We start from the raw sequence: 57,671 nt of genomic DNA, 5'->3' as shown, positions 1-57,671 counted from the left end.
AAAACGTAAGACAGGTTCGAAAAACATTAGCAGATCGTGATATCAACATCGAGTTCATCCAGCCGCTCGATGAAGCACATCTTGAATATGAAAAACAATCCGATAGCTTCAACTTGGAGCAAGCGAAATGAAATTCGTAAAAAATGACCAAACAGCTGTTTTTGCCATCGGCGGACTCGGAGAAATCGGCAAAAACATGTATGGTGTACAATTCCAGGATGAAATCATCATCATCGATGCAGGGATCAAATTCCCGGAGGACGAGCTTCTTGGTATCGACTATGTCATTCCTGACTTCACTTACATCGTCCAGAATCAGGATAAAATCAAAGGCTTGTTCATCACACACGGTCACGAAGATCACATCGGCGGCGTACCATACCTCTTGAAAGAAGTGAATATTCCGATCTATGCAGGGAAACTTGCAATGGGGATGATCAAAAATAAACTGGATGAGCATGGCCTTTTACGTAATGCCAAGCTTAATATTTACGGAGAAGATGATATCATCAAATTCAGAAAGACTTCTGTAAGCTTCTTCCGTACTACCCATAGTATTCCGGAATCATACGGTATCGTCGTCAAGACCCCTCCTGGCAACATCGTGCATACCGGTGACTTCAAATTTGATTTCACTCCAGTCGGACAGCCAGCTGATATAGCGAAAATGGCTGAAATCGGCAAAGAAGGCGTACTTTGCTTACTTTCCGACTCAACCAATAGTGAAGTGCCAGGATTCACCATGTCTGAACGTGTTGTCGGTGAAAGCATCAGCGATATTTTCAGACGTGTCGATGGCCGCTTGATTTTCGCTACTTTTGCTTCCAATATCCACCGGTTGCAGCAAGTAGTTGAATCAGCAGTGAAAACAGGCCGTAAAGTTGCCATTTTCGGAAGAAGCATGGAAACGAACATCAACTTGGGGATCGAACTAGGTTTCATCAATGCACCGAAGGATACATTCATCGATTCGCATCAGATCAATCGTCTGCCAGCGAATGAGGTTGTCATCCTATGCACCGGATCCCAAGGTGAACCTATGGCTGCCCTTTCCCGGATCGCTAATGGTACACACCGTCAGATCCAGATTCAGCCTGGTGACACAGTTGTGTTCTCATCTTCCCCGATTCCAGGGAATACAGTCAGCGTAAGCCGTATCATCAACATGCTTTATCGTGCGGGAGCAGACGTCATCCATGGCGCGTTGAACAATATCCATACTTCCGGTCACGGCAGTCAGGAAGAACAGAAGCTCATGCTTCGCCTGATGAATCCAAAATACTTCATGCCGATCCACGGGGAATATCGTATGCTGGTTGAGCATATGAAACTTGGCAAGCTTACTGGCATCAGTGAAGAAAATTCCTTCATCATGGATAACGGAGATGTATTGGCATTAGGTAAGGATAGTGCTGCCATCGCGGGTAAAATCCCTTCCGGCTCTATCTATGTGGACGGTAGCGGTATCGGTGATATCGGAAATATCGTACTGCGCGATCGCCGCATCCTGTCCGAAGAAGGACTTGTCATCGTCGTTGTCAGCATCAATATGAAGGAATTCCGAATTGCTTCCGGCCCGGATATCATTTCCCGCGGTTTCGTCTATATGCGTGAATCGGAAGACCTCATCAATGAAGCACAAAAGATCGTTTCAGCTCATTTGAATAAAGTAATGGAAAGAAAAACAACACAATGGTCTGAAATCAAGAATGAAATCACAGATACTATCGCGCCGTTCTTGTTCGAAAAAACAAAGCGCCGCCCAATGGTACTCCCAATCATCATGGAAGTATAAAAACAAGCCTGAGCTTACGCTCAGGCTTTTCTCATTTCAAGAGACGCTTGACAGACTCTTTCATATTCGGAAGCTCTATTTTACCAGTGGAGAAAAATTCCTTGATCAGATACTCGGTGTATTTTACTGCTTGGTGGTAGGAAATCTTTCCTGGCAGCGGCGCCATATCCTCGATGACCACATCGATGATGGCTGGCTTGTCAGAAAGGAAAGCTTGCTTGATGCTCGTTTCCAAGTCTTCGAACTTTTCAACACGATAGCCCTCACCGCCGCAAGATTGACCGAATTGCGCGAAATTCATTTCTCCCATATCAATTCCATAATTGGCGGCACCGATTGTTGCTTGTTCAAATTTAATCAGGCCAAGCTGACTGTTATTCAATACAATCACTTTCACCGGCAAGTCGTATTTTACCGCTGTGACAAAATCCTGCATATTCATACTGAAGCCACCATCACCGCAAATTGCAATCGCCTGCTTATCTGGGTATGCCAACTTTGATGCGATTGCTCCAGGCAGCCCGCAACCCATCGTTGCCAGGCGTCCCGATACGATGAAGTCTTGCTGGGTCAAAGGCAGATATCTAGTTGTCCAAACTGTCACATTCCCTACATCACAAGAAATGACAGCATCTTTATCCATATTGTTTTCCAATGCATACATAATTTGCGGCGGCTGTATAGGTGATTCTTCCCTCTTCTTCTGTACTTGCAGCTGGGTGTGCCATTCCTTCATTTTCCCTTGGTACTTTTCTATATAAGCCGTATCTTGTTTTTCTTCCGTCAATTCAGTCAGTTCCTGGAGCACTTCCTTACTATCTCCGGGTAAGCCCACTATTACCGGATAAATGCTCCCGATAGCACTTGGCCTATTATCAATCTGGATAGCAGGCAGATCATCCGGCAAAAACGAACGATACGGGAAGCTTGTACCTACAAGCAGCAGCAAATCCGCTTCATTGATTGCTTCATAGGAAGGTGTCGTTCCAATCTGCCCGTGCTGCCCAAGATTATAGCTGTGATGATCCGGAATGATACCTTTGCCAAGCAGACTCAGAATAATCGGAGATTCAATATGTTCAGCAAATGTAAGCAGCTCCAAACGGGCTTGCTTCGCTCCTTTACCTGCTAAGATGATCGGTTTTTTCGCCTGGTTGATCAGCTTGACTGCTTCTTGGAGATCCTGCTTGGCCGGAGCAATCCGAGGTTTGGCATAGTTAGCTGACGTTTTACCGGGTTTCTCCGGATGCTTCTGGGCAAATAAATCATCCGATACGACCAGGACACTGACTCCGGAGTTGGCATAAGCTTCACGTATCGCTTGATTCAAAAGATCCGGCAGCTGTTCGAATGATTCTGCCCTTTCGTTGAATACAGCTACATCTTCAAACATCTGCTCAAGCTTCACTTCCTGGAAAGCACCTGTACCCAGCTCGTTGGATGGCACTTGTCCGACAATGGCGAGGACCGGTGCCTTATCTTCGCGTGCATCATATAGTCCATTCAGAAGGTGGACCGCGCCAGGTCCTGCAATCGACAAACAAACCCCAAGCTTTCTGGTTAGCTTGGCATAAGCAGCTGCTGCAAGTGCACCTGCCTCTTCATGTCGGACTTGGATGAACTTCAACACATCCTCCTTCTTATGTAAGTCACTGATGAACTCATTGACGGAATCGCCAGGTATTCCATACACATGATCCACACCCCAGTCGATCAGTTGATCAGCCATTACTTCTCCTGTTCTTCTTTCAAACATGTTATCATCTCCCGTGTCTAATTTATCCTCCTTTTGTATGTAACCTTTTTGATCGATAAAAAAACCCAAACAGTCTGAAACTGTTTGGGTTCTTAAATCAATCGTCGGCAATGGCACGCTCAAAACGAGCCAAGTCACGATCTGCACCAATGACAATCAATATGTCTTCCGAATCGAGTTCGGCATCCGGCGAAGGACTCACATTAATCTCATTTGCCTGCTTGATAGCCACGACGTTACAGCCAAAAGCCGCGCGGATGTCAAGATCTATGAGGGTCCTGCCAGCCATTTTCTTACCGGCTTGCACTTCTACGATACTATGCTCATCACTAAGCTCCAAGTAATCGAGAATGTTGTTGCTGATAATTTTATGAGCAATCCTTCTTCCCATATCTCGTTCTGGATGGACAACGTGATCAGCCCCGATTTTGCTCAATACTTTTTCATGATAATCATTTTGGGCTTTGACGGTTATTTTCTTGATACCTAGTTCTTTTAGCATTATTGTCGTCAGGATGCTGGCTTGGATATTTTCCCCGATGGCGACAATCACGTGCTCGATGTTTCGGATTCCTATTTCCTTCAGCACCTGTTCATCCGTTGTATCGGCAATAATGGCATGGGAAGCGATATTACGGAATTCATTCACTTTATCTTCTTCCATATCGATCGCCAGTACGTTGAATCCCTCCCGGCTCAATTCCATGCAGATACTCCCGCCGAAGCGGCCCAATCCGATTACGGCAAATTCTCTCTTCATCGTACTTCCTCCACTATCTTATAAACTAATCCTAGTCTATCACAAACAGCTGAGGTTGTATCATTTCTTTCCTTTTACATACTCGGCATCGAACAAGAACATCCGCATCACAAGAATCAGGGATGGAATCAGCATGAGAAGCCCGCCGGCGAATGCAATCAACAATGCCGTACCCATTGCCGGTAATGTTGCATCTGCTGTTACCTGAATCTCATTGTACAGTAAGTACGGCATATGGCCGATGCCATATCCCAAAAGTGCAAAGAAAAACTGCAGCATGACACAAATGAATGAAAGGCCATAATGGCTTTCCCTATAGTTCAAATATATACCAATCAAAAAGAACAACACTGAAATCCCGAACATCCACCAGAGATCCAGCATGTTGTTATAATGCTCGGGATTCTGCCTGCTGATAAAGATGAATGCTGTCAAGCTGGCGATGATTTGCGGAGCAGCCCAGAAAAGCGCATAAGAACGAAGCAATTTTCGTGCAGGCTCGTCACCAGCTTTATTCGCATAATACGTCAAGAAATGGGCGCTGATATAAAGAACGGATACAACGGCCAAAAAGACAACCGCCCATGAAAAAGGGTTGGTCAGCAATTCTTTATAGCGTAAATAGACACTGCCATTTTCATGGCGCAAAAACCCTCCCTCGGATATCGTCAAACCAGTGGCGATCGCTGCAGGAATGAACAATCCACTTGCCCCATAGAGGAAGGTATATAGTTTACTTTTTCTTGAACCATAATTCTCAAAGGCGTAAAAAGAGCCACGAATACCAATCAATAACAAAATGATCGAACCAGGTATCAGCATGGCTGATCCATAATAGTAACCAGCATCCGGGAAGAAGAAAGCCAAACCGTAGAAGAAGAATATAAAGAATACATTCGTGATTTCCCACACTGGGGATAGGTATCTGGCAATCAGCCGATTCAGGATGTGATCTTTTTTTGTCTGCAAAGCATAATAAGCGAAAAAGCCCGCACCGAAGTCAATGGATGCGATGATTAAGTAAGCGAACAGGAAAAACCAAAGTGCCGATAACCCTAATATTTCGTAACTCATTTTTGATCACCTCCAAATAACGTATCAGGAAAGCGCATTTCCCACTCTTTTTGGATCGGATTCTTTTTATAAAGTCTGACAAGAACCAGCGTCACGAATGTTCCCAGTAATACGTAGAGGACCAAAAATGCGGCAAATACATAATGGACATATGGTGATGAGATTGCTCCTTCTGCAACACGCATATATCCCCGCAAAATCCAAGGCTGACGCCCCACTTCTGCAAAAATCCATCCAAATTCAATCGCCAGCATGGCAAGCGGTGCATTCACTACAATCGCCCTTAGCAGCCACTTATTATACTGATCTCGTTTTTTCCAAAACATGAAAACGATAAATAGCATGCTGATCAAAATACCGAAAGCGCCAAAAATAACCATCAAATCAAACATATAATGTATCCATAACGGCGGTATAAGATCTGCATCCACTTTATCGAGACCAGTAACCTCGCTGTTGAAATCACCAAAAGATAAGAAGCTCAGCAGCTTGGGAAAATGTATGGCACCTTGTATTTCATTATCCTCCGTCAGCCTGCCGAACAGGATTAAATCCGCCCCTTTTTCTGTCTTGAAATGCCACTCAGCGGCTGCTAGCTTTTCCGGCTGATAACTTGCTAAGAATTTTGCAGAAGTATCACCGGCAATTGCCGTGAAGATGGAAAAGATCAGCGTGATGATCATGGTCAGCTTGAGCGCTTTCTTATAATACGCATTGTTTCCATATTTCAAGATGAAAAATGCTGTGATTGCGGCAAGAATAGCTCCTGATGTCATATATGACGAAGTGAGTACATGAAATACCTTTGAAGGTGTAGCAGGATTCAGCATTGCCATTATCGGGTCAACCGACGTAATGGTACGCCCGTCCAAAGTGAAGCCTTGCGGCGTATTCATAAAGGCGTTTACAGTAGTAATGAAAACAGCACTCATCCCTCCGCCTATGACAACTGGAAGCGAAAGATACCAATGTGTATACCTGCCCTTGAATCGATCCCAAGTATAGATATATGCTCCCAGGAAAATCGCTTCAAAGAAGAAGGCGAAGGTTTCCATGAATAACGGTAATCCAATTACGTGGCCGGCAATCTGCATGAAAGTTGGCCAGAGCAAAAACAGCTGCAAACCAATTGCAGTCCCGGTGACCACACCGACCGCGACGATTATGACATAGCCTCTTGTCCATCTCCGAGCCAGCAAGACATATTTGGGATCCCGCTTGCGGATACCTACATATTCCGCTGCACATATCAATAATGGAACACCGGCACCTATTGTCGCAAAGATAATATGGAAAACAAGCGTCATAGAGGTAAGCATCCGCGCTAAAATTACACTATCGTAAGCGAACAAAATGTATCCCTGCTTTCTGTATAGATAATCGCTCCTCTTGTTATGCCCAAAGAAATGAAAAATACCCAAAATAAAGAGCGTATCCCTGATGAGATACGCTCTTTGTCATTTTTCGTCAGATTGAAATTGTGTCTTTACCAGTTCGTAATACTTACCTTTCCTATCCATCAACAACTCGTGGCTGCCTTGCTCCAAAATACATCCTTGTTCCAATACAATGATATTATCGGCTTCCCTGATAGTCGAAAGACGGTGGGCGATCATAATGGCTGTGCGTCCTTGCAATAAGGTTTTCAATGCATACTGAATCTTCAGCTCTGTTTCTGTATCAATGCTGGCAGTCGCTTCATCGAGGATGATGATCCGCGGATCGGCGAGCATGGTCCGGGCAAAAGACAGCAGCTGCCTCTCTCCTGCCGAGAGGATATTTCCACGCTCCTCCACCTCCGTCTCATACCCATCAGCCAAGCGGCTGATGAAATCGTCCGCTCCGACAATACGTGCTGCGTCCTTCACTTGCTCGTCAGTTGCTTCCGGGTTGCCAAAGCGGATATTCTCCATGATAGTCCCAGAGAAGATGAAAGTATCCTGCAAGACGACACTGATTTGCTCCCTTACATCCTGGAGCCTGACATCACGTAAATCTTCTCCATCAATCTTGACTGAACCTGATGTGGGATCGTAAAAACGGCTGATCAGATTGGCGATAGTCGATTTTCCCGAGCCTGTATGACCGACTAGTGCCACCGTCTGTCCTGCTTTCATATGCAAGTCGATTTCATGGAGTGCAATCCGATCTTGATTATAGGCGAACACCACCTTTTCGAATCTGATATCGCCTGTAATTCTTGGTAACGGCTTTGCATCCTTCCGAGTCTCCACATTCGGTTTTTCATCCAGAAACTCGAAGATACGCTCCGAGGATGCCATTGCGACAAGCAGCTGATTATAGATCTGTCCCAATCGGGAAATTGGCTCCCAAAACATGCCCAAGAAGAACGCAAAGGTAACGAATGTACCGATCTCGATTTGATCCGTTAAGATCAAATGTGCTCCATAAGCAATGAGTATGACTGTCCCGATTGCATTGCTCATCTCAACGAAAGGACCGAAATACGCACTCTTTTTTGTGGCAATCCGTTCACTTTCGTAATTATCCCGGTTAAGTGCTTCAAAATAATCCGTGTTCTCCGGCTCCTGCGCGTAAGACTGTGTCACCCGGATTCCCTGGATTGCTTCATTAAGATGTGAATTCATGCGGGATTTCTGCATCCTCACTTGCTGCCAGGACCGCCTGATGCTCTGCCTCAGTCTTGTTGAAATGAAGAACATGAAAGGCAGGATGACGAGTACCGCAATGGCCAATTTGGGACTTAAGAAGAACAATATCCCGATGATACCGATCAGCATGACAGAATCAGTCAGCAAGTTGATGATTCCATTCGTGAACAGCTCCTGTAACGAGTTGATGTCATTGAGTACCCGTACAAGAATCGAACCAGCAGACCGTGTATCAAAGAAACGATGCGACAGATGCTGGATATGGCGGAACAGTGTTTTCCGCAAGTCATAGATCACATGCTGTCCAAGGATATTGACCCATTTGATCCGAAGTATATTTGCCGCATAGTTCAGCACATACAAACCTCCGATTCCTGCTACCAAATAAATAAGGAAACGGGTGTCCCCAGATGCGATGGCCATATCGATCGCCACTTTACCGATCAAAATCGGTATGAGCAGCCGGATGATCGTGGACAGCAGCATCGTAACAATGGATCCCGGCAGCAATGTTTTGCTATATGGTTTCATAAACCCAAGCAACCGCCTGATTTGAGCCCAGTCGAATGGCTTTTCCATCACTTGATCTTGTGAATAATGGAATCGATTCGTATGCCGCTTTTTGCTATATTGCAGATTTTCCATGAGCTCCCTCCTTACTGCGCTGAACGCATGATCGCTTTTTGATCCCGGTACTGGATTTCGTAAATACGCTGGTATAAGCCGCCATTTTGCAGCAGGAATTCATGTGTTCCTCGTTCGGCAACCTCACCTTCATTGAGCACAAGTATTTCATCAGCATGTTTAACAGACGATATGCGATGGGCAATGATGAATGTCGTACGATTTTTCATCACTTCTTTCAATGCCTGTTGAATCTTCACTTCCGTCTGCATATCAACAGCGCTTGTAGCGTCATCCAGAATCAGGATGCTCGGATCGATCAGCAGTGCCCTCGCGATCGCGATTCTCTGCTTCTGCCCTCCGGACAGACCCATTCCGCGTTCGCCAAGCATCGTATCGTATTGATCTGGCAGCTCCATGATGAAATCATGGGCTTGCGCGCGCTTGGCTGCATCTACGATTTGCTCGAAACTGACAGTATCTGGGTTACCGTATGCAATATTCTCTTTGATTGTTGTCGAAAAAAGGAATGCCTCCTGCAGCACAAAACCAATATGCTGTCTCAGAACCCTTAAATCATAATCTTGTACAGGATTGCCATCTATGTAGACACTCCCTGCAGTAGGTTCATAAAAACGGGTCATCAACTGAGTGATACTCGTCTTCCCCGATCCAGTGCCGCCGACAAGACCGATGATCTTCCCTGGCGGTGCATCGAAGCTGATATCCTTCAATGCCAGATCATCGTCTTTTACATATCGAAGTGTGACTCGATCAAATGTTACATGGCCGCTGATTTGTTTTTTGTTGATTGGGTGTTCCTGCTGCCCGATATCTTCTTTTGCTTCCAGGACTTCCAGAAGCCTTTCACCGGATGCTTTTGCTTGAGAAAACATATTGATAATGAAACCAAGGTTCGCGAGCGGACCAAGGATATAGGAAACCAGGCTGAAGAATGCAACCAATGCACCAAGTTCAAGTTGTCCCGAAATGACCAGATACCCTCCATAGGAAATGAGGACGACCATACATATGTTTCCGATCAGTTCCATGAGGGGAAAGAACTTTGCCCATACTTTTGAAGTGAAAATGTAGTTATCTCTATATGTGGAGTTGTTATCTGTAAAACGATCAATCTCAAATTCTTCTCTTGCTAACGATTTTACTGTATTCATTCCGCTGATGTTTTCCTGTACACGTGTATTGAGTACTCCCAGCGACGTTCTTATGCTGCGGAAAGCAGGATGGACAAGTTTATCGAAGCGGTAGACGACCACAGCCAAAAAGGGCATGGAAACCATCGTAACAAGCGCAAGCGGTACGGAATATGCGAACATGACAGCCAGACTGATCACGATCAGCAGTACTACACGCAGGAATTGCCCTATTCCCGCTGAAAGGAAAAAGCGGATTCCTTCCACATCAGCAGTCAACCTGGACATCAGATCGCCTGTGCGCGCATTATCATAATACGTAAAACTTAGCCGCTGCAATTTTTTGTATAGACTATTTCTCATCTTGAAAACAGTTTGAACACCGAATAAATCGCCAAGATACTGCTGCAGGAAATTGGCTATCCCCTTTAAGAGCATCATGACGATGAATCCAGCTGAGATGATTGGAATTAGTCCGTATTGATTCCCCAAAACGACGTCATCAATCGTAATTTGCAATACGATGGGATAGACTACCGTGACGGCTGTCACTATCGCAATGAATAGAAGCGACAAGTAAAAATTTCGCCGATATGGCCAGTAGAATTCCTTTAATTTCTGGAAAATACGCAAACCCTTCTCCCCCTCTTCAAATAGTCGCATGTTCTAATATATCGGGTTCCGAACTAATTTACCAGAGGTAAATTAACGATTATTTAAAAAAGTTTGAATTCAGAACATAAAAAAGCATCGTTTATACGATGCTCTGGTAATGTTCTTGCAAAAACCGCATATACCGTTCCAAATCCTCTCTTCTTTGGAAGCTCGCCTGGGCAGTCTGTACGCTGCCACCTCCCTTTCCTCCAAATTCGGATAGAGACGAAGAGAATAACTTTCCGCAATGAAAGTCTTTGAGATCATGGGATACTACCAGCTTCTGTTCCCCTTGATCTGAAAGCATGACGAAATCCTTGCCTGCTTCCAGCAGCTTTGCTGCCATACGCTGCAGTGCTTTGACGTTTTTTCCTTCATATGATCGAACTACCGTGCTTGCTTCCGCTTGGATAAGCTCCTGTAACTCCAATTCCTCCAGTTGTCTTTCCAGTTCCTCTGCCCTTTTGACAGCTGAATGCAGATCAGTTGATTGCTTTTTCAACCGCGGCAGAACATCTTTACTGCTCGTCTGGAATTGGGACGCGACCTGATCCATGATGCTGAATATCCCCCTGGTGGTTTCCAAAGCACGTTTCCCGCATTGGAAATAAATACGCTGTCCCTGTTTTTGTTTCTCCGTTTTGAGGATTTTGATCATTCCTATTTGTCCAGTAGATGCTACATGCGTTCCGCCGCAAGGATTGTATTCCACTCCATCGATTTCAACGATCCTTATGTCTTCTGTGACGTGCGGCTGCTTGACGACGGGCAATTCAGCTAGCTTGGCAGCGGACACATGGTAACTGGTTATCAGCCGGTCATCATAAATTAGTTCGTTCGCTTTCTGCTCAACAGAAGTCAGTTCATCCTCTGTTAATTTATCTCCGGGCAAATCAATTGTGACATCCTCTTTCCCTAGATGAAAACCGATCGTTTCCCTACCTGAAACCAGACGAAAAGCGGCCGAGAGCAAATGTTGTCCAGTATGCTGCTGCATGAGATCGAAGCGATACGCCCAATTAATCTGGCAGTCGACCTTTCCTTCTGCTTTTGATTCCAGACCGTAATACGGCACACCTTCCTTGCTTTCCACAGCTCTTATATCCAATTCGGCAATTGTCCCTTGGTCTGCTGGCTGTCCGCCTCCGCCCGGGTAAAATGCCGTTTCTTTCAGTGAAACAAAATAAAGTCCCTCTTTTTCATATGTATCCTCGATTTCCGTCTTCCAGACTTTATGGAAGGCGTCTTCTCTGTATAGCAGCTTGCTCATATCGATCATCCTTTACTAACTGATAGAGCAAGCTTACCATGAATCGCAGCTGGAAGCATACTAGCTGTATTTTAAAGCATCCAGCTGATTGATCAGCAACGTTGTGAAGTTACCGCCGGATTGTATATGTCGAATCCTTCCATTCCTGTCAAGCAAAACAATGCTGGGCAGTTTTTGAACTCTGAATCTATTCTTCATCTGATGCCTTTGATCCAAATAGACGGGAAGTTCTATGCCATTGTCAAGCACGTAATTGTTTATCAATTGTTCATCCAAATCAGTAGTTGAACGTGGGACATGGACCAGTACGATATCGAAGAACTGCCCTTCATATTTTGCATAGTCCAGCAAGAGAGGGAGCTTTTCCTTACATATAGTGCAGCTCACAGACCAAAAATAAATGATGAGCGGTCGTCCTCCAGCTTTTGTGTCGGGTGGATAAAGCCAATTTGCCGTTTGTTGGTCAATTGCATCCGGGAGTTGGGGTATCATGACGATTTATCCTCCTTTGGAAGCAGCTCATCACCAGGGTGCCAATTCACACCACATGCTTCTCCTGTCTGCAACGCTTCCAAAACACGCAGCAATTCCGATGTATCGCGCCCCACCAAATCTGCATGCATCAGATAATAACAAATTTCACCTTGGGGATTTACTATTATCGTTGCGCGGACAGAAGTATAACTTTTACTATCAAGTACTCCGTAGGCCTGGGACACATTACCTGTAAAATCCGAAGCCAGCGGATAACTGATGTGCTGAATACCATTATGCTCACGAGGTATCTTCTGCCAATCGGCATGTGAAAGGAGACTATCAGTTGAAATAGCAACTACCTCCGCATCCAATTCGCGCACTTCATCAATCCTATCTGCTAAATCATTCAATTCAGTTGGACAAACTGTGCTGAAATCACGAGGATAAAAAAAGAGCACCAGCCATTTTTTCGCTTCCATCTTCTGTTTCAATCTGATTACAGCTGTCTTTCCATCAGGCAAGACGGCCGGCAGCTCAAACTGTGGTGCAACATTGCCGATCACGGGCTCTCCCCTCCTTTTATACTGTGTCACTATATGCTTAACAGCGGCATTTGTTACAGAACGTTTCAATACAGCTCAATCAGGGTAATTTTTAAAGAGCAGTAAATCGAAAAAGGAGACAGGCTATGAACTTTCTAACAGACGGACTACAATTCAACTATGATGGTTTAATTGAAAAAGCCGTATCGATCGGTTTGCAGTTGCTGCTTATCATCATCGGTTACTTCATCCTACGAGCCGTTGGGAAAAAACTGATCAGCACCGGCTTGAATAAAGCAAGCTCCAAACAGCGTATATCGACAAGCAGAATGAAAACGCTGGAGAAGCTGCTTATCAATACATATGGATACACCTTGATATTCCTGCTGATTGTCATGGTTTTCGGTACTTTCAATATCCAGATCGGCCCGCTGATTGCGGGTGCTGGTATCATCGGACTAGCCATCGGATTCGGCGCCCAAGGACTTGTAAGTGATGTGGTGACTGGATTCTTCATCCTGCTGGAGCGTCAAATCGAAGTTGGCGATGTCGTCACTACATCCGGCTATAATGGAGTTGTCGAGGAAGTCGGGTTACGGACAACACAGGTTCGAAGCTTCGATGGCACGTTGAATTTCATTCCAAACCGTAATATCAATGGCATCAGCAACCATTCACGCGGCAATATGCGTGCGATGGTCGATATCGGTATCAGTTATGAAGATGATATCGATCATGCACTGCGAGTCCTGCAGGAAATATGTGAAACGTTCCAGCAAGACGAACGCTTCCGTGAAGGACCGGATGTCATCGGTGTGGAAGCACTGGGAGCATCGGAGGTTACCTTACGGATCATCGGCCATACAGCCAATAATGAACAATACGGGGCAGAACGCGATATGAAGAAAGCAATCAAAGAAGCCTTCGACAGAGAAGGAATCGAGATTCCTTATCCACATCAAGTTTTTCTTCAGCGAAAAGAAGAAAGCGCAAAGCAATGAGCTTTGCGCTTTTGTTATGCTTGATTGATATAAGCTAAAACCGCTTCGACTCCATACGATAGTGCTTGTTCATCTGGCTGAAGCTTGCTGTGGTGCAAGCCATATGGGGAGTCGACTCCTAACCAGAACATAAATCCAGGGATTTCCTTCAGCATATATCCGAAGTCCTCCCCGGTCATGGCCGGTGCAGCTTCTTTAAACGTCAAAGAAGCTGCACCCAGCGCTTCCTGGAATGCTTCGACTTTGTCTCTGTCATTGAATACTTGGTAATAATTAGAGCCATAATCGATATTGATTTCACAGTCATGGCTGATTTCAAGGCCTCTTGCCTGTTGCTCGATATGTTGTTTGACCAATGCAATAGCGTCGGGATCCATCGTCCGGATCGTTCCTTCCAGACGAGCAGTTTCCGCAATGGTGTTTTGAACGAAGCCGCTTTCCAACTTTCCGATCGTAATGACAGCACTTTGGAGTGGGTCCAAGTTCCGGGCAACGATCCCTTGCATATTTGTTATGAAGGTACTCGCCGCCACTACCATATCCCGTGTCAAATGCGGATATGCAGCATGTCCACCTTTTCCTTTGAAATCGATAAACAGTTCACTCGTATTGGCGAACAATAACCCTGCTCTGGAGGAGACAGTCCCGACAGGCAGCTCAGGAGCGATATGGAGCGCGAATATTTCATCCGGCCACCATTCTTTTAAAATACCACTTTGCATAAGCGGCAGAGCCCCGCCGGGACCTTCCTCAGCAGGCTGGAAAATGAAAATGATATGCTGTTCAGGCTGGTCTTTGGCACATGCTGTCAATGCACCTAAAGCGATTGTCATATGCAAATCATGACCACAGGCGTGCATACGGCCTTCATGTTCTGACTTATATGGCAGACCAGTCGCTTCCGTGATCGGCAGTCCATCAATGTCAGTACGGTAGGCAATCGTTTTCGATCCGACGGAACCTGTGACCTTCACAATGATACCAGTGCGCCACAATTTGATATTCAAGTGTTCCTGAGGCAGATTACGGATATATTCCAATAAATACGCCTGTGTTTTTACTTCCTGGAATCCAAGCTCAGGTATACGATGCAAATCCTGCCTGATCTTGATCAATATATCTTCCATACAATCACCTGCTATCTGATAATAAAAAAAGGAGCAGCAGCTGCTCCTTTTTTGTTAGTTCAATTTACGAAGTTCCTGACGAATTTCTGTCTTGGATTTTGTCTGTTCATCGATTTTCTTCAATACACGCGCTGGTGTTCCGCCAACTAGTGTGTTCGGAGCAACATCTTCCGTGACGATTGCGCCCGCAGCAACAATCGCACCTTTACCCACTGTAACGCCTTCCAATACTACAACATTCGCACCGATGACAACATCATCTTCGATTACGACTGGTTTAGCGGATGGCGGCTCGATAACACCTGCCAAGACAGTACCGGCACCGATGTGGCAGTTTTTTCCGACAGTTGCGCGACCGCCCATTACCACGTTCATATCAATCATCGTACCTTCGCCGATGACAGAACCGATGTTGATGGAAGCACCCATCATGATGACAGCGCCATCACCGATTTCCACTTGGTCACGGATGACCACACCAGGCTCGATGCGGGCATTGATTCCCTTCATGTCCAAAAGTGGAATCGCTGAATTACGGCGGTCATTCTCGATGACGTAATCCTCAATTGCAGCTGTATCTTTCAAAAAGCCTTCCAATTCGCTCCATTCGCCGAATAGAACTGCTGTGTTCGCTTCCGGGAAAGCTTTGACACTTTCTGGATAAGTTAGTGTGTCCAAGCCTTTCCCTTTCACGTATACTTTAACTGGTGTAGATTTTTTACTATTCGAAATGAAAGAGATGATTTCATTTGCGTCCATCATTTTCACGGTTTTTGCCTCCTATGTAACAACGTATGGAACTACTTTATCAAAACTTTTACTAATCAACAAGCATTTTGGGGCATGCTTTCCTGTTGCCGGGTAATATGCCTTTAGGCATTGGTCTTATGGGCGGTAGGATGATAATGAACTTGTTCATGCAAGTATCTGTTCATCTTTTTGAGTATCGCCCGCCGAGTCAGGATACCTTCGAAATATCCCTCATCATCAAGCACGCAAAGGAAAGCCTGATTCACAACAGCTTTCAATGCAGTCAGGAAAGTATCGGATTTCTTCAATACAGGCACATCCGTCAACATTGTTCCCGACACCTTCAACTCGGATAACTTCTCCATTTCGAATCTTTCCATGCCGAGCACTTCGTTCAGGATTGCTGTCTTTGAGATCATGCCTTTTAACCTGTACATATGATCAAGTACGGGAATGACAGAATAACCTGATTTGACAAGCACGAGCAAAGCGTGCTCCAGCGGGTTATTCAATTGGACATGAGCTACTTTTTCTGACTCGATCATCAAGTCCTCCACCGTGATTCCGGTGAGTTCCTGCAACTCTAATTTCGCCATTCGATCTCTCCTTTTGTCAGCGGCAGTAGAAGGAGGTCAATCACCATTTCCAGTTTACCACATACCCTTCTCGGCTACCAATTTCGACAATGTCCGCAAAGTGTCACATTTGGGCATCTGCACCATAAAATATTTCTAGGATTGACCCGGTTTTTATGGTGTAAAACTAGAAAAAGCATTATACTGAAACAAAGCAGAAATGAGGTAAATAATTGGAAACTTACATTTTCACGAAAAAAGAAGAAGCAGCCCACTCCATCACCCATGGATTCGGTGCATTACTTAGTATTGCAGCGCTTGCTGTTGCCGTCGTATTGGCAAGCTTTACGAGGGATCCTTGGATCATTGTCTCCGTAGCTGTTTATGGTACGACAATGCTGCTTATGTATCTCTCTTCGACAATCGTCCATGCATTGCCTGAGGGGAAAGTGAAAGATATTTTCCAGATCATCGATCACGCAGCCATCTATCTCTTCATAGCCGGCACATATACACCCTTACTGCTGATCAGCCTCAGAAGCTCGCTCGGATGGACGATCTTCGGCATCGTTTGGGGAATCGCACTCGCAGGGATCATCTTCAAGATTTTCTTTGTGAAGAAATTCTTGATTATGTCGACAATCTTTTATGTCTTGATGGGCTGGATGATCGTTTTAGTATGGGAACCGATGCTTGCGGCTTTGCCGCAGCAGACAATCCTGTATCTGATCATTGGCGGCCTTTTCTATACAATCGGTGCTGTGTTTTATGTTTGGCGTAAGATTCCCTACCATCATGCGGTATGGCATCTGTTCGTTCTGGCAGGATCGGCGTTTCATTTCTTCGCTATCCTCTTCCTCATCTGATGAAAAAAGGCATTCTCCCTATTGTATAAGGGAAGAGTGCCTTTATTACGGAAAAGAAGGTGCATTTATGAAAAAGACTTGGATTTCAGCTGCAGCGGGCACAATTTTAGCCGGAGCCGGCATTGGATATACATATGCACGTTATATCGAGCCGGCCAAGCTGGTGACAAAATCATACAATCTGACCAGTGAACGGCTTCCGAAAGCCTTTCACGGGCTGAAAATTGTCCAGTTCAGTGATTTGCATTTAGGTTATCATTATTCCATTAAAAAACTCAGACGCTTAGTGCGTCAGATTCAAGCACAGCAGGCAGACGTCATTGTATTCACCGGTGATTTTGCGGATCGGCCAATTCGGCTTAAATGGAAACAGGAAATCGTCGATTGCCTGACGCTGCTTCATGCCCCGCTTGGAAAGTTTTGGATATACGGAAACCATGATTATCGGGACGAAAGCGAAGCAATCGTTGCGAAATATATGAAAGCAGGCAGTTTCACACCCCTGCACAATACGGCGACATTATTGAAGCGCGAACAAGAACATATCGTGCTCGCTGGAATTGATGATGTCATACGCAGTTCACCGAATTTACATGCTGCCACCAAGCATAGTGATGAAGATTCTTTCACCATCTTGTTGGCTCATGAACCCGATTTAGCTGAGAACGTAAAACACCTGCCAGTCGATGTCCAGCTGTCCGGTCACTCGCATGGCGGTCAGGTACGGATTCCATTTTATGGGGAAGTAATCGTTCCGCCTTATGGCAGACGTTATGTGGATAGCCATTATGAAGTGGGTTCCAGGCCCCTTCATGTTTTTGTCTCAAGAGGTGTCGGTACGACCAGGATGCCTATCCGTTTTGCATGCCCGCCGGAAATATCCGTCATCACCCTGCAGCACGGACCGGGACATGTGGAAATTAATTAAGAAAGAGCTTGCCAATCGTACTTCTTTTCTGTACGATAGTACCATTCTCCGATAGGGTCTATTCCTGCACTAGGAGGTTACTCGAATGAAAGTGAACTGGACATTAGAGGATATTGCAAAAGCGTTGTTCGTTGTGAATCGGCACGCGAAGACAGCTCCTGATCCAAGCCACTTATATCAACTAAAAAAACAAGCAGTAGCAAAGCTGCTGGAACAAAACAAAGCAAAAAAAATCGGATTGCACTTCTCTGAACACCCAAAACTCAGCAGACAGCACTCCACTGTGCTAGTACAAATAGCAGACTATTACTTTCATATCCCGGCTGCAAAGGAAGATTTCAAAACACTTCCGCACTTAGGAGAATTGGACAAGACTTTTCGGAACCCTAGACCGAACCTTTCCCTTTCACAGGCTAAGCGGATCCTTTCCGGCTATTTGGATATACCGCAGCAGGGTACGAGGGCCAAACAGCAAACATCCGTTAAAAGATCGGCATTCTATACGCCATCCTCACTCGGTCAGTTCACCTGGCCCGACAAGAAAAAGCGGCGCAGCTAAACTGTACGCTTTTTCTTTTTATTTCCTATAAGTACACTCAATTTAAGCAAAATAAGCATGCTGCAAATCAAGGTCATCAACAATAGGAGCCTGCTTTTTGAAAGCTCCCACTGCAGCCCGCCAACACGATGCAAATATCCTAAAATAGCATGTGCAATTATCACGGACAGAATCGAATACCACTGATTCTTCACCAACCACCTGATACAGAAAAATATTGCCGCAAACATAGACAGTGCAGCTAACAGACCCATTATCGGTAAAATCATCATCATCCCTCCTTCCCCTCAGTTTCTACTTAAATCCATTCAGTTAAACAGAAAAGGAACCCCTCTTTTAACGGGATTCCTTGTCATCTTGCACTATGGTATAATGTATCAATCGTTATTCCAACTGATCAGTCTGGATGCCATATTTATCATCCAGAGATTCTTCTATACGAAGCATAGCCTGATCATCCTGTAATAACTCATTTTTGTTTTGCGTGATCAATTCCTCTAAAGAAAGCTTACGGGGTCTCATTAGTCATTAGCCTCCTAATTATTTTCCTTTAGCTATTCCCAATACTATCACGTTATAATCAAAATTGTTTGAACATTATGTTAAGAAAGTATGTAAATGGAGGTACATAAGATGGAACAGCTTATCAATTCGCATGTTAAGAACATACAGATCTCCGGTATTCGCCGTTTTTACAACCTGGTAGCAGATAAAAAGGATATAATCAGTCTGACAATCGGTCAGCCTGACTTCCCCACTCCACTTCATGTCAAAGAAGCCGGAGTGGAAGCAATTCAGTCAAATCAAACGACATACACGCCAAATGCAGGACTGCTTACTTTACGAAGCGCAATCAGTGATTTTTATTTAAAATATGCTCCCGTCTACCGAGCAGAAAACGAAATCATCGTCACTGTCGGCGCATCACAAGCAATTGATATTACACTGCGAACTATCCTGCAGCCTGACGATGAAGTGATTTTACCGGGCCCAGTCTATCCGGGCTATGAACCGCTTATCTCACTGGCAGGGGGAATCCCGATTCTAGCGGATACTGCCTCGAATGGGTTCAAGCTGACAAAATCCATCTTGGAACAATATATTACGCCGAAAACAAAGTGCATCATCCTGCCATACCCTTCCAACCCGACCGGTGTCACACTTACATATGATGAATTGAAGGAAATTGCCGACTTTTTGGCTGAAAAGGACATTTTCATCCTATCTGATGAGATTTACAGTGAGCTGACTTATGATGAAGGCCACGTCTCGATTGCCAGCTTCCCGCAGGTAAGGGAAAAGACGATAATCATCAACGGGCTAAGTAAATCCCATTCCATGACAGGCTGGCGAATCGGCTTTACATTGGCACCCGCATGGCTGAGCGCCCATATGCTCAAAGTACATCAATATAACGCTACTTGCGCCACTTCCATTAGCCAGTATGCTGCAATCGAAGCTTTGACAAACGGACTAACAGACCCCGTCGAAATGCGTGAAGCATATCGAATAAGGAGGGATTACTGCCTGGAACGCCTTACGAAAATGGGACTGACTGTCGAGAAACCAAATGGAGCTTTCTATATATTTCCGAAATTCCCAATCAAGAAGATGACATCATTGGAACTAGGTTTGGCACTGGTTGATGAAGTTGGTCTTGCAATTGTACCCGGGGATGCATTTTCTGAATATGGAGAAGGGTATATGCGGATATCCTACGCATACAGTATGGAGCAGCTGGAGAAAGGAATGGACAGACTGGAAAGCTTCCTTGATTCCCGTACTTTATTATAATAAAAAGGACAGGTGGGGGTACCTGTCCTTTTTATATCTTCCTTTTTGCTTCATATAAGTTCAACAGCTTGTCCAATTCCTGGCTCTTCGCTATCGATTCACTGCTTGTGAAACCTTTTTCAAATGCTACTTCTGCCATCTGCTCACGCAGTACTTCAATCTGCTGCGTCAGCCTATTTAAGTTGATTAGTTTATTGGAGTGCTGCAGGCAATATCTGGCGTGTTCAGGCAATATCATTTGATCACCATTATTCCTTCTATAGTTACAAATCTTTTCCATTACTTATCATGCCAAAAGATCGAATGAAAGTAAAGTTAATCAAGCACTTTTCACACTTTTTACATACATACCTGACAGTTTTCCCCCTTCTCTCCCATCTTTCGTCAATAGATGACAAAGCAATTCACTTCTATTTTCTCAGGAACAAGCAGTCAATTTGTCACAGATAAGATCTCTTCGGTACGTAACGAAATCATATTTAAAAATGGGCAAACGACCATACGCCTTCATCCACTGTGCCATATAGTAAGGTGTAAGCTTTAGGAGGTGAAACAGAATGGGTTACGGATACGGTGGCTTCGGCGGTTTCGGCGGAGGATGCGGTGCTGAAGGCGGCTACGGCGGTGGCGGCTACGGCAACGGCTTTGCTTTGATCGTTGTACTTTTCATCTTGTTGATTATTGTTGGTGCAGCATTTTACTGCTAAGACCCAATCAAAAAGACGGCATCCTAAAAGGGTGCCGTCTTTGTTTATCCGATGATGATCCGTTCCTTCGGATAATGGAAATTAGCCGCTTGTGTGTTACGATGGAGCGAATACAGGAATGTCAAGATACCGACACGTCCCAGGAACATGAGAAGCATCAGGACAATCTTGCTGGCATCACTCAATTCAGCTGTGATCCCTAGGCTTAAGCCAACTGTACCAAACGCGCTGCATACTTCGAATAACACCTCTGTGAGAGAAAAAGGTTCAATCGAAGCCAGGATGACAGCAGATACAAATACGAGAATCATTCCGAAGATCGTCACATTGATTGCCTTGAATAAATCTTCCGGATGGATTTCCCGTCGAAGGACCGTGATTTGTTTATTCCCCCTGGCAAAGTGGTATAGTGCGATGACAACCAATGCCAAGGTGGTGGTCCGTATTCCGCCTCCAGCACTGCTTGGTGAAGCACCAACGAACATCAGCGCCGACATGAACAATTGATTTTGTTCAGTTAGACTCGCAATATCCATTGTGGCAAGTCCCCCGCTTCGAGTGGTAACTGATTGGAACAGGGAGTAAAACAGCGTCTCATGCCAGGATTTCCCGACAAAGAAATTCCTGGAGTCAAGCAATGCAATAATGATCGTACCAGCTACAATAAGCACCAGGAAAGTGATGGTGGTCAGCTTTGTGAATAAGGAAAATCGGATGAAGCTGCGCTCTTCTTTAGAAGCGAACATGTAATGCTTCACTTCAATTAGAACCGGGAAGCCGATTGCACCAAGAATGATCAGCAGCATATGTACAAACTGTACGAAATAATCATGCTGGAAAGGGATTAGTGACTGCCCCGTTATATCGAAGCCTCCATTGGTCGTTGCGCTGATGGAGGCAAATAAGCCTTGAAAATATGCTTCACCTGCTGTAGGGAAATATTGCAAATAATAAGTACCTAAGACAAGGAAACCGATCAATTCTATTGATAGAACAACCACCAGTATCTGCCGCATGAGATTGACTGCTCCGCGAAACGACATTTGGTTCTGATCAGCCATGATGAGACGCCGTTCCTTGAAGCCGATTTTCTTCCCGAACAACAGCCAGACGAAGGTTCCTAGTGTCATGACACCTATCCCCCCAAGCTGCATCGTGAATGCAATCAATACGATTCCTGTAGTATTGAAATATTCCTGAATCGGGACAGAAGCAAGTCCTGTCACGCTAATCGCACTGACAGCTGTAAAAAGTACATCCACGAAGGAGATATCCATTCCTTCTTTATGTGCCACTGGCAAAGCCAATAGACAGGTAGAGATAATAACTGCTACCAAATAAAATAAAATGATCAATCTGGTTGGCGAAATATTATTGAGCCACCGCCAACGCGGGTCATAGGTACGCATACATGGACTCCTTCATTGCATGTTTCAAACGTAATCAATTATAGCAGGAATATAGAAGAATAGCTCGCTTTTTCAGAGCTGGTCACTCAGCTGCACCGACTCTGCTTGAGAGAATTTCGTCCTCCCCCAGCCCGTCCTTGCGCAATTTACTGATTGAAGTGAGCAAGTCCATCCTATCTTCCCTTGCAAGGCTGCCCTTCATGATTACATTTCCTTCTTCCTCTAGATCATTGACTTCCTGCACTTGAATAACGAACAATGCAGGACGATTCTCTGGTTTTGTGATCCTAACTTCAGCAAGCTGAACTTTGCGGCTCTCAGATAATGTCTGTACGTAATCCAAATCTGTTTTGCCAAGGACAGCTTCCAATACCCATTCATTATCTTCTTCCTTATTGATGATCAAGCCCTCCGCCAGTTTCATTTCCTTCCCTTCCACCGAGCCTTGATCTGTCGGGTACAAGGTTAGTTCAACCAGTTTGAATGTTTTCACCGATTCCACTCCTTTTAATGTATCCAATTATATCTTTTTCTCTATCTTATCAGAACTAACCCTTTTCGTATGTATCGGAATATGGATGTTTCCAATACATAGCGCCGGGGTACAGATCCAGATAATGTCAGAAAGGATGATACGATGCGAAAATATGGACCTAACCGACAGCAGAAAGTGACATCCCGAGCATGTTCCAATAAGTACTTATACGCAAAAAAACCGCCCTCCTGGCGGTTTTCTCATGCTTTATATGCTTTTACATAATATACTTCCTCATTCAAATCTCCTGACGTCACTTCGAACCCTGCCTGCGTCAATTTATCTGAAAGCAGGTCTGCACTGTGATCCTTGGTGTAACCAAGTGCAACCACAACGCCTTTTTCGATGGTGACTCTGTGTATTTCTTGAGCAGCCAATTCGAGATCATCGGTATTGTCCAAAACAAATGCCGCCAGCCCGCGCTGGAAAGAAGCATCCGGAAAATTCAATCTGCCTACCCCGCTCGGCATCCGATCGATATTCGACAGCGTTTCCTCCTCCGCTCGAAGCGCCAACTTTTCTAGTAAAGCTTCATCTTTTTCCAGGGCCATCACACGATCCTTCGTTTTATGGGCAATCGGTATTACCAACTCCCCATTGCCAGCTCCAAAGACTATCACTTTTTCTCCGCCCTCTATTTCCAGCAGTTCCAGCACCTCTGCTGCAGAAACTTCAGTTGTCTTATTCACCATACAGCTCTCTCCTTTTGCAATCGATTAGTTCTGTATTGCCCTAACAATACGACGCTAAACGTATCTTCCATAGGCTTTCACGGATTCATCTTTTCTATCCTAAAGCAAAAAAGACAGCTGTTACGTTCCAGCTGTCAGATCAACTCATATATTTATCTTTTTGTATTTTGCGATCGATGAAGAAACACAAATCGCCTATCTTCGGAAAACGTTCGATTTCTTCATTAGCAGGAATCTCCTCCAGTGTGATATCCCAATAGCGCAGCAAGTCATAGTAACTTTTTAAGAAGAGTTGCCGATCACCATTGTATATTTCAGCCAAATCAGAATCAGTCGTTTTGAACGAAAACCTTGGCAGCATATTCTTCGAATATTTATTTACATATTTAACGACAGTCAAATAAATCTCATATTCGCCTGGCGACCTGACATAAGCATTTTTTTGTCTGTACTTGATCAAGATCTATGATATCAGCCATATCGTTTCCTCCTCGGCAGATTTGGAAACTTCGATTTTCATACTGTTTAACATAACCTAATTCTTCTGTATGTCTAATTTCGTCTAAACAGCAGACGAAGTTGAATATTTTCATCTATATAGGGGGATTGTTTCGTTTTTTGCCGAGCGGGTAGATAATTAATACACGCCAGTAATTAAAGGAGAGATAAAAATGAAACCATATCTAAAAGAGTACACAAACGATGAAAAGCTTCAGGAAGACATTCAGCAGCTGAGTACCAAAGGGGTAAATAAAGACAATATCTATGTCTTATCACATGATGATGACAGAACAAAGCGCGTCTCCAGCAAAGTGGATGCCAATACGATCGGGCTATCCGAGATGGGAGCCAAAAGTGCGGTAGGAAGCATGTTCAGCAAACCTGGTGATGAGCTTCGCACGAAATTGCAGGAAATCGGCTTCTCTCAAGAAGAATCGGAGGATTTCGAAGAGGATTTGGATGAAGGGAAAATCTTCTTGATTGTAACCGAAACAGAAAATGTCGAAGGCTTGCTTATTTAAATGAAAGCACTATTCTGATGAGGTGGCCACAGAATAAGTGGTTAAAAATCAAAAAAAGTAGAAGGAGCCTACTACATATAGGTGCCTTCTACTTTTTTATTTGCTCTTAGATAGATATTTTACAATCTCTGCAAAAGAATCATTTAGCTTTTCAGTCTGATAAGCAGTGCCTTTATTATTACTTCGGTAAGATGAGCTTTGGCTGAGCAAGAATCAGAATGAGAATGACCACTATGCTGGCTATGAAACTCGGAAGTAAATAAGATCCATTATAGAAAAGAGAGTAGGCCCAAACAGTTTGCCCTGGAGCAGCTGCTGATCCGAAAAAGACCATTCCTCCTACAAAATGAGCTGCGAACCGCCCGAGACTGCCAATCAACGTGCCAATAACCAAGTATCCAACAAGTTTCGTCCGATTGTTCTCTTTTGCAGCTTTACGTGCAGATCCTGCCGTTACAGCTGCCAGTCCAACCAAAGTGAAAGCTAAAGGGTAATCCAGGAACCCTTGGACAACATGTATTATATAAGGGTTGGTGACTAATTGCAGCAATCCTACAACTAACCCAGTTGCAAGTCCACCTTTCCATCCCCAGCGAAACGCCATCAAAAATATCGGGACCATCTGTAAGGAGATACTGCCTCCTTGCGCCCATGCTTTGAATGAAAATAAATCCAATACGAATGCGAGTGCGGCGAATATTGCCACCTCCACTAAAAATAAAACCTTGCTTCTTGATTGCATATTGCTTCTCCCCTAATAAAAGAATGCAACAAAAAACAATGCCGCAGAGAATCCTTCCGATGGCCCCAATGCGCATTGTTTCCCCATCAAAGAAGCTACATCCCTACGCGAGTGCTAACTCACAGGTTCGAAGGGTCTGGACGAATGTCCATCTCAGCCGGAATGGCTCCCCCTGCAGGCTTTTTTGTACCGATTTGTTTTCTGTTGTCCATCCATTATATAGAAGAATGACAGCGCTAGCAACAATTATTGATATTTCCTATAGATGAAATATAATCCAAGTGTTAATTTTAGCAATTTTATTACTTTTACTTCATCTAACGAAATTGTTTGAATTCGAGAAAAACTATGACGTATAATGGACACTGTTCTTTAAAAAGGGAGGATTAAAAATGGATACACCGGCTACAATCCCACAAGGGAAGAAGCATCCAAAGGGATTGTATCTTCTCTTCTTCACCGAATTGTGGGAAAGATATAGCTATTATGGAATGCGCTCTGTGTTAATGCTTTACTTGACTGCTGCAGTAATAAGTGGTGGCCTGGGAATGAGCACACAACACGCTGCTTTCATTTACAGTTTATACGGAGGAGTCATTTACTTCACGCCTATCATCGGCGGTTATTTAACAGACAGATATATTGGACTGCGTAAAGCAATCACGATCGGTGGTATCATCATGGCGATCGGAGATTTCACAATATTTCTATTCAATAGCCAATTAGGTCTTTATTTAGGGATTCTTTGCTTGATCATAGGTAATGGATTCTTTAAACCGAATATCTCAACTTATGTTGGTGAACTGTATGACCCCAGGGATAAACGGAAAGATGCTGCCTTCACAATCTTCTACATGGGAATCAACTTGGGAGCATTCTTCTCCCCATTGATCGCTGGTTTCCTTGCAGAAGATTTATTCCACTCCGTGGATGCTGACGGTATTGAGCACTTTGGATTCAAATGGGCATTCTTGGCCTCTTCCATCGGTATGATTATCGGTCAATTGATTTTCAGCATGTTAGGTAAAAAGTATTTGGGGAATATCGGAACAAAACCTGCTCGAACTGAAGTTACTGCAAAAAGTGCTCCTGCAGCAAAAATGACAAAAGCTGAAAAGAAACGGACAGGTGCAGTACTAATACTGTTAGTATTTGTTATCTTCTTCTGGGCTGGCTTTGAACAAGCAGGTACTTCCCTGACACTTTATACAAGGGATTTCATTGATAGAAGTGTGGGCGGTTATACAATACCTGTTTCCTGGTTCCAATCTGTCAATCCGCTATTCATTGTCATCCTTGCACCAATAATATCTGGTATCTGGTTGAAACTAAGTAAATCAAAACGCGGTGATTTACGTACAACGACAAAGATGTCTATGGGTATGGTTCTATTAGGGCTAGGTTTTATGGTTTTAGTTCCAGCCGTACTTTATACAGGCAGTGATGAAACGGATATTGTTCACAAAGCAAATATCTTATTCATCGTCTTTACCTATCTATTCCATACCATAGGTGAGCTTTGCTTGTCACCTGTAGGTCTATCGATGGTAAGTAAAGTAGCACCTGTAAAAATTGCTTCACTTTTGATGGGTGTATGGATGGCAGCTAACGGTATTGCTGCCATTATCTCCGGATGGCTTGCCGGATTGACAGCTACCCTCGGTTATGTGGAGATATTCAGCATAATCGGTGCAGCTGCTATCATAGTAGGTCTGATCCTGCTTACAGTTTCCAAAAAACTACAAGCCATGCTGGATGCAAGAGATTAAATTTCAGAAACACAGTTCCTTTTCGGAGCTGTGTTTTTTATATGTATTCCTTCTCCTTCGCTATGTAAACTGCTTGCGAACGATTCTGAGCTCCGAGCTTATCCAGAAGTTCGGAGAAGTAGTTCCGGACAGTCCCTGGAGATAAAAATAGTTCTGCAGCTATTTGTTTGGTAGAGTATCCTCGTTCAGCCAGCTGGAGAATTTGCTTTTCACGTTCACTTAGCGGATTATCGATTCCCTGTACGAATTGATACGTTATTTCAGGGCTTATCACCGTGCGTCCATGATTCACGATATCTCTTACAGCATGTGCCAGCTGTTCACTCGGTGTATCTTTCAATAGATATCCTTCCACTTTCATCTTCATCGCTTCTTTTACATAGGCAGCAGTGGAAAAGGTCGTCAGCATCAGCACCTTTTCGGAGCGGTTGTTTTGCCGCATCCAATCCACAACTTCCAAGCCGCTATATTTCGGCATCTCGATGTCCAGAATCAGCAGATCATATGTTTTTGTTTGCAGTGCTTGCAGAACTTCCTCACCAGTGGCAGCCTGACAGTCAACATAGAAATCTTCCTCTAAATCAAGCATCGTTGCCATTGCGCCTCGAAGCATGTTTTGATCATCCGCCAACAGCATACGAATCATGCGAAGTACCTCCTTCGGTTTGCATCGGAACATGTATTGCCAGATGTAATCCGCTATTTTGCCGTTTTTCGAAATGGACTCTCCCCTTCATCAGCCTCACTCTTTTCCTGATTCCATCCATGCCATTTCCTTCTTGCCACTCCCTGCCATCGAAGCTGCCATTGTCCACTACTTCCAAAAGTAGCTCGCTGCCAGATTGACTGACTCGAATCTTACATAATGTAGCATTGCTATGACGGATGACATTCGTGACAGCTTCTTTCACAATATAAGCAAGCAGCGTTTCCTTAGAACTATCCTTCATCAGCGGCATTTGCCGTTCCAATTCAACATCAATACCAGCTTCCTGTAATCGATAACGAGCAGATTCCATTTCCTCTTGCAACGAAACATGACGCAAATCACTGACTATTTCACGCATGTCCTGAAGCAATGATCTAGCTAGCAGCTGGATATCGTGCAATTCCTGTTCTGCCCGATCCCGATTGTGATGTAAAAGCTTTTTCGATATATCACTTTTCACCGAAATAGTCGATAATGTCTGCCCGACTGTATCATGTAAATCACGGGCAATTCTATCTCGTTCCCTCTCTTTGATCAATTCTTCGACTCGGTTGTTCGCTTCGGATAATTCTTGGTTGACTGCTTCCCACTTTCGATACCATGTCTCTTGAGCTTTCCAGGCTGCAGGTGTAATCAAGCCGATTAAAATACCCGGCAAAAGATAACCCCAAATTATATTCGTTAAACCAAGTATATCTACAAGCAGCAAGCATACTGTCACACTATTGATAGCAGCATACCCCACCCAGAATTTCCACGGCTTCTTCAAACCATACAGCATGCTCATTGCGTATAAAAGTAAATAAAAATAAGATGCTGATACGAAGAAAACGAGAAAAGCAATAAGCGGTGTCATGATCATGGAAGCAGCAAACGTATGTTCAGGCCGCCAATATATTTCTCGATAGCAGATAAAAACAGCAACCAAGGTCAGCAAAGTGAGCCAAAAACAAAAACCTTCAATATTAAGTAAACCCAAGCATGAATAATAAAAATACAGCAGCCAAAGATGCGGTATATAGCCATCCTCTTTCGGAAATAAGCGAAATTTCTTCATCTATATACTCAACTCCTTTGTCTGTACTGCAACATCATTGCTCCTATAAAGCATAACAAAAAATAACAGACAAGGATTATTATATTAGTAATTTCAATACCCTCACCCGCAGCGATGTTCCACGCGCCTCTTGCGTACAGATGAGATGGCAGCCACTCCCCGATCATTTGCACCCATTCGGGAAATGTCCCTAGCGGCATCCAAAGTCCTCCTAAAATCGCCAGGACCAATACAACAATATTGGCTGTTACAGATGCTGTTTGGATTTTTTTGGATTGGGCAATCAAGATTCCGATCGTTAAAAATAAAATCGAGACAACCAACAGCCAAACACTTGTCATGATCCATTCTCCGATGGGTCGGTCAAACTGTTTCCAGGTATTTATGACAAGGAAGAATACCGAGACGATCATTGAATTGAGCAAGAGCTGGGTAAAAATACGAGCGATGAAATATTGTGATGGCGTGACAGGATGCGTAAAAAGATAGTCCATCCAAGTTTGTCTGCGATCATACATAATTTGAATGCCGAATCCTTGCACGGAATTCACTACTAAGCTGTAACAAGTCATGGAAATAAGAAAGAAATAATCAAAGTCCATTCCACTAACAGCGACGCCTTTATTAATGTAAGTAAACAAGCTATAAAAAATGAAAGGCATCAGCAATGAAAAAAATAGAAAATATCTATCTTTCATCATCCGCTGAAGTTCCATACTAACTGTCAGAATAATCGATTTCATAAGCCTGCTCCCTCCCTTGACAACCCCTCCACATACTTCTCAAGTGTATCTCCTTTGATTTCAAGCTGCTTTAGCTGGATGCTCCTTTGGATAAGCAGCTGCAGTTCCTTATCCGCATCATCTGTCAGTTTCCGAAATAACCCTTCATGCAGGCTGTACCCCATGGATAACAGCAGTTCCTGATGCTTTTTATCTGTCCGAAAGCTTACTGACTGCCTAAGCTGCCTGATTTCATCGATTGACCGATCCACTGTTAACATCCCGTCTTCCAGATATAACAATCGGTCGGCAATCTCCTCTGCTTCAGCAAGTATATGTGTCGTAATCAATACGCTGACTCCATCAGCACGTACCGCTGATAGTTGCTTCCGAAACAGGCGCTTGGCTTCCACATCCATTCCAGCTGTCGGTTCGTCCATGATGAGCAGCTTTGGCTTGGTCACTACAGCCAGCTGGAATAATAGACGCTTCATTTGTCCTGCACTTAAATTTTCTGCCAGCATTTTTCTTTTGGCATCCAACCCAGCATCTTTCAGAACAGTACCGACTTGAAACCGTCTGCCATGTAAGGAAAGCACATAGGAAGCAAATTGCCTGACTGTCAAATTCCCTATCATGGAAGGCGACTGTGGTACATAACCGATTCTGGGACTTTTCGTTGCCCATTGGATCCTGCCGGCATCTTGCTGCAGCATTCTTAAAATGATTTTGATTAAAGTGGATTTTCCAGCTCCATTTGCACCAAGCAAGAGGATACTTTCCCCTTCTGACATCTGGAACGTAATATCTCTAAGAACCGATTGTCCATGGAATGATTTACTGATATGATTCAGCATCAGCATATAGCCACCTCCTGCTATCAAGATAACAAGTCATAACACAGGAAGTAAGGAAGAAATGTCATGAAGAAAGATGACATTTGTCATAGTAAAAGACCACTTCAGCAAGTGGTCTTTTACGCTAATCAAATCACTGGAGCATGTTGTGAAAAGATGATGGTAACCCATTAAGATAAAATCATCTTTTTTGACTTTCTTTAAGCAATTGTTTTTGATTTGCGCAACGACTCCTCTTTCTCCAGCAAGCTTTGAAATGCTTTAAGTGAAACCTCTATATGTTCTTCCTTCGGTTTCGATGTTGTCAGGAACTGCGATGCGTATGTAATCCACTTAAACGGTGTGACAACCATTCGGAAGTACTTGTTTTGATTCATGATTACTTCTCCGTAAAAAGGAAACCACAAAATGATCTTGAGCCACGTAGGAATTGGAATGAATACCATGATCACCGTATATGTAATTAGTAAAAATATACATCCCGTCCCGCACCACTCATGGATTCTCGATGTGTTTTTTCCTTCTTCTACATTAAGCGGTCTTCCCTGTAAATATAAGTTATGGACAATATGCTCTGCAGCATGGTATTTACCAGTTGGAGTTAATTTCAGCACGATGGTTACCATGATCAAACCTGTAAGCATTCCGAAAATAAATCCCGCCTCAGCGTTTCCTGATTGAGAAGTGAATAAGTCCATTACTGCCTGGATACGATAATTCATTGCAATAGGCGCAATAAGGAATAGGAGACCTACCCACCATTTCATATAAAAGGCATAAATCGTATCAGCAAAACCTCTAAGTACTGGAATTAGCAGCATGTTGTTCAACCAATTGGGTAATGATTTAAGCTTTTGAATCTCTACACTTATCTCACCAGTTTTATTTCTTTTGGCGCGGGATTGATAGTTCTTACCGTAAAATGAGACCGCATCCCCATGTGCCATGCCGCCATTAATTGATAACTCATTTATTTTCATAATAATTCTCTCCTTTTTAAAATCACAGTCCTACGCTATCCCTACATCACCACTCGTTATATCGCAACACGATATAACGGACATTGATATATTAATCCCTATTGCTACAATTTTCAACCCTTAATTTCCCTTTTGTTAGAAAAATGGGCTGATTCTGATATGCTATAATAATGTAGCCACTATAGAAGGTATGATAAACAGCAAATTGGAGGTAGCAGAATGAAAAAAACCTCACCAGTACAATACTTACCACTTACACATACAACTTTTTATATATTGATTTCCCTCACCACCCCTCTTCATGGGTATGGCATCATGCAAAAAGTAGAAGAGATGAGCAAAGGTGAAGTTAAGTTAGGTCCAGGAACTTTATATGGCGCATTAAGTAAATTGGAAAAACAAAAAATCATTGCTAAAACCCAAGAAGACGGAGAACGAAGAAAATGCTACATACTTACAGAGTTAGGGAAACATGTTGTGAAGTTAGAGTGGAATCGACTGCAAAACTTAGTTGAAGTAAGTCGAAAAAAGGTTGAAAGCATTGAGGTGGAAGAGTAAATCTATGAACACAGATAAAAAAGTATTCAAGGTCTTTTTAGCGTGGCAGGACAAGAGTGAAGAAATTTGGTTAAACAGGATGGCAAAAAAAGGATGGGCCTTGAAGTCCTATAAATTTCTCTATACCTTTGAAAAAATCGAACCTGCTTCTTACATATATAGACTGGATTATAAATCTACCAGCGACAATGACCTGAATGAATACAAAACGATTTTTCAGGATACTGGCTGGGAGTATGTTACACGGTACGGAAATTGGCACTATTTCCGTACAAAAGAGTCCCAGGAGCATACCCCTGAAATTTATACCGAGCATGAATATCAAATTGAAAAATACAATAGCTTGCTGCAACATCTGCTTACAGTATTCATTACATTCATCATACTTGCAGTAAGCATGGCCTTTTTGCAAAATTCAATAGTATTGGATGTCTTTTTTACCTTATTAATCATGATCTTTATTTTATGTATTTTCAAAGTTGGACAAAAAATTTCTAAATTAAGGGAATAAATAAAACGGTTTAAAGTGGTTCCTCTACTTCAATGAAAGTAGCAGGAACCGCTTTTGTGTCAACCTGCAAAAAAACGCCTGTATCCCAGACAAGGTTTCTATTAATACCTTACATAAAAAAGATTGCAGAGAAACTGGAGTTCCTCTACAATCTGCCTACCACTGTCTGTGGCTCTTCCCATTATTCTGCAGTCAATTTCAGGAATTCTTCGATATCCTGCTTACATACCTCGATAGCTTTTAACCAAAATGCCTTATCCGTCAAATCTTCCTGCAAATGCTTCATTGCCAAATCTTCTACCGTCATTCGCCCAGTATCCTCCAGCAATGCATTGTAGGAGCGTTCAAAGTCTTCCGGATTCTCAGCAGCTTTGGCATAGATGCCCGTACTGAACAAGTAACCGAACGTATACGGGAAATTATAGAACGGCACGTCTGTTGCATAGAAATGCAATTTGGATGCCCAGAATGTCGGATCATATTCATCAAGCTGGTCATTGTATGCTTCTTTCTGAGCTTCGACCATCAACTCGCGCAAGCGTGCTGCGGATACGAGTCCTTCTTTGCGCTCCTCATAAAATCTAGTCTCAAACAAGAATCGCGCATGGATATTCATGAAGAAAGCGATACTGCGCTGAATTTTTTCCTCGATCAATGCAATCTTTTCTTCCTTCGTTTCCGCTTCTTTTACCGCGGCATCCGAAACGATCAGTTCTGCCAATGTAGAAGCTGTTTCCGCTACGTTCATCGCATATTCCTGATTCAGCTGTTCCACATCGTTCATCGCATAACTATGATAAGCATGACCCAGTTCATGCGCAAGTGTCGATACATTGGAAGCTGTTCCGCTGAATGTCATGAAGATCCGGCTTTCTTTTTTGTCAGGGAAGCTCGTGCAAAAACCGCCAGGACGTTTGCTATTACGGTCTTCCGCTTCTATCCAGCGCTTCACGAATGCTTGCTGTGAGAAATCAGCCATTTGGCTGCTGTAAGCGCGGAAATGCTTCACGATGAAATCAGCTGCTTCATCGTAGGATACATGTTTCGTTGCTGAAGAAAGCGGCGCATCAATATCATACCAGCTCAATTTCTCCAGTCCCAAAATCTCAGCTTTACGCTGCAAATATTTTACGAATGCATCTTTCTCATCCGTAATGGCTCCCCACATAGCATCCAATGTTTCCTTAGACATACGGTTATAAGCAAGCGGTTCCTTCAACACATTATCCCATTTGCGGTGTTTGTATGACTGCAGACGGAAACCAGCCAGGTGGTTAAGCGTTTCAGCAAAGAAATCTTCCTTCTCTGTCCATGCTTCCTGCATTCTGGCAAACACATGCTGACGAACTTTCCGATCCGCAGCATCAAGCTTATTAGCTGCTTGGCCGACGGAATAATATGTCTCTTTTCCATCGATTTGCAACGGCACTTGAATGCTGCCGACAATCGTGTCATACATGCTTCCCCAGCCATGATAACCATCGATGGCCAAATCATTCAGCAATACTTCCTGCTCAGGTGCAAGCTTCTCAGTCGCTTCTTTTTTGCGCTCATCAAGGATGAATGCATAATTGATCAATTCCGGCTGCTCAAGCAGCTGCTCCCATGTCTGCTGCGGTACTTGTGTAATCACTCTATCCACACCGGTAAGTGTCCCGCTATAAGCAGCCATTAGTTCATCTTTTTTCCCGGACCATTGCTTCGCTTTCTTATCCGTCACATCTTGCGCTACCAAACATTCAACGAATGCAACAACCTCAAATACATGTTTCGCAGATGCTTCCCACTTTTCCAAGATACGCACCAAGCCCGCAGTATCTTCTCCCTGATCAGGTACTTGGAAAGATTTTAAAGCCTGTTTCCATTCACTTATGGCCTGTTCTGCTTTTCCTGCATATTCCGCCAGTGCAGGGGAATTGCTTCCTCCCGGGAAAATCACATCCAAATCCCACGTTTGTCCATATTTATTTGTCATATGTATACCTCCCTTGAACTACCTTCCTATTATACGCTTCGTTGTATTGACTGAAAAGTCTTAGTGTTCGATATTTTTCGGCATGGATAAAAAGCAAGAAGGTCATAGCTATAAGGAAACTATGACCTTCTTTGTGTTAAACGAATCGTGTTCCATTCAAATTACGTGTTTCTGCAGTAGCTGATGTGATATTCGCAGTGGGGACTACAGTGACGCTCAATGTATAGGTCACGGCTCCTGTAGTCGGAACCACGTCTATGAACGTGTTTGGCAAAATGATCCGATAAGTCCCCGCAGCCGTACCTGTTCTGCTGATAGTCACCTGATTAAGAGTAGTGGTGGCATCTCTCCGCAGAGTAGCAGTAACACTTACTGACCAGTTCGCAGTTGCTACAACTGCAATCTGTGAAGTGAAATCCAATTTCACATTATTACCCGCTACTACTGTTGGAGAAATTGTATTGATTACTGTATCGGTGTTAAGCGGGACTGGAAGTGCTGCTGTTGCCTGGTTCGCAGCAATGGCACTAACAGAAGGAAGAGCACTACCCGTAGAACCGGTCGCTCCGGTTGGGCCGGTAATCCCGGCTGGACCCGTGGTTCCCGTCGCTCCGGTGAGGCCAGTGATTCCTGCTCCTCCGGTCGGGCCGGTAAGACCCGCTGGACCGGTGGTTCCTGTTGCTCCGGTTGGGCCAGTGATTCCTGCCGCTCCGGTTGGGCCGGTGATTCCCGCTGGACCGGTGGTTCCTGTTGCTCCGGTTGGGCCGGTGATTCCTGCTCCTCCGGTCGGGCCGGTGAGACCCGCTGGACCGGTGGTTCCTGTTGCTCCGGTTGGGCCAGTGATTCCTGCCGCTCCGGTTGGGCCGGTGAGGCCGGTCGCTCCTGTTTCTCCGGTCACTCCGGTAAGGCCTGGGGCTCCCGTTTCTCCTGTCACTCCGGTGAGGCCGGTCGCTCCCGTTTCTCCTGTTGCTCCGGTAAGGCCGGTCGCTCCCGTTTCTCCTGTCGCTCCGGTAAGGCCCGGGGTTCCCGTTTCTCCTGTTGCTCCGGTGAGACCCGTGGCCCCCGTTTCTCCGGTTGCTCCGGTAAGACCGGTTGATCCTGTTTCTCCTGTTGCTCCGGTGAGACCGGTTGATCCCGTTTCTCCTGTCACTCCGGTGAGACCGGTTGATCCCGTTTCTCCTGTCACTCCAGTGAGGCCGGTCGCTCCTGTTTCTCCTGTTGCTCCAGTGAGGCCGGTCGCTCCTGTTTCTCCTGTTGCTCCAGTGAGGCCGGTTGATCCCGTTTCTCCTGTTGCTCCGGTAAGGCCCGGGGCTCCCGTTTCTCCTGTCACTCCGGTGAGGCCGGTCGCTCCTGTTTCTCCGGTCACTCCGGTAAGGCCCGGGGCTCCCGTTTCTCCGGTGGGGCCGGTAAGGCCGACGGCTCCTGTTTCTCCTGTCACTCCGGTGAGACCGGTTGATCCCGTTTCTCCTGTTGCTCCGGTAAGGCCCGGGGCTCCCGTTTCTCCTGTCACTCCAGTGAGTCCGGTCGCTCCGGTTTCTCCTGTTGCTCCAGTGAGTCCGGTCGCTCCCGTTTCTCCTGTCACTCCGGTAAGGCCCGGGGCTCCCGTTTCTCCTGTCACTCCGGTGAGGCCGGTCGCTCCCGTTTCTCCTGTTGCTCCGGTAAGGCCCGGGGCTCCCGTTTCTCCTGTCACTCCGGGGAGGCCGGTCGCTCCTGTTTCTCCTCTTGCTCCGGCGAGACCGGTTGATCCCGTTTCTCCTGTCACTCCGGTAAGGCCCGGGGCTCCCGTTTCTCCTGTCGCTCCAGTGAGGCCGGTTGTTCCTGTTTCTCCTGTTACTCCGGTAAGGCCCGGGGCTCCCGTTTCCCCTGTTACTCCAGTAAGGCCCGGGGCTCCTGTTTCTCCTGTTACTCCGGTGAGGCCCATGGCCCCCGTTTCTCCTGTCGCTCCAGTAAGACCGGTTGTTCCTGTTTCTCCTGTTGCTCCGGTGAGGCCGGTCGCTCCCGTTTCTCCTGTTGCTCCGGTGAGACCAGATGATCCCGTTTCCCCTGTTACTCCGGTAAGACCCGTGATTCCAGTTGCTCCTGTTACTCCAGTAAGGCCGGTTGATCCCGTTTCTCCTGTCACTCCGGTGAGGCCCGTGGCCCCCGTTTCTCCTGTTGCTCCTGTTGCTCCGGTAAGGCCCGGGGCTCCCGTTTCTCCTGTTGCTCCGGTGAGACCCGGGGCTCCTGTTTCTCCTGTCACTCCGGTAAGGCCGGTCGCTCCCGTTTCTCCCGTCACGCCGGTAAGGCCGGTTGCTCCTGTTTCTCCTGTTACTCCGGTAAGGCCGGTCGCTCCCGTTTCTCCGGTGGGGCCTGTAAGGCCGACGGCTCCCGTTTCTCCTGTTACTCCAGTAAGACCGGTTGATCCCGTTTCTCCTGTCACTCCGGTGAGGCCCGTGGTCCCTGTTTCTCCTGTTGCTCCGGTGAGGCCGGTCGCTCCCGTTTCTCCGGTCACTCCGGTGAGACCGGTCGCTCCCGTTTCTCCTGTTGCTCCGGTGAGGCCGGTCGCTCCTGTTTCTCCGGTCACTCCGGTAAGGCCCGGGGCTCCCGTTTCTCCTGTCGCTCCAGTAAGACCGGTTGTTCCTGTTTCTCCTGTTTCTCCTGTTCCTCCGGTGAGGCCGGTTGCTCCCGTTTCTCCTGTCACTCCGGTGAGGCCGGTCGCTCCCGTTTCTCCTGTCACTCCGGTGAGGCCGGTCGCTCCTGTTTCTCCTGTTGCTCCAGTGAGGCCGGTCGCTCCCGTTTCTCCTGTCGCTCCAGTGAGGCCGGTTGTTCCTGTTTCTCCTGTTACTCCGGTGAGGCCGGTCGCTCCCGTTTCTCCGGTTGCTCCGGTGAGACCCGTTGATCCCGTTTCCCCTATTACTCCGGTAAGGCCCGTGATTCCAGTTGCTCCTGTTACTCCAGTAAGACCAGTTGAACCAGTCGATCCTGTCACTCCAGTGGGGCCGGTTGAACCAGTTGATCCTGTCACTCCAGTGGGACCGGTTGAACCAGTTGATCCTGTCACTCCAGTGAGACCGGTCGTTCCCGTTACTCCGGTAGGTCCAGTCGGCCCGGTTGCACCGGTAGGTCCGGTCGGCCCAGTTATACCTATGTCATCTTCAAGAAACGCCAAACTCACGTCATCTACCAAGATACTGCCATTTGCAAGATTAGGCAGTGTGTTAATTAATAAAAAAACTTGTGCCGTTCCCTCAGGTGCCGTGGCTGAAACTCCCGTAACATGTGTCCAGCCTTCTTGGGAAGCAACGGGAATGCTGTCTGCCGGGACATCAAGCAGCAACCCACTGCCTATTGTTTGGAAATCCTCAGATAAGAAAACTATCTGTGCCTGTACTGCTGGTGCTGGCAGTTCACTTTCTCTTGCCAAATAAAGTGACAGCGTATAATTATAACCCGATAAAACTGGTGATACATATTGTGCGATAAAAGCAGTTACCTGACTGCCATCCAGTCTTGCTGCATAGTTTCCGCTGTGTGCAAATTGCTGGGTGATGGATGCAAAAGATGAAACCCATGGCATCAGACTACCCGATTCAAATCCACCATTTTCTACGATGTTCGGGCCAGGCATCGATGATTTCTGCCTCCTTCATAAGAAATAAATTAATCCTAAGCTCACAATCTCTCTATAACTATTCACACAATTATTTCCTGTCCCCTCGTCTGACCTATATCCCTATAAGTTTTCCATAAATGTACAAGTCATTGTTTATATAAAATCAAGGGATATAAAAAAGTTTTTTGCCAGATTTTCTTACATACAATCCCAACGCCAGTGTATTGGTAGCGCTTACAAATAGATTGACTTATTTAAAGAATCTGAAAATTTATTCAAATAGCTGTTGACCTAGCTCTGGTTAGGCGTTATGATAACTGACAATCAATCAAATAAATGAATTTTCTAATTATTTAATTCATTCGTTTTTCGCATTCAATCACACGTAAAAAAGAGAACTTTTGCAGCTGGGAGGTGTTTTGATCCAATGCGAAGTGACATGATCAAAACAGGGATTGACCGCGCCCCGCACCGCAGTTTGCTTCACGCGACCGGGGTAAAGACATCTGATTTAGGAAAACCATTCATCGGTGTATGCAACTCTTACATCGATATCATTCCAGGTCATATGCATTTAAACAAATTCGCCGAAGTAGTAAAAGATGCAATCCGCCAAGCTGGTGGAATTCCTTTCGAATTCAATACAATCGGTGTAGATGACGGCATTGCAATGGGCCATATCGGTATGCGTTACAGCTTGCCAAGCAGAGAGATCATAGCAGACAGCGCTGAGACTGTCATACAAGCGCACTGGTTCGATGGCGTCTTCTATATACCGAATTGCGATAAGATAACACCCGGCATGTTGATGGCTTCAGCAAGGACTAATGTCCCTTCTGTCTTTGTTTCCGGAGGCCCGATGGAAGCTGGAGTTAGTCCGGATGGAAAACCATTGAACTTGGTGTCCATGTTCGAGGGTGTAGGTGCTGTTCAAAACGGTACAATGACCGAACAGGAATTAGCAACGATCGAAACACTGGCATGTCCAACATGTGGATCTTGCTCGGGTATGTTCACTGCCAATTCGATGAATAGCTTGATGGAAATGCTCGGTATGACAGTACCCGGGAATGGAACATTACTTGCCACATCCGATGAACGGCATGAACTGATCTACGAAGCTGCCCGACATTTGATCCGACTTGTCAAAGAAGATATTCGTCCTCGCGATATCATGACGAAAGAAACCTTTGATAATGCTTTTGCCTTGGATATGGCCATGGGCGGATCGACAAATACGGTCCTCCATACAATCGCTATCGCACATGAGGCAGGCATTGAATACAATCTGGCAGATATCAATAAAATTGCCGAAAAAGTTCCATACCTATCCAAAATCAGTCCTGCATCCGATTATTCCATGCATGACGTCCACCTGGCTGGTGGTGTCAGTGCCATCATCAACGAGTTATGTAAAATCGACGGTCTTCTTCACAAAGAAAGAATTACCATCACCGGCAAGACAATTGCTGAGAACGTAGAAGACTACGAGATTCTAAATAAAGAAGTCATTCGGCCATTGAATAACCCGTATAGTCCAGTTGGAGGACTTAGTGTCCTGTACGGCAATCTGGCACCTGACGGAAGTGTGATCAAGGTCGGGGCAGTAGATCCTTCCATCAAGAAGTTTCTTGGCGAGGCAATCGTCTTCAATTCACAGGATGAGGCCCAGGAAGGAATTACAAATGGGACTGTGCAAGCCGGTCACGTCGTTGTCATACGCTACGAAGGTCCAAAAGGCGGTCCCGGGATGCCGGAGATGCTTTCTCCTACTTCCGCCATCGCCGGCCGCGGCTTAGCAAAAGAAGTAGCTTTGATCACAGACGGGCGCTTCTCCGGTGCTACTCGCGGTATCTCGGTCGGTCATATTTCACCAGAAGCAGCCGAGGGCGGTCCGATAGCATTCGTTGAAAATGGTGATCCGATCCTCATCGACTTGGAAACTCGCAGCATTGAATTACTCGTCGACGAAGATGTTCTCGAGACCCGCCGCCAAACTTGGAAACAGCCGGAGCCAAAAATCAAATCGGGTTACCTTGCAAAGTACGCAAAACTTGTAACTTCCGCCAATACTGGCGGTGTGATGAAAATATAAACAAAACGAAGACGGGACCTTAGTGACGGAAGCATTATATTCACAGAGAGCCAGGGGTGCTGAAAGCCTGGCAATATAATCCGTCATTCTCTTCCCTGAGTGCTTAGCTGAAACAACTAGTAGGCTTAGCCAGGTGCAGTGCACCTGTTATCAAAACGGAGCTTTCATGAAAGCTCCATGAGGCAGCTTACCGTAAGGAAGTTGTGAACTTGGGTGGTACCGAGAAAAGCAAAGTCTTTTTTCCCCATTTCTTGCTGAATTGCTTGAATGGAGAAAAAGGGCTTTTTTATATATCAAAAATTACTGGAGGGATATAACCATGAAGGTGAAGGCACAAGCTGTACAAGAAAGAAAGCCTGCTGCCAAAACTCCCAAAACAGGTGCTGACTTATTCGTAGAAGCACTGCAGGCAGCCGGAGTCGATACCATTTTCGGCTATCCGGGAGGAGCCGTACTTCCGATTTATGATGCCTTGTATCGCGCAGAACCCCGATTTCAGCACATCTTGACCCGGCATGAACAAGGAGCCATCCACGCTGCCGAAGGATATGCCCGCGTTTCCGGAAAACCTGGAGTCGTAATCGCAACTTCAGGACCTGGCGCAACGAATCTTATTACCGGAATTGCCGATGCCATGATGGATTCTTTGCCTCTTGTCGTATTCACAGGGCAAGTCAGCAGAAGCGTCATCGGTACCGATGCATTTCAAGAATCGGATGTGATTGGCATCACCACACCGATCACCAAACATAATTATCAGGTTCAAAAGCAAGAAGATATGCCCCGGATCATCAAGGAAGCATTTTATATCGCAACAACTGGAAGACCTGGACCTGTGGTGATTGATATCCCGAAAGATATTTCCGGTGAAGCTTATGAATCTTCTCTAGACGGGGGTGATGTCCACCTTCCTGGTTATCAGCCGACAACGAAGCCAAACAGCAACCAGATCAAAAAACTTACGCAAGCGATTGTAGAGGCAAAACGCCCGATCCTCTTGACAGGTGCAGGCATCGTGCATGCCAAGGCATCAGAAGAAGTGCATGCCTTCGCTAAACGTTTCCAGCTGCCCGTCACCTCCACCCTGCTTGGTCTCGGTGCTTTTCCTGCCAGCGATGATCAGTTTCTTGGTATGGCTGGCATGCACGGGACATATGCAGCCAATCGCGCGTTGTATGAATGCGATTTGCTGATCAATGTCGGTGCCAGATTTGATGACAGACTCACTGGTAACTTGGAGCATTTTGCCCCACAAGCCACGATTGCACATATCGATATCGATCCGGCTGAAATCGGTAAAATCATTCCTACTGCCATTCCGGTTGTGGCAGATGCCAAAGCAGCGCTGCAGGCGCTTCAAGAAGCAGAAGCAGAGATACCGGACATCCAGCCATGGCGTGATCATTTGCAGCAGTACAAATTAGAATTTCCGCTTTGGTTTAACAATCCAGTACAAGAACTCATCCCGCAATGGGTCATGCAAGCTGTGCACAAAGCAACAAACGGAAATGCCATCATCACGACAGATGTTGGGCAGCATCAAATGTGGGCAGCGCAATATTATGGTTTCGATCAGCCGAACCGCTGGGTGACCTCCGGCGGACTCGGCACGATGGGCTTCGGTTTCCCTGCTGCCATCGGAGCCCAGCTGGCAAGTCCCGACAGTACAGTCATCAGCGTAGTCGGCGACGGTGGGTTCCAGATGACGATGCAGGAACTATCCGTTCTGCAAGAGCGAAAGCTGCCGGTTAAGGTACTGATTGTCAATAACCAAAGCCTCGGCATGGTAAGGCAATGGCAGGAATTCTTCTATCAGGAACGGTATTCCGAATCACTGCTTGATGTCCAGCCTGATTTCATCAAATTGGCGGATAGCTACAGTATCAAAGGCGTTCGTTTGGACACACAGGAACAGCTCGTAGCTGAGCTGCCTGCCCTGCTTCAATCGAAAGAACCAGTTGTGATCGACTGCCGTGTGCTGCGACAGGAGAATGTGTTCCCGATGATTGCGCCTGGAAAAGGACTGCATGAAATGATTGGAGTGAGTCGATGAAACGAATCATTACCGCCACCGTCCAAAATCGAAGCGGTGTGCTGAATCGGATAACCGGTCTGATGCAAAAAAGGCAATTCAATATTGATAGTATTTCAGTCGGTAAAACCGAAGTGGAACAAATCAGCCGAATGACATTCGTCGTCGAAGTGGAAGACATGCAAAAGCTGGAACAGCTCACAAAGCAGCTTCACAAGCAGATTGACGTCCTGAAGGTTGCCGATATTACCGATAATGCCATCGTGGCACGGGAACTGGCACTGGTGAAGGTCGTCTGCCCCCCTGCCAGCCGCAATGAGCTGCAAAGCATCATTGCACCGTTCCGGGCAAGTGCAGTCGATATCAGCAAAGACAGCATGATCGTCCAAGTAACTGGTGACACGGATAAGATCGAGGCTTTCCTCGAGCTGGTCCGTCCATATGGAATCAAGGAATTGACGAGAACTGGAGTCACGGCCTTCCTACGTGGGCATCAGCCGCAAGCTGCGGATGGAAACACGTATTCACTTATAACCAATTAAAAATGGAGAGGAATGACTAAATAATGGCAAAAGTTATCTATCACAATGACATTCAAGAAGAGGTATTGAAAGGTAAAAAGATCGCAGTTATCGGTTATGGCTCTCAAGGTCATGCCCACGCACAGAATTTGAAAGAAAGCGGATTTGATGTCGTGGTCGGCGTTCGTCAAGGAAAATCATGGAATCAGGCAGTCGAGGATGGACATGATGTACGATCTGCATCTGAAGCAGCAGAAGCGGCCGATATCATCATGATGCTTGTACCGGATGAACTTCAGCCTGCTATCTATAAAGAAAGCATCGAGCAAAATCTGGAAACTGGGAATGCCTTGGTATTCGCTCATGGTTTCAATGTTCACTTCACCCAAATCACACCTCCATCTAATGTGGATGTATTCCTTGTAGCACCGAAAGGTCCGGGACATCTTGTCCGACGCACTTATACAGAAGGAGCCGGCGTGCCTGCCCTATACGGCATCTACCAAGATGTGACCGGAACAGCCAAAGAGGTAGCACTTGCTTACGCCAAAGGTATCGGCGCAGGACGTGCCGGCATCTTGGAGACGACGTTCCAGGAAGAAACCGAAACTGATTTGTTCGGTGAGCAGGCAGTACTTTGCGGCGGACTTACAAGCCTTGTCAAAGCAGGCTTTGAAACATTGACAGAAGCAGGTTATCAGCCGGAAGTTGCCTACTTCGAATGTCTGCATGAATTGAAACTGATTGTCGACCTTATGTATGAAGACGGCCTGGAAGGCATGCGTTACAGCATCTCCGATACCGCTCAATGGGGCGATTTCGTTTCGGGTCCACGGGTAGTCAATGACGAAACCAAGGCTCGCATGAAAGAGGTATTGGAAGATATTCAGAATGGAACCTTCGCTAAAGGATGGATCTTGGAAAACCAAGCAAACCGCCCGCAATTCAATGCGATCAATACAAGAGAAGCCAATCACCAAATCGAAACAATCGGCCGTGAGCTTCGTGAATTGATGCCATTTGTCAAACAAGGGAAGAAAAAACAATCCGCTGAGGAAGTGATTGTCCATGGCTCAAATAAAATTTTTTGATACAACGCTGCGGGATGGCGAACAGACACCAGGAGTAAATCTGAACAAACTGGAAAAGCTCGAGATCGCCCGTCAGCTGGAACGCCTCGGGATGGATGTATTGGAAGCGGGCTTCCCCGCTTCCTCCGAGGGGGATTTCCTGGCTGTCCAAGAAATTGCCCGCTCCATCAAGACGACAGCAGTCACGGCCTTGGCCCGGGCAAAGAAAAGTGATATCGACGCTGCTTGGGAAGCATTGAAAGATGCGGAACAGCCAAGAATTCACGTATTCCTTGCAACCTCCCCTATCCATATGGAATATAAGCTCAAAAAAACGCCTGCGGAAGTATTGCAAACAGCTGTTAAAATGGTCACCTATGCGAAGGAGCGTTTTCCAATCGTCCAATTCTCTGCCGAAGATGCTTCCAGATCGGAACTGCCTTTCCTTGCACGTGTTGTGGAAGCAGTCATCGAAGCTGGTGCAACAGTTGTAAATCTGCCCGATACTGTCGGATATGCTACCCCAGCCGAGTACGGCAAGATGTTTGCTTATATGAAGGAACACGTTCCGAATATCGAAAAAGCGGATCTATCGGCACACTGTCACGATGATTTGGGCATGGCTGTCGCCAACAGCATCGCCGCTATCGAGAATGGCGCTACCCAAATCGAAGGAACAGTGAATGGCATAGGAGAACGTGCCGGCAATGCCGCCTTGGAGGAAATCGCAGTTGCCCTTCATATCCGGAAAGATGTGTATCAGCACTCTACCCGTCTCATATTGAATGAAATTAAACGGACCAGCAGCCTGATCAGCAAGTTGACTGGCATGACCGTACCGGGCAATAAGGCAATTATCGGAGACCATGCTTTTGCCCATGAATCCGGCATCCATCAAGACGGAATGCTGAAGCATGCGGAAACGTATGAAATCATCACACCGGAACTGGTTGGCATGAATGCTACCAATCTAGTACTTGGAAAGCACTCCGGCCGCCATGCATTCAATACGAGAGTTGCGGAACTTGGCTTTGTCCTTGAAGAGACGCAGCTACAGGAAGCTTTCAACCGCTTCAAACGTCTGACTGATAAAAAGAAAGAAGTAACGGATGAAGACCTCTTCACCATTGCGCTGGATATCCAGACAAAACATGATCCTGTGAAGACTTACGAAGTAAAAGCCCTTCAAGTGACGATGGGTCCGCAAAATCTGCCGACGGCCACCATCGCCCTACAAACACCTGAGCAAGGCATCAAGGAGACCGCACGGACTGGACATGGAACTGTGGAAGCCATTTACAATACGTTGGCTGCCCTGATCGATGAACAAGTGACACTAACGGACTATCGTATCCATTCAGTCGGCAAAGGCGAAGATGCTCTGGCTGAAGTGCATGTCCAATTGCAAGTCGACGGTGAAGCCTATACCGGCCGCGGCACAGCCAATGATGTTTTGAAGGCTTCCAGCCATGCCTTTGTCAATGGCGTGAATCGCGCTTTGCGTGCTGCAACACTGAAAAAAGTTCAAGCTTTAATCTAATCTGACCTGGAGAGTGCTGACAATGCAAAAAAAGATCGTACTGCTTCCGGGAGATGGAATCGGTCCTGCTGTGACAGAAGCAGCTGCTTCTGTTTTGCAGCAGGTAGCCGATAGTTTCTCCCACACCTTTATATTCGATGAAAAAACAATCGGCGGTGCTGCCATTGATACATTCGGGGAACCGTTGCCAGCAGACACACTTCAGGCTTGTAAAGAAGCGGATGCCATTTTACTCGGTGCTGTAGGGGGACCTGAGTGGGATCGACAGCCTCCTCATCTGCGGCCGGAAAAGGGACTGCTTCAGCTGCGCAAAGGATTGGGCCTCTTTGCAAATCTGCGTCCCGTCAAAACCTTCCCTCCCCTGCTCTCCAGTTCACCGCTGAAGCAGGAAATCGTCGCAGGAAGCGACTTGTTGATTGTACGGGAACTGACTGGCGGTCTATACTTCGGTACCCCAAGTGAACGGCGGAATGAAGGGCAAACGGTTGTTGACACTCTGCGCTATGACAGAAACGAAATTGAACGGATAGTCGAGACCGGGTTTCAAAGTGCCATGCTCCGTAATAAACGTCTAGCTTCCGTCGACAAAGCAAATGTACTGGAATCCAGCAAACTATGGCGTGAAATCGTCGACGAAAAGAGTAAGGATTATCCGGAGGTGACCGTTGAGCATATGCTTGTTGACTCAACAGCGATGAAACTCATCACCAATCCGACTTATTTCGATGTCATTGTTACCGAAAACCTTTTCGGCGATATCCTGAGCGATGAAGCATCTGTACTGACCGGATCACTCGGCCTCCTTCCTTCGGCCAGCTTACGGGATGATGCACTTGGTCTTTACGAGCCAGTCCATGGCTCCGCTCCGGATATAGCCGGTAAGGATATTGCCAATCCGCTTGGCGCTATCCTATCCGCTGCCATGCTCCTCCGCTACTCCCTCAGCATGGAGAAAGAGGCAGACGCCGTGGAAGCAGCTGTCGATGAAGTGCTGCAAAGCGGATACGGAACACAAGATATGCAAGTGAATCCGGAATCAATCGTCGGTACAGAAAAAATGACATCTCTTATCATCGAGCAGCTGATGACAGCAAAAGTGAGTTCTTAAGAAAGGACCTGAGAACAATGAAGCAACCGAAGACGATTATCGAAAAGATATGGGAAAAACATACCGTTGTACAAGAGCCTAATAAGCCCGATCTCATGTATATCGACTTGCATCTTGTACATGAAGTGACCTCCCCTCAAGCTTTTGAGGGGCTGCGCCTGGCAGGTCGGAAAGTACGACAGCCAGAGCGGACATATGCAACCGTAGATCACAACGTACCAACGATTCATCGTTCGGTGATCCGCGATGAAGTTGCCCGCACACAGATGGAAACATTAAGAACCAACTGTGCGGAATTTGGCATCCGGCTGGCAGATATCGATCATCCGGACCAAGGAATCGTGCATGTCATCGGCCCGCAGCTTGGTCTTACACAGCCCGGCAAAACTATCGTATGCGGTGATAGCCATACATCCACCCATGGAGCATTCGGTGCCTTGGCTTTTGGTATCGGTACGAGCGAAGTGGAGCATGTTCTTGCTACGCAGACACTTTGGCAAAGTAAACCAAAGACATTGAATGTGCAAATTGAAGGCACTCTTGGAACTGGCGTGACAGCCAAGGACCTGATTCTGGCCATCATCGGTAAGTTCGGTGTCAAATTCGGTACCGGCTATGTGCTCGAATATACCGGCGAAGCCATCCGAAACCTGTCCATGGAGGAACGGATGACGGTCTGTAATATGTCGATTGAAGCAGGGGCACGCGCTGGTTTGATAAGTCCGGATGAAACGACTTTCGAATACCTCCGCGGCAGAAGATATGCCCCGGAAGGTCCTGCTTTTGAAAAAGCAGTTTCCGAGTGGCGGCAGCTTGCCACCGATGAAGGTGCTGCCTATGATCACACGGTACATTTGAACGCATCCGAAATCGAACCTCAAGTGACCTGGGGTACGAATCCAGGCATGTGTCTGCCGATATCCGCAAGTGTCCCGGATCCGGCACTCATAGAAGATAAAGAAGAAAAAGCATCTGTCGAACAAGCACTTGCATATATGGGATTGGAGCCGAACCAGCAGCTGACTTCCATCGAAATCCAACATGTTTTCATCGGCTCCTGTACAAATTCACGAATCACAGATTTGCGCAAGGCTGCAAGTGTCATCCAAGGAAGAAAGGTCCATCCTTCCGTTCGTGCCATGGTCGTACCAGGATCTTTTACTGTTAAGATGCAAGCGGAACAAGAAGGTTTGGATAAGGTTTTCAAGGATGCAGGCTTTGAATGGCGCGATGCTGGCTGCAGTATGTGCCTGGCAATGAATGATGATGTCGTACCAGCTGGCGAGCGCTGCGCTTCCACTTCGAACCGGAATTTCGAAGGTCGGCAAGGTGCTGGAGCCCGCACTCATTTGGCCAGCCCGGAAATGGCGGCCGCAGCTGCAATCGAAGGAAGGTTTGTCGATGTCCGGCAAGTCGCTGCACCAACTGTGTAAGGAGGATGGGAAATGGAACCGATCAAAACACATAATGGACTTGTCTATCCGCTTCCAAAGCGAAATGTCGACACAGACCAAATCATACCGAAACAATTTCTCAAACGGATAGAACGAACTGGGTTTGGACAATTTCTTTTTTATAACTGGCGATTTGATGAGAAAGATCAGCCACGCCAGGACTTCACGCTGAATCAACCGAAATACAAAGGGGCATCCGTTTTGATTGCCGGAGACAATTTCGGCTGTGGTTCTTCTCGTGAACACGCTCCTTGGGCGCTTTTGGATTATGGTTTCAAAGTGATCATTGCACCTAGCTTTGCAGATATTTTCTATAATAATACGACAAAGAATGGCATACTAGCTATCAAACTATCCGAGGACAAAGTAGACTATCTGCTCAATCAGGCAGAGATAAATTCGTATATACTGACAATAGATCTAGAGAAACAAAAAGTGTATGATGCGCTAGGCTTTGAGGCAGACTTTGACATTCCTGCCTATCATAAGCATATGCTATTGAATGGACTGGACGAGATTGGCATTACATTGACTTATGCTGATCAGATAACGCAATTTGAACAGACATATAATTAAAGGAGCGTGAAGGCATTGGGGATTGCTTAAGTCAGAAAAAAATACAAGCAGCTGCAGTCTTTTTGAAGGATTTGGTACATCATACACCTATCAAGACCTCTACAACGCTTGACAGGTTGATGGACAGGAACGTATATATGAAGATGGAAAACGAGCAGAAATCAGGCGCATTCAAGGCTCGCGGAGCGATTTTTAAAATTGGCAGTATGAGTGAAGAAGCTGCAAAGCGTGGCGTCATCGCCGCTTCTGCCGGAAACCACGCTCAAGGTGTTGCCTTGGCAGCTGCCAAACGCGGCATTCCGGCCAAAATATATATGCCGATCCGTACACCGAAGCCAAAGGTGGAAGCGACAAGGAGCTATGGTGCAGAAGTCGAGCTGACAGGCGACACATTCCAAGAAGCACTATTCGCTGCCCAGAATGCGCAGCAGCAGTCAGGGGCGACATTCATCCACCCTTTCGATGACGTGGATATCATCGCCGGGCAAGGTACGATCGCTGTGGAAATGCTTGCAGATCAGCCAAATCTTGACTGTATCATCGTTCCGATCGGTGGCGGCGGGCTTATCAGCGGTATTGCTTTTGCCGCCAAACAAATCAAGCCTTCCATCCGTATCATCGGTGTACAAACGGAAGCAGCCTGTGCAACTTATCATGCATTCCACAAGCATCTGATACCATCACTTACTTGTACGACGATTGCGGAAGGCATTGCCGTCAAGGAGCCTGGCAAGGTGACGATGCCATTGATCCAGCAATACGTGGATGATGTCGTCACTGTTTCGGAGCGTGATATAGCTGCTGCTATTCTGCAGCTGCTCGAACGGCACAAGACGCTTGCTGAAGGAGCCGGCGCTGCGGCATTTGCAGCCTTGATGCGCCATCATCAAAGTATTCGTTCCAAACATTGCGGTATCGTCATCAGCGGTGGGAACTTCGATCTTCAAAAGCTGTCTGAGCTGCATGAACTCACTATGCATCTCCCCGCCAACAGCTTGGCATAAAGAAAGAGCAGGAAGCATCACCCTTCCTGCTCTATTTTTCTTTTTCCGGCTTCAGTCTGCCGGCTTGCTTCAGCTGTTCGCGAAGCAGATATTCAATCTGAGCATTCACACTGCGAAAATCATCGTCTGCCCATTTCTGAACCATGTCATAGATTTCCTGGTTGATGCGCAACGGAAAACTCTTTTTATTCGCCATAACATCCCTGCTTTAATACAGTGACCCATTGTTCACGACGGGCTGTGTCCCGCGATCGGAAACAATGGCCACCATCAAATTATTCACCATCTGTGCCTTGCGCTCTGGATCCAGCTCCAGCTCGCCTTCATTCAAAGCTTCGACAGCATCCATCGACATACCGACTGCCCCTTGGACAATCATTTTGCGGGCCGCGATAATCGCTGCAGCTTGCTGGCGCTGAAGCATCGCCTGGGCAATTTCAGTGGAATAAGCCAGATGCGTGAATCGCGCTTCCATCACTTCCACTCCAGCTTCATTCAGACGTGCTTCCAGTTCCGCTTGGAGTTTACCAGTGATCTCATCCCCATTTTCGCGCAAAGAGTAGCCTGTTTCATTGAAATTATCATAAGGATAGTTGGAGGCGATACTTCGTACAGCTGCCTCACTTTGAATGGCAACAAACTCTTCGTAATCATCCACATTGAAGGCTGCTTTTGCAGTATCTATTACACGATACACAATCACCGCAGCGATTTCAATTGGATTACCTTCTACATCATTCACTTTAAGTGTCTTGGAATTGAAGTTGCGGATACGCAGCGTGATTCGCTGTCTTGTTGTCAGAGGGATGGTCAGGAACAAACCGTTAGCGCGGATTGTTCCGATATACTTACCGAAGAACGTCACGACGTAGGCTTGATTAGGAGGTACGATAACGACTCCGGTTGCCAGGACTACAGCGACTATGAACAACAGGATAGCTGGAACAATCGCCTCCTGTATCAAACTGAATACACCTGCACCTGCACAAATAAGGATGATCAGTACCCCAAGGAAACCATTCAAGGCGGCAGCTTGTTTTTCTTTCATACACGTCACTCCTACATTTTCATATTAAAGTGATATCACTTTAATATTATTATATATTCTGACAACATACTTTGCAACATGCAGGCAAGCCTTTATACTGAAAATAAAAAAGAACGGGGATCTCATATGTTCTATCATATTTTCAGACCTTTACGCCTGCTGCACCGTTATCTTGTCGATAAAAAATATCCCCAGGGGACTTATATTGCAAAGAGATATCTTGTCATCCGTAAACTCGGTTCCGGCAGCTATGGAACGACTTATCTCTGCAAAGATATTGCCCAGCAGCAAACATGTACGGTTAAACAGCTTCGGCGCAGCCGCCAAAAAAGAAAGAAATATTTTCGCATGTTCCAGCAGGAATATGAATTGTTGAAAGAACTGAATCACGCTTCCATCCCAGCTTCCACTTCTTTTTTTCACACGGATGACGGTTACTTTTTCGTCATGGATTTCGTAACTGGTGAGAACCTGGAACAGCATATATTCGATACAAAAAAACAATACAGTGAAAAAAAGGCGCTTGAGCTGACAATCGATATAGCAAATGTTGTCGCTTATCTGCACGATCGCCGCATTTACCACGGTGACATTCGAATTCCGAATGTCATGTTAGCGAATGGACATGCCTCGCTTATCGATTTCGGACTGGCACAACAGTTCAGCGGTCCAAAAGAAATCGAGGAACAAAATCGTTTGGAACAGGATTTATTTGATTTAGGGGATATCCTGCTCTACCTTTTATATACGACTTTTGAGAAGACAAATAAAAAAGCTCTCCCATGGACGGAAGAGCTTACTTTATCAAGTGCATGCAGGCATGCTCTTGAAAGATTATTAGGCATTCGGGATCCATTTCCTTCTGCCTCTCGGGCGATTGACGCGTTGGAAAAAGCAAAAGAAGCAGCAGATTAACTGCTGCTTCCATATCCGCGGCGTTTGTAACGGCTGCTGCCGCCATAACGATTCCGGCCATAGCCACTGCTGCCGCTCGAACCATAACGTCTTCTGCCACGATGGCCGCTGGAATCATAACGGCGTCCGCGATAGCCGCTGGAATCGTATCTTCTGCCGCGGCGATGACTGCTGCCGCCGGCTGATTCTTGTATTTTACGGATGAATTTTTTGAACATAGGTTTACCTCCCTAAATAGGAACTAATCCATTTACGAAAATGATACCATGTTAGTTTCAGAAAGTAAGTTTCTTTACACATTCTTAATAATCCGTCAATGAAATGAGCCTTTCCAACTTAGCCTCAAAATCCTCCATACGGATAAACCGACCTTCTCTGAACTGTTCTTTCCCCTTGGCAAATACCAAAATTGTCGGTGCTCCAAATGCCAGAAATTTACCCGTCACTTCCTGGACCTCCCCTGCATCAACATACCCGAGCTGTACAGCTGGATATTTTTGTACCATGTCATCCATACGAGGCAGCAAAGCTTGGCAAACACTGCAGCCTGGTGAAGAGATGAACAAGATAGCAAGTCCATTGCCATTGATGAATTCTTCCACTTCTTCGACGCTGTGCAACTTCATCCTCAACTCACCTGCTTATTGGTTCTTTTCTCCATCATATAGAATCATACCCCTCGTTGGCGAATGATATGATATAGTAGAGCGTGGGGATATCCAAACAAATTTTGACAAAATTCTAGATTAGCAGATTAAAGGAGAAACATATATATGCCAAAAGATGAAAGACAGGAGATGCGCCGTTCACAGAAAAAGCGGAAGAAATCCCGCAAGAAGCGCATCATCCGCAATATATTTCTGATTGTTTTACTTTTGCTTCTCATTCCGGCAGCATATGCTGGGTATCTTTACGTAAAAGCCGGGAATCTTGCCAATGATTCCTTCGTGGATGATGGCCGGGAGAAATCCACGCTGCGCGACAGTGCCGTTGATCCGGCAGAAGACAGCGTCAGTGTGCTATTCATCGGATCCGATTCCAGTGCCAAACGGGAACAAGATAATATCGGAAAACGATCCGATACGATGATTCTTGCTACCTTCAATAAAGATGATAAAAGCATCAAGATGCTGAGCATCCCGCGGGATACGTACACGTACGTACCTTACCTGGAACGCAACACAAAAATCAATGGTTCCTACAATGGCGGTCCTACAGCTACCGCCGAAGCAGTGGAAGAACTGCTTCAGGTACCAGTCGATTATTATATCGATGTGAATTTCGAAGCTTTCATCAGTGTGGTCGAAGCCCTGGATGGCATTACAGTGGACGTACCATATGAACTGGAAGAAATGAACTCCAAGGATGAAAAAGGCGCCATCCACTTACAGCCAGGTGTCCAGACCTTGAACGGAGAAGAAGCACTAGCCCTTGCTCGGACACGGAAGCAAGATAGTGACTTTGCCCGTAACGACCGCCAGCAGCAGATCATTGAAGCGATGATGGATAAAGCGACGGATATGAGCTCAGTACTTAAATATTCCAGTCTTCTGGATGCTGTCGGCAGTAACATGACGACGAATATGACATTCGATGAAATGAAAAGCTTCATTTCCTACGGTGTGAACAATGATTTGGCAGTGGAAAGTCTGAAGCTGGAAGGGCAAGGCGGAAATGAGATTGTCCCTGGCTATAACGCCTACGCATTTCTTCCAGATCCAACGTCACTTGCTAACGCCACCCAGGAACTGCGTGACCAATTAGAGCTTCCTGCTCTCAATGATTCAACTTCAAGCTCTACAACCTCACCTTAAACAGGTGAGGTTTTTATGTTCTTTGGGAACGATAATAAGCAACTTGCTCATTGGATGCCAGTTTACCCTTCCAGATATCAGGAATCCACTTGACTGTCTTTGGAATGGATAACGCTTTCAAAACGTGATGGTCATCCACCTCGGCCTCTTCAGCAAACTTTTCGAAACCTGCTACGAATATCGACTGCGTTCGTATGATAGTCCTTCACTAAAGTCAGCGCTGCTCAGGTTTACAAGGAATGTTCAAAGCACGGGCAAAATCATTCACAGTGCCCAGCGGCACAAAAGCAAAAGTGGGCTTTTGCTCTTTTTCGCAAGCCATTGATGCATTCATTGATTGCCCCATCACCGCCCATGGCAAGCAGCGTTTCATATGTGTTTAACAGTACTGTTACTATGATTTGATTCAGATTTAATCTGTTTTGAGTTAATTCAACTCCCGCTGTAACTTGAATAGATCTCCAAAAAATCTTCAGCCGAAGAACAACAATGCCGCTAAAAAAACAATCAATATGAGCAGAATGATCCCTGCCACTTTCCAGCTTAAGCCGCCAACCAAATCAGTGAGGTTTCCATTTTCATTCCTATTGAACGCATCACTTAGATTGCCTGCTGGATTCTGTTTTATTTCTTCTTGTCTCAATTTTTCCCTTCGCATTTCCGGAGTTTCTTTGCCTTCACTCATAACAGCACTCCTTTTTCTTTAAATAGAGCCAGCTCTCATCTTGAAAGCTGGCTTCTATCATTTAATTCAATCCTTCGATGGATATTTGTTCGATTGTTGCTGATTTTGCCCCATCATGCATCGCAGCCTCAAAGCTGACTTGATCGCCTTCTTTCAGGAAAATGGCGTATGGTGCATCGGTTGCGTTGATACTGTAGATGACATCCTGATCTGTCAGCAAGAACTGAATCGTCTTCGATCCGGCATTGTCTCCGGAAATATAAAGGCGATTCACTTCCCCGCTCACTTTGTGCACTGGAGCATCTCCTGTCGATTCTGCAGTACTTGTATCTGTTGCCAGCTGCAGACGATACGCATCCAACGTACTTTTTGCATCTTCACCGAAAACGACATAGTCGGAATCAGCCGCTCGTACATAAGCATACTGCTTGAAGATTCCATTGGAGTCGAGCACGCTGATCACCCAGGTTGGATTACCGTCAATATTGTAGAGAACTGGCATTTTCCCTTCCCATTTCTTTTCAGGATATTCTTTCTCCACCACTTCCACGGCCCCCGAAGAGTCCATGATTCCATTGTTCTTCTCCCCACCATAGAATGTCACTTCCCCGGTGCGGCCATCGACCATCGAGTAGCCGAGCGCAGAGTCGATATTCTCCTTCGGCGATTTGAAATCAGTGAAGTACTGGATGCTGCCATCCTCAGCGAATACAGCTGTGACACCATGCTCCGTGCCATTATCATTCGGAATTTTCACACCGGATTTCCCGAAATGACGATTCCAGAATCCGCCACTGTACTCTCCGTAATATGTGTTCAACTTACTAGCCATTTCTGGTGAAATCGTGTTTTCGATAAAATCAGGTGCCTGGTCAGCGTCGTAAATAGCAGACTCTCCATTATATGGATTGACCACGACCACTTGGATATCGTCACCGTTCGCTTTGTCAGTGAACAATTTGGGCTGATAAACGGTCTGAATGTACCATGCCTTTCCTTCTTCATCGACCTCCAAACGCGCCTCTCCTTCCTGGATGTAAGAAGGGTAACGAGAATAGATGATTCGTTTCAGATCCTTATGAAAATAAGCAGATGGTACATACGATAATTCATTTTCGACAAACTCTGGTTGTGCGCCGAGATCAGTCGCATCAATGACAAAGTAACCTGTTGTTTCGCCGCCTTTTAGCCATTTGAAGAAACCATCGAATTCAACAGGCGCGATGTATTCATTGGTTCCCCCCACTGTTTGGGTCTGCAGACTGCCTAGATGATAAAGCTGCGTATTCGGTACGACACTCATCTTCTTGTTCATCTTGTTCCGGACCGAGCTAGGTGCAATTGCAATCGGTGTCTTATCTTCATCCAATGGCTTTGCTTCTTCTTCAGTGGATTTGACGACATGGTCATACGTAGACTGGTATACTGCGAAATTGGCAATCACACAAACAATTCCCCCAATCACAAGTAATGCTATTAATACTCCCGCAAGTGAAACGCCTATATTCCTTTTTTTCTTTGCCGCTTGATTGCTGCTTGCAAATAGCCCAAAAGCAGCAAAGAATATTCCGATTGCGTTCAACCACAAGATATTTTGGATAATGAATGCAGGTAAAACGAAATAGATGGTGATAAGCAGTACAATATAAGCAACAATTCCTGCAGCCAGGTACTGCTTAACCTTTGTTCTTCCTCCTCCAGCTGCCAAATCAGCCAAAGCTATTAGGATAAAGCCAGCCAAGCCGGCTAATGCAATAAGAAAAATCATCCTGTTCCTCCTTTTGATGTCGTATTAGATATACGATATAGAGAAGGAAATGTTTCATCTATATAAAATTAATGTTCCCCTGACATCAATCTGCAGATAAATATGGAACAGATGACATCTTTCTAATTTTAGCTGCAATGCATCATGTAAACCGGGTTGGCCGCAGTAAAATCGCAAACCCAACCAGAATGTTTTAAATGATGCTTTTTTTAACAAAAGGACCAACGATGAACATATTTGCTCACCATATGGCCCTTTGTTATACCTTATTTGATCGAATCCTTCATATTCTCATACATACCGGCAACAGCTTCATCGATTTCTTCTCTTGACATTTTTCTGGCTTTTTCTGATCGGGCATAACCCATTTCCAAGCTGCCTGCTTTTATTTGTTCAAATATCGCATCGGCGAACTCATCCACAGGCGTCCCGAATGTGTGCAGTCCTACTCCGCCCAGATCCGTATTTACTGCCGGTGGTGCCACCTCGATCACTTGGACAGGAGTATCGGAAAGCTGGTGTCTGACGCTGACCGTAAAGGAGTGCATTGCTGCTTTTGTTGCCGAATAAATCGGCGCGATTGCCATTGGTGTGAATCCTAAACCAGATGTGATGTTAATAATCGCTGCAGCATCTTTTTTCGCAAAATACGGTACAAACAACATAGCAAGATGCATAGGAGCTTCAATATTGGCTGTTATTTCTTGCTTGTAATAACTCCAGTTATCCTTTGCATCCGCCGTCAAGATATTATACCGCTGCTGTATACCTGCATTATTTACAAGTACGTTCACTTCTGGATGGTTTTCTGTTACCCAATCAAATAGTTCAACGCGATCCGTTTCCGATGAAACATCCGCCACACGCGTGATAAGATCCGGATATTTTTCCTTTGCTTCCTCTAGCTTCGCTTCACGACGACCGCAGACGATCACCTTGCTGCCTGCTTTGATGAACCTTTCCGCAAAAGCAAAACCGATTCCGGAAGCTCCGCCGGTAATCAGTACTGTGTTTCCTGACAAATTCATATTTGTCCCTCATTCCCATATCCTTGACTAGCGTATTTATTTTATCCCAGATACAATTTTGTCATCAAACAATCTGTATCCATAAGATATATTCATTTGTTGAAAATCTTATCAAAGCAGAAATACAGTTGATCATTTATCGGCTTCGACTGGAATTTAATTTCTCCCACTTTTACATAGCCTTTTTTCTCGTAAAAAACCAATGCATTTTCGTTCTTGGAAAAAGCGTCCAAGCGAATTCCGGTATACCCTTGTTTCAATGCCATTTCCTCAGCGAATTTCAGTATTTTTCCGCCATAGCCTGTCCCTTGTGCCCGAGGATGTATACAAAAAGTATGGACAATTAAATTATTGCCATTTTTGTTCCGCCAATTCACTGTCTTCCATTCAGGTGATTGCCATTCATTCAACACAACCGCTCCCATGACTCTTCCGTCTATTTTCAGTACATACAGTTCTTTTGCTCCTATTGTTACTTTAAAATAATCTCGGTTGGGATAGTTTTCATCCCATTGAAAAATCCCCTCTTCTTGAAGTTCTTTACTGCTTTCATCGAATAATTGTTGTATGGACTCCAAATCCATTGATTTTGCTAATTCAATTGACTCATTATTCACTTTCATATTGCCTCTTCTCCGCAGCTTTATGCTATTCGTTCAGTTTTTTCCTCGGCTATCCAAGACTTTGAATAAGGACGATAAAGCAGGCTTTCTTTGTCCGGTATTTATTATGACACTATGCAAGTAATTAATGTAAGAAAGACCCCCTGAAGGAGTCTCTTGAGTGGTTCAGATATTTTGTTTTTATAGAATGCTAAACAGGATTTCTCCTTATCAT

Annotated in this window: 58 protein-coding genes, 2 pseudogenes and 1 riboswitch (1 of these 61 cut by a window edge); of the genes and pseudogenes, 23 read left to right on the top strand and 37 right to left on the bottom strand. The window is 45.5% G+C overall.

What is annotated here, in order from left to right; genetic code table 11:
* Positions 1–131, top strand: the 3' portion of a protein-coding gene (locus AB1K91_RS09115; RefSeq protein ID WP_413089484.1) for a DNA-dependent RNA polymerase subunit epsilon. The gene continues 82 nt to the left of window position 1, outside the view; only the last 131 of its 213 coding nucleotides appear in the window; its start codon lies off the left edge, out of view; it ends in the stop codon at positions 129–131.
* The gene (rnjA, locus tag AB1K91_RS09110) at positions 128–1,795 is read left to right on the top strand and encodes a ribonuclease J1 (protein WP_413089483.1); all 1,668 of its coding nucleotides are present in this window, start codon (positions 128–130) and stop codon (positions 1,793–1,795) included. The genes AB1K91_RS09115 and rnjA overlap by 4 nt, the downstream gene beginning before the upstream one ends.
* Positions 1,796–1,826: 31 nt before the next feature.
* On the opposite strand, the gene AB1K91_RS09105 is transcribed toward rnjA, so the two are convergent.
* The 9 genes from AB1K91_RS09105 to AB1K91_RS09065 form a co-directional block, all read right to left on the bottom strand.
* On the bottom strand, positions 1,827–3,551 hold the full coding sequence (locus AB1K91_RS09105) for a pyruvate oxidase (protein WP_413089482.1): 1,725 nt from the start codon (positions 3,549–3,551) through the stop codon (positions 1,827–1,829).
* 97 nt (positions 3,552–3,648) lie between these two features.
* A complete protein-coding gene (locus AB1K91_RS09100; RefSeq protein ID WP_413089481.1) occupies positions 3,649–4,311 on the bottom strand; it encodes a potassium channel family protein in 663 nt (220 codons plus the stop codon).
* Positions 4,312–4,371: 60 nt separating this feature from the next.
* On the bottom strand, positions 4,372–5,385 hold the full coding sequence (locus AB1K91_RS09095) for a cytochrome d ubiquinol oxidase subunit II (RefSeq protein ID WP_413089480.1): 1,014 nt from the start codon (positions 5,383–5,385) through the stop codon (positions 4,372–4,374).
* Positions 5,382–6,704 (bottom strand): cytochrome ubiquinol oxidase subunit I, encoded by a 1,323-nt coding sequence (locus AB1K91_RS09090; RefSeq protein WP_413089519.1) that lies wholly within the window; start codon positions 6,702–6,704, stop codon positions 5,382–5,384. The genes AB1K91_RS09095 and AB1K91_RS09090 overlap by 4 nt, the downstream gene beginning before the upstream one ends.
* A 138-nt stretch (positions 6,705–6,842) precedes the next feature.
* The gene (locus AB1K91_RS09085) at positions 6,843–8,663 is read right to left on the bottom strand and encodes an ABC transporter ATP-binding protein (protein WP_413089479.1); all 1,821 of its coding nucleotides are present in this window, start codon (positions 8,661–8,663) and stop codon (positions 6,843–6,845) included.
* 11 nt (positions 8,664–8,674) lie between these two features.
* Positions 8,675–10,429: an ABC transporter ATP-binding protein gene (locus AB1K91_RS09080; RefSeq protein ID WP_413089478.1), complete on the bottom strand. Its 1,755-nt coding sequence runs from the start codon at positions 10,427–10,429 to the stop codon at positions 8,675–8,677.
* A gap of 121 nt (positions 10,430–10,550) precedes the next feature.
* Positions 10,551–11,720 carry an alanyl-tRNA editing protein gene (locus AB1K91_RS09075; protein WP_413089477.1) on the bottom strand — a complete coding sequence of 390 codons (1,170 nt, stop codon included), beginning with the start codon at positions 11,718–11,720 and terminating at the stop codon, positions 10,551–10,553.
* Positions 11,721–11,780: 60 nt separating this feature from the next.
* Complete coding sequence (locus AB1K91_RS09070; RefSeq protein WP_413089476.1) at positions 11,781–12,212, bottom strand: TlpA disulfide reductase family protein; 432 nt, start codon at positions 12,210–12,212, stop codon at positions 11,781–11,783.
* Entirely contained in the window at positions 12,209–12,760 is a 552-nt protein-coding gene (locus AB1K91_RS09065) for a peroxiredoxin (protein ID WP_413089475.1), read from the bottom strand. The genes AB1K91_RS09070 and AB1K91_RS09065 overlap by 4 nt, the downstream gene beginning before the upstream one ends.
* Positions 12,761–12,885: 125 nt before the next feature.
* On the opposite strand from AB1K91_RS09065, the gene AB1K91_RS09060 reads away from it, so the two are divergent.
* Positions 12,886–13,740, top strand: a complete 855-nt coding sequence (locus AB1K91_RS09060; RefSeq protein WP_413089474.1) for a mechanosensitive ion channel family protein — start codon at positions 12,886–12,888, stop codon at positions 13,738–13,740.
* A gap of 14 nt (positions 13,741–13,754) precedes the next feature.
* Here AB1K91_RS09060 and AB1K91_RS09055 read toward each other — a convergent pair whose 3' ends face one another.
* From AB1K91_RS09055 to cbpB, 3 genes are all read right to left on the bottom strand, one after another.
* Positions 13,755–14,867, bottom strand: a complete 1,113-nt coding sequence (locus AB1K91_RS09055; protein ID WP_413089473.1) for an N-acetyldiaminopimelate deacetylase — start codon at positions 14,865–14,867, stop codon at positions 13,755–13,757.
* 54 nt (positions 14,868–14,921) lie between these two features.
* Positions 14,922–15,635: a 2,3,4,5-tetrahydropyridine-2,6-dicarboxylate N-acetyltransferase gene (gene dapD, locus AB1K91_RS09050; protein WP_413089472.1), complete on the bottom strand. Its 714-nt coding sequence runs from the start codon at positions 15,633–15,635 to the stop codon at positions 14,922–14,924.
* A 104-nt stretch (positions 15,636–15,739) separates the two neighbouring features.
* Positions 15,740–16,213 (bottom strand): cyclic-di-AMP-binding protein CbpB, encoded by a 474-nt coding sequence (gene cbpB / locus AB1K91_RS09045; RefSeq protein ID WP_413089471.1) that lies wholly within the window; start codon positions 16,211–16,213, stop codon positions 15,740–15,742.
* A gap of 212 nt (positions 16,214–16,425) precedes the next feature.
* Between cbpB and trhA the strand changes: the two genes are divergently transcribed.
* From trhA to AB1K91_RS09030, 3 genes are all read left to right on the top strand, one after another.
* On the top strand, positions 16,426–17,058 hold the full coding sequence (trhA, locus tag AB1K91_RS09040) for a PAQR family membrane homeostasis protein TrhA (RefSeq protein WP_413089470.1): 633 nt from the start codon (positions 16,426–16,428) through the stop codon (positions 17,056–17,058).
* A 67-nt stretch (positions 17,059–17,125) separates the two neighbouring features.
* The gene (locus AB1K91_RS09035; RefSeq protein WP_413089469.1) at positions 17,126–17,986 is read left to right on the top strand and encodes a metallophosphoesterase; all 861 of its coding nucleotides are present in this window, start codon (positions 17,126–17,128) and stop codon (positions 17,984–17,986) included.
* 85 nt (positions 17,987–18,071) lie between these two features.
* Positions 18,072–18,545 carry a YkyB family protein gene (locus tag AB1K91_RS09030; protein ID WP_413089468.1) on the top strand — a complete coding sequence of 158 codons (474 nt, stop codon included), beginning with the start codon at positions 18,072–18,074 and terminating at the stop codon, positions 18,543–18,545.
* On the opposite strand, the gene AB1K91_RS09025 is transcribed toward AB1K91_RS09030, so the two are convergent.
* Together AB1K91_RS09025 and AB1K91_RS09020 are read right to left on the bottom strand one after the other, a co-directional pair.
* Positions 18,542–18,820, bottom strand: coding sequence for a hypothetical protein (locus AB1K91_RS09025; protein ID WP_413089467.1), 279 nt, complete (start codon positions 18,818–18,820; stop codon positions 18,542–18,544). The genes AB1K91_RS09030 and AB1K91_RS09025 overlap by 4 nt on opposite strands.
* A gap of 109 nt (positions 18,821–18,929) precedes the next feature.
* Positions 18,930–19,067, bottom strand: coding sequence for an FbpB family small basic protein (locus AB1K91_RS09020; RefSeq protein WP_413089466.1), 138 nt, complete (start codon positions 19,065–19,067; stop codon positions 18,930–18,932).
* 111 nt (positions 19,068–19,178) lie between these two features.
* On the opposite strand from AB1K91_RS09020, the gene AB1K91_RS09015 reads away from it, so the two are divergent.
* Positions 19,179–20,339 (top strand): aminotransferase A, encoded by a 1,161-nt coding sequence (locus AB1K91_RS09015; RefSeq protein WP_413089465.1) that lies wholly within the window; start codon positions 19,179–19,181, stop codon positions 20,337–20,339.
* 31 nt (positions 20,340–20,370) lie between these two features.
* Here the strand turns inward: AB1K91_RS09015 and AB1K91_RS09010 are convergent, their stop codons facing one another.
* A complete protein-coding gene (locus tag AB1K91_RS09010) occupies positions 20,371–20,619 on the bottom strand; it encodes a Spo0E family sporulation regulatory protein-aspartic acid phosphatase (protein WP_342005122.1) in 249 nt (82 codons plus the stop codon).
* A gap of 346 nt (positions 20,620–20,965) precedes the next feature.
* Between AB1K91_RS09010 and AB1K91_RS09005 the strand changes: the two are divergent.
* A pseudogene (locus tag AB1K91_RS09005) lies at positions 20,966–21,046 on the top strand (YjcZ family sporulation protein); the annotation flags it as partial.
* Positions 21,047–21,090: 44 nt separating this feature from the next.
* Here AB1K91_RS09005 and AB1K91_RS09000 read toward each other — a convergent pair.
* The 4 genes from AB1K91_RS09000 to AB1K91_RS08985 all read right to left on the bottom strand — a co-directional run bounded on the left by AB1K91_RS09000 (position 21,091) and on the right by AB1K91_RS08985 (position 24,082).
* The gene (locus AB1K91_RS09000; protein ID WP_413089463.1) at positions 21,091–22,455 is read right to left on the bottom strand and encodes a TrkH family potassium uptake protein; all 1,365 of its coding nucleotides are present in this window, start codon (positions 22,453–22,455) and stop codon (positions 21,091–21,093) included.
* Between the two features lie 82 nt (positions 22,456–22,537).
* Positions 22,538–22,948 carry a YwpF family protein gene (locus AB1K91_RS08995; RefSeq protein WP_413089462.1) on the bottom strand — a complete coding sequence of 137 codons (411 nt, stop codon included), beginning with the start codon at positions 22,946–22,948 and terminating at the stop codon, positions 22,538–22,540.
* 242 nt (positions 22,949–23,190) lie between these two features.
* The gene (locus tag AB1K91_RS08990; protein ID WP_413089461.1) at positions 23,191–23,682 is read right to left on the bottom strand and encodes a class I SAM-dependent methyltransferase; all 492 of its coding nucleotides are present in this window, start codon (positions 23,680–23,682) and stop codon (positions 23,191–23,193) included.
* A 139-nt stretch (positions 23,683–23,821) separates the two neighbouring features.
* Complete coding sequence (locus AB1K91_RS08985; RefSeq protein WP_413089460.1) at positions 23,822–24,082, bottom strand: hypothetical protein; 261 nt, start codon at positions 24,080–24,082, stop codon at positions 23,822–23,824.
* Positions 24,083–24,353: 271 nt separating this feature from the next.
* Between AB1K91_RS08985 and AB1K91_RS08980 the strand changes: the two genes are divergently transcribed.
* Entirely contained in the window at positions 24,354–24,704 is a 351-nt protein-coding gene (locus tag AB1K91_RS08980; RefSeq protein WP_413089459.1) for a YflT domain-containing protein, read from the top strand.
* A gap of 178 nt (positions 24,705–24,882) precedes the next feature.
* On the opposite strand, the gene thiT is transcribed toward AB1K91_RS08980, so the two are convergent.
* Positions 24,883–25,446 (bottom strand): energy-coupled thiamine transporter ThiT, encoded by a 564-nt coding sequence (thiT, locus tag AB1K91_RS08975; protein ID WP_413089458.1) that lies wholly within the window; start codon positions 25,444–25,446, stop codon positions 24,883–24,885.
* Between the two features lie 83 nt (positions 25,447–25,529).
* Positions 25,530–25,629: riboswitch (TPP riboswitch) on the bottom strand.
* A 209-nt stretch (positions 25,630–25,838) separates the two neighbouring features.
* On the opposite strand from thiT, the gene AB1K91_RS08970 reads away from it, so the two are divergent.
* Positions 25,839–27,215 (top strand): peptide MFS transporter, encoded by a 1,377-nt coding sequence (locus AB1K91_RS08970; protein WP_413089457.1) that lies wholly within the window; start codon positions 25,839–25,841, stop codon positions 27,213–27,215.
* 37 nt (positions 27,216–27,252) lie between these two features.
* Here AB1K91_RS08970 and AB1K91_RS08965 read toward each other — a convergent pair whose 3' ends face one another.
* The 5 genes from AB1K91_RS08965 to AB1K91_RS08945 all read right to left on the bottom strand — a co-directional run bounded on the left by AB1K91_RS08965 (position 27,253) and on the right by AB1K91_RS08945 (position 31,540).
* Positions 27,253–27,861, bottom strand: a complete 609-nt coding sequence (locus AB1K91_RS08965) for a response regulator transcription factor (RefSeq protein WP_413089456.1) — start codon at positions 27,859–27,861, stop codon at positions 27,253–27,255.
* Positions 27,836–28,981 (bottom strand): histidine kinase, encoded by a 1,146-nt coding sequence (locus AB1K91_RS08960; RefSeq protein WP_413089455.1) that lies wholly within the window; start codon positions 28,979–28,981, stop codon positions 27,836–27,838. The genes AB1K91_RS08965 and AB1K91_RS08960 overlap by 26 nt, the downstream gene beginning before the upstream one ends.
* A gap of 8 nt (positions 28,982–28,989) precedes the next feature.
* Positions 28,990–29,724 carry an ABC transporter permease gene (locus AB1K91_RS08955; protein ID WP_413089454.1) on the bottom strand — a complete coding sequence of 245 codons (735 nt, stop codon included), beginning with the start codon at positions 29,722–29,724 and terminating at the stop codon, positions 28,990–28,992.
* Entirely contained in the window at positions 29,721–30,566 is an 846-nt protein-coding gene (locus AB1K91_RS08950) for an ABC transporter ATP-binding protein (RefSeq protein ID WP_413089453.1), read from the bottom strand. The genes AB1K91_RS08955 and AB1K91_RS08950 overlap by 4 nt, the downstream gene beginning before the upstream one ends.
* Positions 30,567–30,760: 194 nt before the next feature.
* Positions 30,761–31,540, bottom strand: a complete 780-nt coding sequence (locus AB1K91_RS08945) for a DUF1385 domain-containing protein (protein WP_413089452.1) — start codon at positions 31,538–31,540, stop codon at positions 30,761–30,763.
* A 219-nt stretch (positions 31,541–31,759) separates the two neighbouring features.
* Between AB1K91_RS08945 and AB1K91_RS08940 the strand changes: the two genes are divergently transcribed.
* Complete coding sequence (locus AB1K91_RS08940) at positions 31,760–32,098, top strand: PadR family transcriptional regulator (protein ID WP_413089451.1); 339 nt, start codon at positions 31,760–31,762, stop codon at positions 32,096–32,098.
* A 4-nt stretch (positions 32,099–32,102) separates the two neighbouring features.
* Positions 32,103–32,609 carry a DUF2812 domain-containing protein gene (locus tag AB1K91_RS08935; protein WP_413089449.1) on the top strand — a complete coding sequence of 169 codons (507 nt, stop codon included), beginning with the start codon at positions 32,103–32,105 and terminating at the stop codon, positions 32,607–32,609.
* A gap of 181 nt (positions 32,610–32,790) precedes the next feature.
* Here AB1K91_RS08935 and AB1K91_RS08930 read toward each other — a convergent pair whose 3' ends face one another.
* Positions 32,791–34,584, bottom strand: a complete 1,794-nt coding sequence (locus AB1K91_RS08930) for a M3 family oligoendopeptidase (RefSeq protein ID WP_413089448.1) — start codon at positions 34,582–34,584, stop codon at positions 32,791–32,793.
* A 136-nt stretch (positions 34,585–34,720) separates the two neighbouring features.
* A complete protein-coding gene (locus tag AB1K91_RS08925) occupies positions 34,721–38,191 on the bottom strand; it encodes an NTTRR-F1 domain (RefSeq protein ID WP_413089447.1) in 3,471 nt (1,156 codons plus the stop codon).
* Between the two features lie 412 nt (positions 38,192–38,603).
* Between AB1K91_RS08925 and ilvD the strand changes: the two genes are divergently transcribed.
* The 9 genes from ilvD to ilvA all read left to right on the top strand — a co-directional run bounded on the left by ilvD (position 38,604) and on the right by ilvA (position 49,576).
* Entirely contained in the window at positions 38,604–40,271 is a 1,668-nt protein-coding gene (ilvD, locus tag AB1K91_RS08920; RefSeq protein ID WP_413089446.1) for a dihydroxy-acid dehydratase, read from the top strand.
* A 319-nt stretch (positions 40,272–40,590) separates the two neighbouring features.
* Positions 40,591–42,324, top strand: coding sequence for a biosynthetic-type acetolactate synthase large subunit (gene ilvB / locus AB1K91_RS08915; protein ID WP_413089445.1), 1,734 nt, complete (start codon positions 40,591–40,593; stop codon positions 42,322–42,324).
* Positions 42,321–42,845, top strand: coding sequence for an acetolactate synthase small subunit (ilvN, locus tag AB1K91_RS08910; protein WP_413089444.1), 525 nt, complete (start codon positions 42,321–42,323; stop codon positions 42,843–42,845). Before ilvB ends, ilvN begins: the two co-directional genes overlap by 4 nt.
* 23 nt (positions 42,846–42,868) lie before the next feature.
* Entirely contained in the window at positions 42,869–43,915 is a 1,047-nt protein-coding gene (gene ilvC / locus AB1K91_RS08905; RefSeq protein ID WP_413089443.1) for a ketol-acid reductoisomerase, read from the top strand.
* On the top strand, positions 43,893–45,434 hold the full coding sequence (locus AB1K91_RS08900; RefSeq protein WP_413089442.1) for a 2-isopropylmalate synthase: 1,542 nt from the start codon (positions 43,893–43,895) through the stop codon (positions 45,432–45,434). The genes ilvC and AB1K91_RS08900 overlap by 23 nt, the downstream gene beginning before the upstream one ends.
* Positions 45,435–45,456: 22 nt before the next feature.
* A complete protein-coding gene (leuB, locus tag AB1K91_RS08895; RefSeq protein ID WP_413089441.1) occupies positions 45,457–46,542 on the top strand; it encodes a 3-isopropylmalate dehydrogenase in 1,086 nt (361 codons plus the stop codon).
* Between the two features lie 17 nt (positions 46,543–46,559).
* Entirely contained in the window at positions 46,560–47,975 is a 1,416-nt protein-coding gene (gene leuC, locus AB1K91_RS08890; protein ID WP_413089440.1) for a 3-isopropylmalate dehydratase large subunit, read from the top strand.
* 12 nt (positions 47,976–47,987) lie between these two features.
* A complete protein-coding gene (gene leuD, locus AB1K91_RS08885) occupies positions 47,988–48,572 on the top strand; it encodes a 3-isopropylmalate dehydratase small subunit (protein ID WP_413089439.1) in 585 nt (194 codons plus the stop codon).
* A 14-nt stretch (positions 48,573–48,586) separates the two neighbouring features.
* Positions 48,587–49,576: a threonine ammonia-lyase gene (gene ilvA / locus AB1K91_RS08880; RefSeq protein WP_413089518.1), complete on the top strand. Its 990-nt coding sequence runs from the start codon at positions 48,587–48,589 to the stop codon at positions 49,574–49,576.
* A 31-nt stretch (positions 49,577–49,607) separates the two neighbouring features.
* On the opposite strand, the gene AB1K91_RS08875 is transcribed toward ilvA, so the two are convergent.
* Positions 49,608–49,772, bottom strand: coding sequence for a type II toxin-antitoxin system antitoxin (locus tag AB1K91_RS08875; RefSeq protein ID WP_413089438.1), 165 nt, complete (start codon positions 49,770–49,772; stop codon positions 49,608–49,610).
* A 12-nt stretch (positions 49,773–49,784) separates the two neighbouring features.
* On the bottom strand, positions 49,785–50,624 hold the full coding sequence (locus AB1K91_RS08870) for an SPFH domain-containing protein (RefSeq protein ID WP_413089437.1): 840 nt from the start codon (positions 50,622–50,624) through the stop codon (positions 49,785–49,787).
* A gap of 126 nt (positions 50,625–50,750) precedes the next feature.
* Here AB1K91_RS08870 and AB1K91_RS08865 point away from each other — a divergent pair, with 126 nt between their 5' ends.
* Complete coding sequence (locus tag AB1K91_RS08865; RefSeq protein WP_413089435.1) at positions 50,751–51,539, top strand: serine/threonine protein kinase; 789 nt, start codon at positions 50,751–50,753, stop codon at positions 51,537–51,539.
* Here the strand turns inward: AB1K91_RS08865 and AB1K91_RS08860 are convergent.
* Both AB1K91_RS08860 and AB1K91_RS08855 read right to left on the bottom strand, forming a co-directional pair.
* The gene (locus AB1K91_RS08860) at positions 51,536–51,757 is read right to left on the bottom strand and encodes a hypothetical protein (RefSeq protein ID WP_413089434.1); all 222 of its coding nucleotides are present in this window, start codon (positions 51,755–51,757) and stop codon (positions 51,536–51,538) included. The two genes, AB1K91_RS08865 and AB1K91_RS08860, sit on opposite strands and share 4 nt — an antisense overlap.
* 84 nt (positions 51,758–51,841) lie before the next feature.
* A complete protein-coding gene (locus tag AB1K91_RS08855) occupies positions 51,842–52,165 on the bottom strand; it encodes a thioredoxin family protein (protein ID WP_413089433.1) in 324 nt (107 codons plus the stop codon).
* Positions 52,166–52,312: 147 nt separating this feature from the next.
* Here AB1K91_RS08855 and AB1K91_RS08850 point away from each other — a divergent pair, with 147 nt between their 5' ends.
* Positions 52,313–53,353, top strand: coding sequence for an LCP family protein (locus AB1K91_RS08850; protein WP_413089432.1), 1,041 nt, complete (start codon positions 52,313–52,315; stop codon positions 53,351–53,353).
* 13 nt (positions 53,354–53,366) lie between these two features.
* On the opposite strand, the gene AB1K91_RS08845 is transcribed toward AB1K91_RS08850, so the two are convergent.
* The 6 genes and pseudogenes from AB1K91_RS08845 to AB1K91_RS08820 form a co-directional block, all read right to left on the bottom strand.
* Entirely contained in the window at positions 53,367–53,492 is a 126-nt protein-coding gene (locus AB1K91_RS08845; protein ID WP_413089431.1) for a hypothetical protein, read from the bottom strand.
* A gap of 75 nt (positions 53,493–53,567) precedes the next feature.
* Positions 53,568–53,754, bottom strand: a pseudogene (locus AB1K91_RS08840) (acylglycerol kinase family protein).
* 71 nt (positions 53,755–53,825) lie between these two features.
* Entirely contained in the window at positions 53,826–54,038 is a 213-nt protein-coding gene (locus tag AB1K91_RS08835) for a DUF6366 family protein (RefSeq protein ID WP_413089430.1), read from the bottom strand.
* Positions 54,039–54,099: 61 nt separating this feature from the next.
* Positions 54,100–55,806, bottom strand: a complete 1,707-nt coding sequence (locus AB1K91_RS08830) for a DNA-binding protein (RefSeq protein ID WP_413089429.1) — start codon at positions 55,804–55,806, stop codon at positions 54,100–54,102.
* A gap of 266 nt (positions 55,807–56,072) precedes the next feature.
* Positions 56,073–56,834, bottom strand: coding sequence for an SDR family oxidoreductase (locus AB1K91_RS08825; protein ID WP_413089428.1), 762 nt, complete (start codon positions 56,832–56,834; stop codon positions 56,073–56,075).
* A 92-nt stretch (positions 56,835–56,926) separates the two neighbouring features.
* Positions 56,927–57,457: a GNAT family N-acetyltransferase gene (locus AB1K91_RS08820; RefSeq protein WP_413089427.1), complete on the bottom strand. Its 531-nt coding sequence runs from the start codon at positions 57,455–57,457 to the stop codon at positions 56,927–56,929.
* Positions 57,458–57,671: the final 214 nt, after the last annotated feature.

The organism is Terribacillus jepli (assembly GCF_047228925.1).
Lineage (GTDB): Bacteria > Bacillota > Bacilli > Bacillales > Amphibacillaceae > Terribacillus.
Note: the sequence above shows the minus strand (reverse complement) of the source record. Positions and strands in the feature narration are given on the sequence as shown.

Excerpts from the sequence above, each read along its gene's own strand:
- rnjA (WP_413089483.1), top strand. The coding sequence starts at position 128 with ATGAAATTCGTAAAAAATGACCAAACAGCTGTTTTTGCCATCGGCGGA.
- AB1K91_RS09105 (WP_413089482.1), bottom strand. The coding sequence starts at position 3,551 with ATGTTTGAAAGAAGAACAGGAGAAGTAATGGCTGATCAACTGATCGAC.
- AB1K91_RS09100 (WP_413089481.1), bottom strand. The coding sequence starts at position 4,311 with ATGAAGAGAGAATTTGCCGTAATCGGATTGGGCCGCTTCGGCGGGAGT.
- AB1K91_RS09095 (WP_413089480.1), bottom strand. The coding sequence starts at position 5,385 with ATGAGTTACGAAATATTAGGGTTATCGGCACTTTGGTTTTTCCTGTTC.
- AB1K91_RS09090 (WP_413089519.1), bottom strand. The coding sequence starts at position 6,704 with ATGCTTACCTCTATGACGCTTGTTTTCCATATTATCTTTGCGACAATA.
- AB1K91_RS09085 (WP_413089479.1), bottom strand. The coding sequence starts at position 8,663 with ATGGAAAATCTGCAATATAGCAAAAAGCGGCATACGAATCGATTCCAT.
- AB1K91_RS09075 (WP_413089477.1), bottom strand. The coding sequence starts at position 11,720 with ATGAGCAAGCTGCTATACAGAGAAGACGCCTTCCATAAAGTCTGGAAG.
- AB1K91_RS09070 (WP_413089476.1), bottom strand. The coding sequence starts at position 12,212 with ATGATACCCCAACTCCCGGATGCAATTGACCAACAAACGGCAAATTGG.
- AB1K91_RS09060 (WP_413089474.1), top strand. The coding sequence starts at position 12,886 with ATGAACTTTCTAACAGACGGACTACAATTCAACTATGATGGTTTAATT.
- AB1K91_RS09055 (WP_413089473.1), bottom strand. The coding sequence starts at position 14,867 with ATGGAAGATATATTGATCAAGATCAGGCAGGATTTGCATCGTATACCT.
- cbpB (WP_413089471.1), bottom strand. The coding sequence starts at position 16,213 with ATGGCGAAATTAGAGTTGCAGGAACTCACCGGAATCACGGTGGAGGAC.
- AB1K91_RS09035 (WP_413089469.1), top strand. The coding sequence starts at position 17,126 with ATGAAAAAGACTTGGATTTCAGCTGCAGCGGGCACAATTTTAGCCGGA.
- AB1K91_RS09030 (WP_413089468.1), top strand. The coding sequence starts at position 18,072 with ATGAAAGTGAACTGGACATTAGAGGATATTGCAAAAGCGTTGTTCGTT.
- AB1K91_RS09025 (WP_413089467.1), bottom strand. The coding sequence starts at position 18,820 with ATGATGATGATTTTACCGATAATGGGTCTGTTAGCTGCACTGTCTATG.
- AB1K91_RS09020 (WP_413089466.1), bottom strand. The coding sequence starts at position 19,067 with ATGAGACCCCGTAAGCTTTCTTTAGAGGAATTGATCACGCAAAACAAA.
- AB1K91_RS09015 (WP_413089465.1), top strand. The coding sequence starts at position 19,179 with ATGGAACAGCTTATCAATTCGCATGTTAAGAACATACAGATCTCCGGT.
- AB1K91_RS09010 (WP_342005122.1), bottom strand. The coding sequence starts at position 20,619 with ATGGAAAAGATTTGTAACTATAGAAGGAATAATGGTGATCAAATGATA.
- AB1K91_RS09000 (WP_413089463.1), bottom strand. The coding sequence starts at position 22,455 with ATGCGTACCTATGACCCGCGTTGGCGGTGGCTCAATAATATTTCGCCA.
- AB1K91_RS08990 (WP_413089461.1), bottom strand. The coding sequence starts at position 23,682 with ATGGTGAATAAGACAACTGAAGTTTCTGCAGCAGAGGTGCTGGAACTG.
- AB1K91_RS08980 (WP_413089459.1), top strand. The coding sequence starts at position 24,354 with ATGAAACCATATCTAAAAGAGTACACAAACGATGAAAAGCTTCAGGAA.
- thiT (WP_413089458.1), bottom strand. The coding sequence starts at position 25,446 with ATGCAATCAAGAAGCAAGGTTTTATTTTTAGTGGAGGTGGCAATATTC.
- AB1K91_RS08970 (WP_413089457.1), top strand. The coding sequence starts at position 25,839 with ATGGATACACCGGCTACAATCCCACAAGGGAAGAAGCATCCAAAGGGA.
- AB1K91_RS08965 (WP_413089456.1), bottom strand. The coding sequence starts at position 27,861 with ATGATTCGTATGCTGTTGGCGGATGATCAAAACATGCTTCGAGGCGCA.
- AB1K91_RS08960 (WP_413089455.1), bottom strand. The coding sequence starts at position 28,981 with ATGAAGAAATTTCGCTTATTTCCGAAAGAGGATGGCTATATACCGCAT.
- AB1K91_RS08955 (WP_413089454.1), bottom strand. The coding sequence starts at position 29,724 with ATGAAATCGATTATTCTGACAGTTAGTATGGAACTTCAGCGGATGATG.
- AB1K91_RS08950 (WP_413089453.1), bottom strand. The coding sequence starts at position 30,566 with ATGCTGATGCTGAATCATATCAGTAAATCATTCCATGGACAATCGGTT.
- AB1K91_RS08945 (WP_413089452.1), bottom strand. The coding sequence starts at position 31,540 with ATGAAAATAAATGAGTTATCAATTAATGGCGGCATGGCACATGGGGAT.
- AB1K91_RS08940 (WP_413089451.1), top strand. The coding sequence starts at position 31,760 with ATGAAAAAAACCTCACCAGTACAATACTTACCACTTACACATACAACT.
- AB1K91_RS08935 (WP_413089449.1), top strand. The coding sequence starts at position 32,103 with ATGAACACAGATAAAAAAGTATTCAAGGTCTTTTTAGCGTGGCAGGAC.
- AB1K91_RS08930 (WP_413089448.1), bottom strand. The coding sequence starts at position 34,584 with ATGACAAATAAATATGGACAAACGTGGGATTTGGATGTGATTTTCCCG.
- AB1K91_RS08925 (WP_413089447.1), bottom strand. The coding sequence starts at position 38,191 with ATGCCTGGCCCGAACATCGTAGAAAATGGTGGATTTGAATCGGGTAGT.
- ilvD (WP_413089446.1), top strand. The coding sequence starts at position 38,604 with ATGCGAAGTGACATGATCAAAACAGGGATTGACCGCGCCCCGCACCGC.
- ilvB (WP_413089445.1), top strand. The coding sequence starts at position 40,591 with ATGAAGGTGAAGGCACAAGCTGTACAAGAAAGAAAGCCTGCTGCCAAA.
- ilvN (WP_413089444.1), top strand. The coding sequence starts at position 42,321 with ATGAAACGAATCATTACCGCCACCGTCCAAAATCGAAGCGGTGTGCTG.
- ilvC (WP_413089443.1), top strand. The coding sequence starts at position 42,869 with ATGGCAAAAGTTATCTATCACAATGACATTCAAGAAGAGGTATTGAAA.
- AB1K91_RS08900 (WP_413089442.1), top strand. The coding sequence starts at position 43,893 with ATGGCTCAAATAAAATTTTTTGATACAACGCTGCGGGATGGCGAACAG.
- leuB (WP_413089441.1), top strand. The coding sequence starts at position 45,457 with ATGCAAAAAAAGATCGTACTGCTTCCGGGAGATGGAATCGGTCCTGCT.
- leuC (WP_413089440.1), top strand. The coding sequence starts at position 46,560 with ATGAAGCAACCGAAGACGATTATCGAAAAGATATGGGAAAAACATACC.
- leuD (WP_413089439.1), top strand. The coding sequence starts at position 47,988 with ATGGAACCGATCAAAACACATAATGGACTTGTCTATCCGCTTCCAAAG.
- AB1K91_RS08875 (WP_413089438.1), bottom strand. The coding sequence starts at position 49,772 with ATGGCGAATAAAAAGAGTTTTCCGTTGCGCATCAACCAGGAAATCTAT.
- AB1K91_RS08870 (WP_413089437.1), bottom strand. The coding sequence starts at position 50,624 with ATGAAAGAAAAACAAGCTGCCGCCTTGAATGGTTTCCTTGGGGTACTG.
- AB1K91_RS08865 (WP_413089435.1), top strand. The coding sequence starts at position 50,751 with ATGTTCTATCATATTTTCAGACCTTTACGCCTGCTGCACCGTTATCTT.
- AB1K91_RS08860 (WP_413089434.1), bottom strand. The coding sequence starts at position 51,757 with ATGTTCAAAAAATTCATCCGTAAAATACAAGAATCAGCCGGCGGCAGC.
- AB1K91_RS08855 (WP_413089433.1), bottom strand. The coding sequence starts at position 52,165 with ATGAAGTTGCACAGCGTCGAAGAAGTGGAAGAATTCATCAATGGCAAT.
- AB1K91_RS08850 (WP_413089432.1), top strand. The coding sequence starts at position 52,313 with ATGCCAAAAGATGAAAGACAGGAGATGCGCCGTTCACAGAAAAAGCGG.
- AB1K91_RS08835 (WP_413089430.1), bottom strand. The coding sequence starts at position 54,038 with ATGAGTGAAGGCAAAGAAACTCCGGAAATGCGAAGGGAAAAATTGAGA.
- AB1K91_RS08830 (WP_413089429.1), bottom strand. The coding sequence starts at position 55,806 with ATGATTTTTCTTATTGCATTAGCCGGCTTGGCTGGCTTTATCCTAATA.
- AB1K91_RS08825 (WP_413089428.1), bottom strand. The coding sequence starts at position 56,834 with ATGAATTTGTCAGGAAACACAGTACTGATTACCGGCGGAGCTTCCGGA.
- AB1K91_RS08820 (WP_413089427.1), bottom strand. The coding sequence starts at position 57,457 with ATGAAAGTGAATAATGAGTCAATTGAATTAGCAAAATCAATGGATTTG.